This is a genomic window from Streptomyces sp. NPDC048331, assembly GCF_043201215.1.
GTDB lineage: Bacteria > Actinomycetota > Actinomycetes > Streptomycetales > Streptomycetaceae > Streptomyces.
Genome location: NZ_JBICYT010000001.1, coordinates 279,984 through 337,238, shown reverse-complemented (window position 1 = coordinate 337,238; position 57,255 = coordinate 279,984). Strand labels below are relative to the sequence as shown.

The 57,255-nt window shown below is 73.5% G+C and carries 49 protein-coding genes (2 of these 49 running past the window's edge); 26 read left to right on the top strand and 23 right to left on the bottom strand.

Annotated elements, in window-relative coordinates; translation table 11 throughout:
• Together ACGFYY_RS01495 and ACGFYY_RS01490 are read right to left on the bottom strand one after the other, a co-directional pair.
• Positions 1–405, bottom strand: the 5' portion of a protein-coding gene (locus ACGFYY_RS01495; RefSeq protein ID WP_393706548.1) for an HD family hydrolase. 174 nt of this gene lie to the left of the window's left edge; 405 of the gene's 579 nt are visible here — the first part of the coding sequence; its start codon is at positions 403–405; its stop codon lies off the left edge, out of view.
• 12 nt (positions 406–417) lie between these two features.
• Positions 418–1,521, bottom strand: a complete 1,104-nt coding sequence (locus ACGFYY_RS01490; RefSeq protein WP_393706547.1) for a helix-turn-helix domain-containing protein — start codon at positions 1,519–1,521, stop codon at positions 418–420.
• 116 nt (positions 1,522–1,637) lie between these two features.
• On the opposite strand from ACGFYY_RS01490, the gene ACGFYY_RS01485 reads away from it, so the two are divergent.
• Together ACGFYY_RS01485 and ACGFYY_RS01480 are read left to right on the top strand one after the other, a co-directional pair.
• A complete protein-coding gene (locus ACGFYY_RS01485) occupies positions 1,638–2,123 on the top strand; it encodes a hypothetical protein (protein WP_393706546.1) in 486 nt (161 codons plus the stop codon).
• Complete coding sequence (locus ACGFYY_RS01480) at positions 2,120–2,410, top strand: hypothetical protein (protein ID WP_393706545.1); 291 nt, start codon at positions 2,120–2,122, stop codon at positions 2,408–2,410. The genes ACGFYY_RS01485 and ACGFYY_RS01480 overlap by 4 nt, the downstream gene beginning before the upstream one ends.
• Before the next feature lie 5 nt (positions 2,411–2,415).
• Here ACGFYY_RS01480 and ACGFYY_RS01475 read toward each other — a convergent pair whose 3' ends face one another.
• Positions 2,416–2,784, bottom strand: a complete 369-nt coding sequence (locus tag ACGFYY_RS01475; RefSeq protein WP_393706544.1) for a hypothetical protein — start codon at positions 2,782–2,784, stop codon at positions 2,416–2,418.
• Positions 2,785–2,906: 122 nt separating this feature from the next.
• Complete coding sequence (locus tag ACGFYY_RS01470; RefSeq protein WP_030009408.1) at positions 2,907–3,095, bottom strand: DUF6104 family protein; 189 nt, start codon at positions 3,093–3,095, stop codon at positions 2,907–2,909.
• A 105-nt stretch (positions 3,096–3,200) separates the two neighbouring features.
• Between ACGFYY_RS01470 and ACGFYY_RS01465 the strand changes: the two genes are divergently transcribed.
• The 7 genes from ACGFYY_RS01465 (at position 3,201) to fxsT (ending at position 16,090) form a co-directional block, all read left to right on the top strand.
• On the top strand, positions 3,201–5,348 hold the full coding sequence (locus tag ACGFYY_RS01465; RefSeq protein WP_393706543.1) for a trypsin-like peptidase domain-containing protein: 2,148 nt from the start codon (positions 3,201–3,203) through the stop codon (positions 5,346–5,348).
• 137 nt (positions 5,349–5,485) lie between these two features.
• Positions 5,486–6,538 (top strand): AAA family ATPase, encoded by a 1,053-nt coding sequence (locus ACGFYY_RS01460; protein WP_393706542.1) that lies wholly within the window; start codon positions 5,486–5,488, stop codon positions 6,536–6,538.
• A gap of 6 nt (positions 6,539–6,544) precedes the next feature.
• Positions 6,545–9,784, top strand: a complete 3,240-nt coding sequence (locus tag ACGFYY_RS01455) for an SAV_2336 N-terminal domain-related protein (protein WP_393706541.1) — start codon at positions 6,545–6,547, stop codon at positions 9,782–9,784.
• 111 nt (positions 9,785–9,895) lie between these two features.
• Positions 9,896–10,090 carry an FxSxx-COOH cyclophane-containing RiPP peptide gene (gene fxsA, locus ACGFYY_RS01450; RefSeq protein ID WP_365272545.1) on the top strand — a complete coding sequence of 65 codons (195 nt, stop codon included), beginning with the start codon at positions 9,896–9,898 and terminating at the stop codon, positions 10,088–10,090.
• A 139-nt stretch (positions 10,091–10,229) separates the two neighbouring features.
• Positions 10,230–11,750, top strand: a complete 1,521-nt coding sequence (locus ACGFYY_RS01445) for an FxsB family cyclophane-forming radical SAM/SPASM peptide maturase (protein WP_393706540.1) — start codon at positions 10,230–10,232, stop codon at positions 11,748–11,750.
• The gene (locus ACGFYY_RS01440) at positions 11,747–13,003 is read left to right on the top strand and encodes an HEXXH motif domain-containing protein (protein WP_393706539.1); all 1,257 of its coding nucleotides are present in this window, start codon (positions 11,747–11,749) and stop codon (positions 13,001–13,003) included. Before ACGFYY_RS01445 ends, ACGFYY_RS01440 begins: the two co-directional genes overlap by 4 nt.
• 63 nt (positions 13,004–13,066) lie before the next feature.
• A complete protein-coding gene (gene fxsT, locus ACGFYY_RS01435) occupies positions 13,067–16,090 on the top strand; it encodes an FxSxx-COOH system tetratricopeptide repeat protein (protein ID WP_393706538.1) in 3,024 nt (1,007 codons plus the stop codon).
• A 26-nt stretch (positions 16,091–16,116) separates the two neighbouring features.
• On the opposite strand, the gene ACGFYY_RS01430 is transcribed toward fxsT, so the two are convergent.
• The 5 genes from ACGFYY_RS01430 to ACGFYY_RS01410 all read right to left on the bottom strand — a co-directional run bounded on the left by ACGFYY_RS01430 (position 16,117) and on the right by ACGFYY_RS01410 (position 24,818).
• Positions 16,117–16,596 (bottom strand): hypothetical protein, encoded by a 480-nt coding sequence (locus tag ACGFYY_RS01430; RefSeq protein WP_393706537.1) that lies wholly within the window; start codon positions 16,594–16,596, stop codon positions 16,117–16,119.
• 274 nt (positions 16,597–16,870) lie between these two features.
• Positions 16,871–20,737: a multifunctional oxoglutarate decarboxylase/oxoglutarate dehydrogenase thiamine pyrophosphate-binding subunit/dihydrolipoyllysine-residue succinyltransferase subunit gene (locus tag ACGFYY_RS01425; RefSeq protein WP_393706536.1), complete on the bottom strand. Its 3,867-nt coding sequence runs from the start codon at positions 20,735–20,737 to the stop codon at positions 16,871–16,873.
• Between the two features lie 271 nt (positions 20,738–21,008).
• A complete protein-coding gene (locus ACGFYY_RS01420; RefSeq protein ID WP_365272571.1) occupies positions 21,009–22,100 on the bottom strand; it encodes a HAMP domain-containing sensor histidine kinase in 1,092 nt (363 codons plus the stop codon).
• Positions 22,097–22,837: a response regulator transcription factor gene (locus ACGFYY_RS01415; RefSeq protein WP_030730938.1), complete on the bottom strand. Its 741-nt coding sequence runs from the start codon at positions 22,835–22,837 to the stop codon at positions 22,097–22,099. Before ACGFYY_RS01415 ends, ACGFYY_RS01420 begins: the two co-directional genes overlap by 4 nt.
• Before the next feature lie 223 nt (positions 22,838–23,060).
• Entirely contained in the window at positions 23,061–24,818 is a 1,758-nt protein-coding gene (locus ACGFYY_RS01410; protein ID WP_393706535.1) for a glycoside hydrolase family 3 N-terminal domain-containing protein, read from the bottom strand.
• A 153-nt stretch (positions 24,819–24,971) separates the two neighbouring features.
• Between ACGFYY_RS01410 and ACGFYY_RS01405 the strand changes: the two genes are divergently transcribed.
• Positions 24,972–25,619 carry a TetR/AcrR family transcriptional regulator gene (locus ACGFYY_RS01405; protein ID WP_393706534.1) on the top strand — a complete coding sequence of 216 codons (648 nt, stop codon included), beginning with the start codon at positions 24,972–24,974 and terminating at the stop codon, positions 25,617–25,619.
• Here the strand turns inward: ACGFYY_RS01405 and ACGFYY_RS01400 are convergent.
• Positions 25,616–26,215 carry a hypothetical protein gene (locus tag ACGFYY_RS01400; RefSeq protein WP_393706533.1) on the bottom strand — a complete coding sequence of 200 codons (600 nt, stop codon included), beginning with the start codon at positions 26,213–26,215 and terminating at the stop codon, positions 25,616–25,618. The genes ACGFYY_RS01405 and ACGFYY_RS01400 overlap by 4 nt on opposite strands.
• Before the next feature lie 148 nt (positions 26,216–26,363).
• Here ACGFYY_RS01400 and ACGFYY_RS01395 point away from each other — a divergent pair, with 148 nt between their 5' ends.
• The 3 genes from ACGFYY_RS01395 (at position 26,364) to ACGFYY_RS01385 (ending at position 29,795) form a co-directional block, all read left to right on the top strand.
• Complete coding sequence (locus ACGFYY_RS01395) at positions 26,364–27,659, top strand: hypothetical protein (protein WP_393706532.1); 1,296 nt, start codon at positions 26,364–26,366, stop codon at positions 27,657–27,659.
• Between the two features lie 397 nt (positions 27,660–28,056).
• Positions 28,057–28,938, top strand: a complete 882-nt coding sequence (locus tag ACGFYY_RS01390) for a sulfurtransferase (RefSeq protein WP_393706531.1) — start codon at positions 28,057–28,059, stop codon at positions 28,936–28,938.
• A gap of 92 nt (positions 28,939–29,030) precedes the next feature.
• Positions 29,031–29,795, top strand: a complete 765-nt coding sequence (locus tag ACGFYY_RS01385) for a DUF4097 domain-containing protein (RefSeq protein ID WP_393706530.1) — start codon at positions 29,031–29,033, stop codon at positions 29,793–29,795.
• Between the two features lie 79 nt (positions 29,796–29,874).
• Here the strand turns inward: ACGFYY_RS01385 and ACGFYY_RS01380 are convergent, their stop codons facing one another.
• The gene (locus ACGFYY_RS01380; protein WP_393706529.1) at positions 29,875–30,459 is read right to left on the bottom strand and encodes a hypothetical protein; all 585 of its coding nucleotides are present in this window, start codon (positions 30,457–30,459) and stop codon (positions 29,875–29,877) included.
• 162 nt (positions 30,460–30,621) lie between these two features.
• Here ACGFYY_RS01380 and lon point away from each other — a divergent pair, with 162 nt between their 5' ends.
• Both lon and ACGFYY_RS01370 read left to right on the top strand, forming a co-directional pair.
• Positions 30,622–33,027: an endopeptidase La gene (gene lon / locus ACGFYY_RS01375; RefSeq protein ID WP_393706528.1), complete on the top strand. Its 2,406-nt coding sequence runs from the start codon at positions 30,622–30,624 to the stop codon at positions 33,025–33,027.
• Positions 33,028–33,144: 117 nt separating this feature from the next.
• Positions 33,145–33,585: a MarR family winged helix-turn-helix transcriptional regulator gene (locus ACGFYY_RS01370; RefSeq protein ID WP_033218751.1), complete on the top strand. Its 441-nt coding sequence runs from the start codon at positions 33,145–33,147 to the stop codon at positions 33,583–33,585.
• A 32-nt stretch (positions 33,586–33,617) separates the two neighbouring features.
• Here the strand turns inward: ACGFYY_RS01370 and ACGFYY_RS01365 are convergent, their stop codons facing one another.
• Entirely contained in the window at positions 33,618–34,391 is a 774-nt protein-coding gene (locus ACGFYY_RS01365) for a protein phosphatase 2C domain-containing protein (RefSeq protein WP_393706527.1), read from the bottom strand.
• 398 nt (positions 34,392–34,789) lie between these two features.
• On the opposite strand from ACGFYY_RS01365, the gene ACGFYY_RS01360 reads away from it, so the two are divergent.
• Genes ACGFYY_RS01360 through ACGFYY_RS01340 form a run of 5 tightly spaced genes read left to right on the top strand, consistent with a single transcriptional unit; the run spans position 34,790 to position 40,588 of the window.
• The gene (locus tag ACGFYY_RS01360) at positions 34,790–37,822 is read left to right on the top strand and encodes a nitrate- and nitrite sensing domain-containing protein (protein WP_393706526.1); all 3,033 of its coding nucleotides are present in this window, start codon (positions 34,790–34,792) and stop codon (positions 37,820–37,822) included.
• On the top strand, positions 37,819–38,304 hold the full coding sequence (locus tag ACGFYY_RS01355; protein WP_365272601.1) for a roadblock/LC7 domain-containing protein: 486 nt from the start codon (positions 37,819–37,821) through the stop codon (positions 38,302–38,304). The genes ACGFYY_RS01360 and ACGFYY_RS01355 overlap by 4 nt, the downstream gene beginning before the upstream one ends.
• The gene (locus ACGFYY_RS01350) at positions 38,301–38,690 is read left to right on the top strand and encodes a DUF742 domain-containing protein (protein WP_365272603.1); all 390 of its coding nucleotides are present in this window, start codon (positions 38,301–38,303) and stop codon (positions 38,688–38,690) included. The genes ACGFYY_RS01355 and ACGFYY_RS01350 overlap by 4 nt, the downstream gene beginning before the upstream one ends.
• The gene (locus ACGFYY_RS01345; protein ID WP_393706525.1) at positions 38,671–39,303 is read left to right on the top strand and encodes an ATP/GTP-binding protein; all 633 of its coding nucleotides are present in this window, start codon (positions 38,671–38,673) and stop codon (positions 39,301–39,303) included. Before ACGFYY_RS01350 ends, ACGFYY_RS01345 begins: the two co-directional genes overlap by 20 nt.
• 25 nt (positions 39,304–39,328) lie before the next feature.
• Entirely contained in the window at positions 39,329–40,588 is a 1,260-nt protein-coding gene (locus ACGFYY_RS01340) for a styrene monooxygenase/indole monooxygenase family protein (RefSeq protein WP_365272609.1), read from the top strand.
• Here the strand turns inward: ACGFYY_RS01340 and ACGFYY_RS01335 are convergent.
• The 7 genes from ACGFYY_RS01335 to ACGFYY_RS01305 form a co-directional block, all read right to left on the bottom strand.
• Positions 40,540–41,697 carry an NlpC/P60 family protein gene (locus ACGFYY_RS01335; RefSeq protein WP_393706827.1) on the bottom strand — a complete coding sequence of 386 codons (1,158 nt, stop codon included), beginning with the start codon at positions 41,695–41,697 and terminating at the stop codon, positions 40,540–40,542. The two genes, ACGFYY_RS01340 and ACGFYY_RS01335, sit on opposite strands and share 49 nt — an antisense overlap.
• Positions 41,698–43,254: 1,557 nt before the next feature.
• The gene (locus ACGFYY_RS01330) at positions 43,255–44,178 is read right to left on the bottom strand and encodes an RNA polymerase sigma-70 factor (protein ID WP_393706524.1); all 924 of its coding nucleotides are present in this window, start codon (positions 44,176–44,178) and stop codon (positions 43,255–43,257) included.
• A gap of 76 nt (positions 44,179–44,254) precedes the next feature.
• Entirely contained in the window at positions 44,255–44,728 is a 474-nt protein-coding gene (locus ACGFYY_RS01325; protein ID WP_365272617.1) for a carboxymuconolactone decarboxylase family protein, read from the bottom strand.
• Positions 44,729–44,808: 80 nt separating this feature from the next.
• On the bottom strand, positions 44,809–45,045 hold the full coding sequence (locus ACGFYY_RS01320) for a hypothetical protein (protein WP_393706523.1): 237 nt from the start codon (positions 45,043–45,045) through the stop codon (positions 44,809–44,811).
• An 88-nt stretch (positions 45,046–45,133) separates the two neighbouring features.
• The gene (locus ACGFYY_RS01315; protein ID WP_393706522.1) at positions 45,134–45,601 is read right to left on the bottom strand and encodes a hypothetical protein; all 468 of its coding nucleotides are present in this window, start codon (positions 45,599–45,601) and stop codon (positions 45,134–45,136) included.
• Positions 45,602–45,812: 211 nt separating this feature from the next.
• Positions 45,813–46,265 carry an SHOCT domain-containing protein gene (locus ACGFYY_RS01310; protein WP_393706521.1) on the bottom strand — a complete coding sequence of 151 codons (453 nt, stop codon included), beginning with the start codon at positions 46,263–46,265 and terminating at the stop codon, positions 45,813–45,815.
• Positions 46,265–46,672: a DUF6325 family protein gene (locus ACGFYY_RS01305; protein ID WP_365269627.1), complete on the bottom strand. Its 408-nt coding sequence runs from the start codon at positions 46,670–46,672 to the stop codon at positions 46,265–46,267. The genes ACGFYY_RS01310 and ACGFYY_RS01305 overlap by 1 nt, the downstream gene beginning before the upstream one ends.
• A gap of 106 nt (positions 46,673–46,778) precedes the next feature.
• Here ACGFYY_RS01305 and ACGFYY_RS01300 point away from each other — a divergent pair, with 106 nt between their 5' ends.
• Together ACGFYY_RS01300 and ACGFYY_RS01295 are read left to right on the top strand one after the other, a co-directional pair.
• Entirely contained in the window at positions 46,779–48,149 is a 1,371-nt protein-coding gene (locus tag ACGFYY_RS01300; protein ID WP_365269624.1) for an FtsW/RodA/SpoVE family cell cycle protein, read from the top strand.
• Positions 48,146–49,606 carry a penicillin-binding transpeptidase domain-containing protein gene (locus ACGFYY_RS01295; protein ID WP_393706520.1) on the top strand — a complete coding sequence of 487 codons (1,461 nt, stop codon included), beginning with the start codon at positions 48,146–48,148 and terminating at the stop codon, positions 49,604–49,606. Before ACGFYY_RS01300 ends, ACGFYY_RS01295 begins: the two co-directional genes overlap by 4 nt.
• Positions 49,607–49,649: 43 nt before the next feature.
• Here the strand turns inward: ACGFYY_RS01295 and ACGFYY_RS01290 are convergent, their stop codons facing one another.
• Positions 49,650–50,759 carry a ferritin-like domain-containing protein gene (locus tag ACGFYY_RS01290; protein WP_393706519.1) on the bottom strand — a complete coding sequence of 370 codons (1,110 nt, stop codon included), beginning with the start codon at positions 50,757–50,759 and terminating at the stop codon, positions 49,650–49,652.
• A 168-nt stretch (positions 50,760–50,927) separates the two neighbouring features.
• Between ACGFYY_RS01290 and ACGFYY_RS01285 the strand changes: the two genes are divergently transcribed.
• The 3 genes from ACGFYY_RS01285 (at position 50,928) to ACGFYY_RS01275 (ending at position 52,947) form a co-directional block, all read left to right on the top strand.
• Positions 50,928–51,857, top strand: coding sequence for a diiron oxygenase (locus ACGFYY_RS01285; RefSeq protein ID WP_030772639.1), 930 nt, complete (start codon positions 50,928–50,930; stop codon positions 51,855–51,857).
• Between the two features lie 96 nt (positions 51,858–51,953).
• Positions 51,954–52,667, top strand: coding sequence for a TetR/AcrR family transcriptional regulator (locus ACGFYY_RS01280; RefSeq protein ID WP_033218783.1), 714 nt, complete (start codon positions 51,954–51,956; stop codon positions 52,665–52,667).
• 10 nt (positions 52,668–52,677) lie between these two features.
• Complete coding sequence (locus ACGFYY_RS01275) at positions 52,678–52,947, top strand: hypothetical protein (protein WP_393706518.1); 270 nt, start codon at positions 52,678–52,680, stop codon at positions 52,945–52,947.
• A gap of 694 nt (positions 52,948–53,641) precedes the next feature.
• Here ACGFYY_RS01275 and ACGFYY_RS01270 read toward each other — a convergent pair.
• The 3 genes from ACGFYY_RS01270 to ACGFYY_RS01260 all read right to left on the bottom strand — a co-directional run bounded on the left by ACGFYY_RS01270 (position 53,642) and on the right by ACGFYY_RS01260 (position 56,441).
• Complete coding sequence (locus ACGFYY_RS01270; RefSeq protein ID WP_393706826.1) at positions 53,642–54,880, bottom strand: histidine kinase dimerization/phospho-acceptor domain-containing protein; 1,239 nt, start codon at positions 54,878–54,880, stop codon at positions 53,642–53,644.
• 5 nt (positions 54,881–54,885) lie between these two features.
• Positions 54,886–55,635, bottom strand: a complete 750-nt coding sequence (locus ACGFYY_RS01265) for a hypothetical protein (protein WP_393706517.1) — start codon at positions 55,633–55,635, stop codon at positions 54,886–54,888.
• 107 nt (positions 55,636–55,742) lie between these two features.
• Positions 55,743–56,441, bottom strand: a complete 699-nt coding sequence (locus tag ACGFYY_RS01260; protein ID WP_393706516.1) for a hypothetical protein — start codon at positions 56,439–56,441, stop codon at positions 55,743–55,745.
• Positions 56,442–56,627: 186 nt separating this feature from the next.
• On the opposite strand from ACGFYY_RS01260, the gene ACGFYY_RS01255 reads away from it, so the two are divergent.
• Positions 56,628–57,255, top strand: partial view of a nuclease-related domain-containing protein gene (locus ACGFYY_RS01255; RefSeq protein WP_393706515.1) — the 5' portion only. It continues 182 nt past the right edge of the window; the window shows 628 of its 810 coding nt (coding positions 1–628); its start codon is at positions 56,628–56,630; the stop codon falls past the right edge of the window.

Below are 57,255 nucleotides of genomic sequence, written 5' to 3'. Positions count from 1 at the left end.
CAACTTGTCGGCGTCGCGTGCGCAGACGGCCTCCGGCGAATCCTTGGCCTCGTACTCGGCGACGAGTTCGTGAATCGCCGATGCCAGCCGCTCCGGCATGCCGAGGGTCTGATCGGCCGTGACGGCCACCGGGTCGGCGCTCGTCGCGTACTTCTTGCCGAGGTGGTTGACGTCCCCCGTGCGGGTCTCCTGGGTGTCGTGCCACACGGCGAGGAAGGCTGCCCGCGCGGGGTCGGCGCCTTCCAGTTTCGCGATGATGGACGCGATGAGCGCCGTACGCCAGGAGTGTTCGGCGACGCTCTCCGGGTCGTTGACGCCGGCCATCCACCAGCCCGTGCGGCGCGTGTGCTTGAGCGTCCCCGCCTCGTAGAGGAAGCCGGCCACCGCGGACAGGTCGTCAGCCACTGTGTCTCTCCTTCATGCCTCGGCGAGGCGGATCGCGTACCGAATGCCTTCCAGCTCCCGACGCGCGCGCGGTGAGAGCCCGGTGCCATCCAACAACACGGGTAACCGGTCCTGGAGGGTCCGCCCGGCGGTGGAGCGCAGCAGGGTGGGGCGTGCGGCGAGCAGGGCCCACAGGGTGTGAATATTCAGATCGAGGAAGCCGTGCTCGGGCGCGAGGCCTTTCACGAGGTGCTGGACCACTCTGTGGCCGTGCCATGTCCCGAGCCCGGGTGTGGCGATGAAGTCGTCGGAGAGCTGGAGGTGAGGGCTCTCACCGAGCCAGTAGGCCCAGTAGTTCAGATTCGCCGCCTCGCCCGCCTCTTCGTCCAGCGTGGTGGAGATGAAGTGCCGCATGCGATCTCGGTCGCCCTGGCGGGCGGCGACGGCCGCCACGGAGCGCGCCGCCGGCCAGCGGGTGAGCCAGTCCTGCGGACGCTCCGCCCGTTGCTGCGCGAGCCAGGCGGCGGTGTCCGGGGCGTCGTCGTAACCTGCCAGGTAGAGAGCCTGGCGGCGGAGCAGGAACTCGCCGGATCGGGCTTCGTCCGCGGTTCGGCGGATGCGTTGGAAGAACCGTCGCCGGTCGTCGGCCGACAGCGTCGGTCCGTCGGTGCTGGGGCCGCGGCGTGGCCTGCCGGCGGCCACGTGGGCGCGCATCGGCTCGGGGGCCACCCCGTTCAAGGGCCAGACCAGCACCTCGACAAGATCGCGTTGCAGGACCCACGTACCCAGGGGGCTGTCACCCGTGGGCCCGTCGTCGGTGAGTACGTGCGCCAGGAGGAGATCTGCCTCCAGTGCCTTCTCCAGGGCGAGGAGCAGTGCGGTGCTCGCACCCATGCGCATGAGCCGGTGGCGATGCGCCGGCATCTGCCCCACCGCCAACGAGGTCAGCGGCCGTCGCCCCGACTCCCAGCCCGCCACCGTGTCCACGGAGACCCTGAATGCCTCGGACAGGGACTCTTGCGTGTGACCCAGATGCTCCCGGACCAACCGAAAGACGTAGCCGGACACCACGCCGCCGCGACCGCGTTGCCGGCTCCCCTGACCGGGGGTCGGGGTGGGATCCACCGGTGCGCCCACGACACTCTCCCGCCTGCGAAATGTCACCAAAGTACCCGTACCGGGGGTCACTTCGTGTGGCGGTTTCCGATTCCTACGCTCGTCCCATCACCCGCTGAGGACCGTAAGGAGCCGCCGTGTCCTGGAAGAAGACGGCCGACTGGTACGCGCGCTGTCTGCCCGATCCCGCGGCGGCGCACACCGCGTGGCGGGAGCACGGGGTCGCCGTACTGCCGCTCGGCGCCCGGTTCGAAGCCGTACGGATCCCCGACGCGCTCGCGCACGCGGCCGTCGAGAGCTCCGAGGATCGTGTCGTGGACCTCTCGCTCACCCTGGCCCTGGAGGGGCCCGTGATCCACGACTCGCGCGGCCGCAACCGCTACGCGCTCGTCGAGCCGGGTACGGCGGAGGGCTGGCGCCGGCGGCCCCGGAGCGCCGTCGAGTGCCTCGGCCACGGCACCCACCTCGGGGTGCCCGACATCGGCCGGGACCGGGTCGTCCCCGGCCGGCCTCTCTACTGGGCATCGGCCCCCGGCCCGGGGTCCTACTTCTGCCGGGTCGCCGCCGTGCGGCTGCTCGTACGGGTAGGCGCGGCACGGCTCGCCGAGGTGGTGGAGAGGTGACGGGCGGCCCGGAGGTCGAGGAGGCGCACGCGCACCCCGGCGGGGAGTGCGCGCGGGCGCACGTGCTCCGCGCCGGATGCGGACTGCCGGCCCCGATCACGATCGAGTACGGCGGTCCCATGGCCGACTGCCGGTCCTGCCGCTACGGGTGGAGCGTCCATCACGACCCGACGAGCTGCTGGCAGCCCACTCGCACGGAGGAGGGCCTGATCGCCCGGATCCGCGAGGCGGCGCCGCTTCTCGTCTCCGCCCGCGCCATGCTCGACGCCGTCGTCGGCCGCCTCTGAGCCGGTCAGGATCCTGTGTCGGACCGCCCGGTCCGAGCTTCGTGGGTCGCGGCGAGGTGTCGGGTCCGGTGTCTCGTCAGCAGCTCGTCCACGGGGTCCAGGACTCGGTCCCAGGCGTGTTCGGCCTCCGGTGACCGGCGGGGGGTGCGGGCGTAGGTCCGGGCCGCGGCGATCGCCTTGTCGTACAGGTCGTGGTCCGCGGGGAGGGCGATCGAGCGTTCGCGTCGCAACCACGTGATCAGCCACGGCATGTCCCGGGACCAGTGCGGGTTCGCCAAGGAGCGCACGCGCAGGTAGCCCAGCCGGTCCCACCATCGGCGGTTGTGCCACTTGCGCGAGTCGGCCGGCGGCAGGCCGGGAGGGAGGTCCTTCACCGGGCCCATGATGCCCGGCGACGGCGCGGGAGCCCGTGGAATTCGGTTCCGGCGGACAGAACCGGCCAGTACGAGCGGGGGTCCGGGCCGGGCCCGAAGGCCGGCGACCGGACCCCGGAGGATCACTCGTCGTCCGCGTCCTCGTCGTCGTCCAGCCGGGCCAGCCAAGTGGCCAGGCGTTCCACCGGGACCTCGAAGTCCGGGTTCAGGTCGACGAAGGTGCGCAGCTGCTCGGCGAGCCACTCGAAGGTGACCTCCTCCTCGCCGCGCCGCTTCTCCAGCTCCTCGATGCCGCGATCGGTGAAGTACAAGTCGGGCTCCGTGCCGTGATGGGGGTGTGCAGGGGGTGTTTCCCGCCAGGATAATCCGCCTATCGGCGACACCTCCCGCACGCGCCGCCCCCGGGTCTAGCCTGGATGCCCAACGAGCGGGGGGTGCGGATGACGGACGGGCGCACGACAGGGTCCGCGCGCGCCTTCGAGCTTCTGGAGCCCCTCGTCCAGGCGGCGACCGTACGCGTTCACGCCCCGCCGGGCGGGTATGAGACCCCTCGCAGTCATCGGACCGGTCCCACGTGGGGGAGCGGCTTCTTCATCGCCCCCGGCTGGGTCCTGACGTGCGCGCACGTGGTCGGCGAAGGGGGTGCTGCGGTGCGTCTGACGGGACGCGAGGTCGGCATCACCTTTTCCGCCGGGAGCACCACCGGCACGGTCACCGGGCGCGTGGAGTGCGTACTGCCCGAACGGCTGGAGGAACGGCGGCCCGGCCGGCACGCCCTGTGGGACCTGCCCGACCTGGCGCTGGTCAGGGTCCTGGCTCCCGTCTCGCACGCCTGCGTATGGCTGACCGACCGCTCCCGACCCCGCTTCGACGAGGTCGCCTACTTCGGCTGCACCGAGGACCTCGGCACCCCCGAGATCACCGGCCGCACCACCCGCCTGCGCGGCACCGCCGGGAACGGCGCGGCCATCCGGCTCGGCGACGACGACGAGATCGAGCCCGGCATGTCCGGCGGGCCCGTGGTGGACCTCGCCCGCGGCGAGGTCGTCGGCGTGCTCAAGGCCCGGCGCCTGACGGGCGGTGGCGGCCTCGCCGTCTCCGTCGTGCAACTGCGCACCCTGCCGATGGCCGCACGGGGGCCGGGCAGGTCGGGGCTCTACCGCCGGATCATGCAGGCCCACGACCTGTACCACTACGACCAGCACCTCAGCGACCTCGACAACCGGCGGACCTGGACGGACGTGCACGGCGAACTCCCGCCGGAGGAGGGCGACCCGTACGCCGGCCGGGGCCGGCTCACCCCCGGCGAGCGCACCACCCTGTGCGGTCTGCTGGCCGAGCTGCCCCCGCCGGGCTCCTCCGAGGTCGTACGCGCCCTGGTCGAGGAGGCACGCGGCGAGGAGCCGGACCCGCTGCCACCGGCCCCGCTGAGCTGGCGCGACGGACTGGGGCTGCTGCACGACCCGCCCGGCGGGACGGCGGAGGCCGCGGCGATGCTCCGGTACGCGACGGACGTGAGCGTGGCCGAGTACCGCGAGCCGGCCACACCGGGCGCGGACGAGGAGCTGTGGGACTGGGTACGGGCCACCGCCGAGCGGCTGTGGCGGCCGCTGCGGCGCGAACTCGGCGAGCGCCACGAACGGGGCCTCGCCGAGCGGGAACGGCGCCGTCGGGCCTCGGCCGGGCGGGCGGTGCACGGCCCGGCGAGGCGCTCCGGCGGGCTGCCGACCGGGGCCTCGGTGCTGCTGGAGGTGTGGGCGCACGGCTGGGAGGACGTCTACGACTGGCGGGTGTCGGTGCTGGCCGGCCCCGCGCACGCCGGCCGACTGACGCCGGTGGACTCGGGCGTACGGGCCACCCTGGCCGGTCTGCCGGAGGCGTTACGGACCCCGCTCGCCGAGGGCTTCCGGCGGTGCGACACCCACGAGACGGCGGCCCTCCTCGAAGTGGCCGTGGCCCCCGCGCTGTTCGGGCTGGCGGTGGACGAATGGGTGGTGGTGGGCGGCGTACCGCTCGGCGTGCAGCGGCCGGTGGTGCTCCGTCACCCGGCCGGGGCGAACCCGGGCACGGCGCCGAACCTCGGCGGTGCGCGGGAGCACCCCGCCGACCGCGAGGGCACCGACGCGTCCGCCCGCTGGGCGAGGGTCCAGGCGGGACCGCTGCAGGACGAACGGGCCGACTGCGTCCGGGGCCGCCCCCGCACCCCCGCCACCGAGTGGCTGAGCGGACTCCCCGACAACACCGTGCCGGTGCACTGCCGGGCCGCCGAACAGGAGCCCACGCTCGGGTCGCTGCACGCGGTACGGGACGCCGGGTACGGGGTGGTGGTGACCCGGCGGCCGCCCCCGGACCCGGGAGCCTCCTGCGCGCCCTTCCACCGCGGGCTACGGGAGGAACTGGCCGACGCCGGACGGGCGGAGGTGCTCCCGGAGCGCCTGCAGGATCTTCGCGGGCGGGCGTACGGGGCGGATCCCGACGCCTATTGGGCGGCCGGGACGGGACTCGTGTGGGAGGACCCGGCGCGGCCGCTGCCGGACGAGGAGCCGCTCCAGGGCGACCTGTGAGGCGACCGGGACGCCCCCCATGAAGCGACCTGTGACGGGATCCATGGCACGACCCATGACACGACCCATGACACGACCCATGACGTGACCTGTGACGGGGCCGGGGCGGACGACGCGAGGGAGGGAGCAGGAGCACCATGAACGACGAGTGGCTCATTTACCGCGGGGTGGGCGAACCCCACGACGGCATCGACGCCCTGCCCGACCCGCCGCCCTGGCGGGACTTCGACGGCGGCCCCGTGGCCGAACCGGACGGCCCGGCCCGGGTCGCCGACGGCAACGTGGCCCGGCGGCTCGGGGCGCACCGGCAGGCCGCCGAGCTGCACCGGCCGGAACCGGAGGAGCTGGAGGCCATCAACGCGGCCCTGTACCTGCGCCGGCCGCTGCTCGTGACCGGCTTCCCCGGCACCGGGAAGTCCACCCTCGCGCACGCCGTCGCCCACGAGCTGAAACTGGGGCGGGTGCTGCGCTGGCCGGTCGTCTCCCGAACCGTGCTCCAGGACGGCCTCTACCGCTACGACGCCCTGGCCCGGCTGCAGGACGTACAGATCGCGGCGAGCAGCGGCACCGGCAGCGGCGCCGCTGCCTCCGGCGGCCCCGCCGCCGCCACCGACTCCGGGGTCCCCGGCATCGGGAAGTACATCCGGCTCGGGCCGCTCGGCACCGCTCTGCTGCCGACCGCCCGACCCCGCGTCCTGCTCATCGACGAGCTCGACAAGAGCGACATCGACCTCCCCAACGACCTGCTGAACGTGCTGGAGGAAGGGGAGTTCGCCCTCCCCGAGCTGGAACGGGTGGCCGACGTCGAGCCCGAGGTGCAGGTGCTCACCGACGACGGGACCAAGGTCACCGTCCGCGGCGGCCGCGTCCGCTGCCGCGCTTTCCCGTTCATCATCCTCACCAGCAACGGGGAACGGGACTTCCCCGCCGCCCTGCTGCGCCGCTGCATCCAGCTCAAGCTCGGCCAGCCCGGCGAGAAACGGCTCGCCACCATGGTCCGGGCCCACCTCGGCGAGGAGGCCGCCCGGCTCGGGGCCGACCTCATCCGGGAGTTCCTCAGCCGCTCCCAGTCCGAGCTGGTCGCCGCCGACCAGCTGCTCAACGCCGTGTACCTGACCCACTACGCCGCCCCGCCCACCCGGGAGGACCTCGCGGACCTGCTCATCCAGCGCCTCGACCGTCCGAGGTGATCGGCCGTGGCCCCCGCCGGCGCGCCCGGCGTCCGTGAACTGGCCGCGCTGCTGCGCGCCGCCGGGCTCGACCCGTCCGCCGGGGAACTCGCCGACGCCCTGTGGCTGGCCGGGCACATCGGCGGGCCCCGCCGGCCCGCCCCGGGCGGGCCGGGGCCGGGCGCCCCGCCGACCGCGGCCGAGGAGCCGCCCGGGGAGCCCGCCGAGCCCGCACGCCCCGACGCGGAGGCCGACGCCCCGGTCGGGCTCTACGCCCCCGGGGCGGCCCGGCCCGACGGCCCCGACGGGGACCGGCCCGGGGAGTCGCCCGAGGAGTACGGGGTGCCCGTACGGGTGCCCGGAGCCGCCGCGTTGCCCCGCATCCTGGACATCCAGCGGGCCCTGCGCGCCCTCCAGCGGCACCGCCCGCCCGGCCCGCCCACCCGGCTGGTGATCGACGAGGCGGCCACCGCCGAGGCCAGCGCCCGCGCCCTCGGGCTGGTCATCCCGGTGCTTCGGCCGGCGAGCCGGCGCGAGGCGACCGTACGGCTGGTGATGGACGCCTCCCCGTCGATGGCCGTCTGGCAGGACATGTTCGAGGAACTACGGTCCGTGTGCGAGCGGTTGGGTGCCTTCCGGGACGTCCAGGTGCACTACCTGCACCGTCTCGCCGACGGCACGGCCGCGCTCGGCCGCAGCCCCGCACCCGGCTGCGTACGCGCCTCCGGCCTGCGCTCCGGGGACCAGCTGCGGGACCCGACCGGCCGGGCCCTGACCATGGTGGTCTCCGACTGCGCCGGGCCGCTGTGGCGCGAGGGCACCGCGCAGCGGCTGCTGCACCGGTGGGCCGAGTGCACCCCGTGCATGGTCGTCCAGCCGCTGCCGCAGCGGATGTGGGGGCGCAGCTGGCTGCCCACCGAGCGGGGCACGCTCACCCGGCCGGAGGGCGGCGGGCAGCGGCTCGTGTTCCGGCCGGACCGCCCCCCGCTGCCCGGGCGGCCCACGGGCGGGCTGACGGTGCCGGTGCTGCCGCCCAGCGCGATCGCCCTCGGGTCCTGGGCCCGGCTGCTGGCCGGGCTGACCGCCGGGCCCGTACCGGCCGAGGTGGGCCGGGTACGGGCCGACCATCCGGCCGCGCCCCCGCCGCCACCGCGTGCCGTGCGGCCGCCGCGCGAACTGGTGGCGCGGTTCCGGTCCTCGGCCGCGCCCCGGGCCGTACAGCTCGCCGTGTACCTGTCGGCGGCGCCGCTGACACTGCCCGTGATGCGGCTGGTGCAGCGCACGATGCTGCCGGACTCCGAGCCCTCCGACCTGGCGGAGGTGCTGCTGAGCGGGCTGCTGCGGCGCGGCGCGCCGGGCTCGGGTCACTGGTACGAGTTCGTCCCCGGGGTGCAGGACGTGCTGCTGGGGCCGCTGGGGCGGGACGATGCCGCGCTGGTGCTCAAGCACTGCTCGGAGTACGTGCTGGCGCACTTCGGCCGGGGCGTACGCAACTTCCCCGCGCTCGCGGTCTCCCAGCTGACCGGGATCCCGCCGGCGGTCGCCGACCCCGGACCCGAGGAGGACGAGAGGGCTCCGGAGGGGCGGCTCCCGCAGGCCTTCGCGCAGGTTTCGGCCAAAGTCGTACGCCGCTACCTGCCCGGGATGCCCGAGGAGGGCCCCGCCGTACGCAGACCCGCCGCGGCCCCGATCCCCACCCGGGCCGGGGCCGTGCGCGCCGCCCGGGACCGCCTCGTGGACGCCGACGCCGACGGTGACGGCGGCGCGCGGGCGCTGTACGAGGCCGTGGCGGTGCTCCGGCGGGCGGTGACGGCCCCGCCGGGGCCCGGCGATCCGCCGGAGGAGGCGGAGACCGAGCTGGCGGGGGCCCTGCTGCGGCTGTGGACGGCCCAGCGGGACCCGGAGCTGCTGGCCGAGGCGGAACGGGCCGTGACCGGGCTGCGGTCGGCGCGCGCGGGGGCGGTGCTCGGCCGGGTCCTGTACGAGCGGGCGCTGGCCGCCGGACCGGACGCGGAGCTGCTGGCGGCGGCGGACATGCGGTTCGCGGCGGCCGGCGCCGCCGCCGACCCGGAACTGCGGCGGGACTGCGCGGTGCGGCGGGCCGAGACCCTGATCCGGCTCAGCACCCTCCGGGACGAGGCGGGCGCGCTCCGCGAGGCACGGGCGGCCCTCGAACCCCTGGCGGGCCCGGCCCCCGGCGCCGGGGGAGAAGCCGGCGACGGCGGCGACGGGATCCCGGCCCCGTACCCCGAACTGCACCTGGCCCTGGGCCGCGTCCTGCTGGCCCTGCTGCCCCGCACCCCGGATCCCGCCGAGCGCACGGCCCTGGCCGAACAGGCCGCGGTCCGGCTGGCCGCGGCCCTGACCGCCACGCCCGTCGGCCCCGGCGCCCCCGTCCGCACCGGCCCGGGCACCGTGCAGGTCCGGGTGGAGCTCGCCGACGCGCTGCGCCACCTCCCGGGCCGGCTGGAGGAGGCCGCCGGGCAACTGGAGGCGGCCCTCGCGGAGGTGGGCGGGGACCCGGAGCTACGGGTGACGGCCCTGGTGTGCCTGGCGCGCGTGCACCGGGAGCGGTACGCGCGGGACGCCGACCCGGTGGCTCTGGAGGACGCGGCCGAGGCGTACGGCCGGGCCCGGCGGCTGATCCCGCGCGACGCGGAGGCCTTCGCGGAACTCCTGCCCGAGTGGGGCGACGTACTCCTGGACCGAGCCCGGGCCGCCGACGGGCGGCGATTCACCGGGGCCGCCGTACGCGTGCTGCGCGAGAGCCGGGCCGCGGTGGCGCAGTCCGACCCCGGTGCGGCCCACCGGCTGCTGCGGCTGGCCACCGGGCTCCGGCTGCGGCACACGTACGAGGGCGACCCGGTGGACCTGAGGGAGGCCGAGTACCTGCTGGAACTGGCCGTCCGGCACAGCCGCGACCCGCTGGAACAGGCCCGCGTCTGGCGGGACCACGGCGACGTCCAGCAGGAGATCCACGGCCACACCCGGGCGCTGGAACGCCTCGACCGGGCGGCGGACTCCTACCGGCGGGCCTGGCGGGCCGCCCTGGAGGCCGACGTGGAGGACCGCGCGGACACCGCCGTCCAGCTGGCCGCCCGCGTACAGCAGTTGCGCGGCGACGTGCTGGAACGCCTGGCCCGGCCCCGCGCGGCCCTGGACGCCTACCGGTCGGCGCTGGAGCTGTGGACGCGGACCCACGAGGGCGCCGCGGGGCGCTCGGAGGCGGTCCGGGCCCGGATCGCGGCCCTGGAGGCCGCGCTCTGACGCCCGCGCCGAGGGCGCGGCCCGGGCCGGGACCGCTGTTTCCACGGACCGGGGGACGGGAAGAGGAAGTGGACCATCCGGTGTGCGACGCGACAGGGGGCCCGGCGGCACATGGTGACGAAGCAGCAGGAAGTGGAGGCGACGGCCCCGGGATGTCCGGGACGGCTGCCGGATCTCTCCGGGCTGGACCTGGCGGCGCTGCGCGGGATCGACCATCCCGTGCTGGCCGGGGTGATCGAGGGCATGGTCGAGCGGGTGACCCATCCCGCGGAGATCCTCAACGCCTTCGACTCCAGCGTGGCCTGATCGCACCATGCCTGATCCGTCCTACCTTGAAACCGAGTTGACCACTTTCCGCCGTTAGCCGGGACCGTCCCCAGGGCAGGGATGCACCGTCCGCCGGGGTGTCCCCGGGGGGTTGTCGCCGGGGGAGGGAGGTGCGGTGATGCGGCGAGCGGTCACGAGCGGAACCCCGCTGCCCGCACCCGACGGTCCCGACCCCACCCCACCCCCCGACCCCACCGCGCACCCCGGATCCTCGGAGCGGTCCGACCCGCACGCGGACCCGCACGCGGACGCGGCCGCCGCCCAGCGGCTGCGCCACGCCCTGCACGCGCCCTGGCCCTACACCCGGCTCGACGTGGCCGCCGCGCGGGCCGCCGGCCACCGGCCGCACCCGATCCGCCAGTTCGTCCTCAAGACCCGCAGCCGCTGCAACCTCGCCTGCACCTACTGCTACGTCTACGAGATGGCCGACCAGGGCTGGCGCGACCAGCCGCCCGCGATGACCCCCGCCACCGTCGCCCGCGCCGCGCAGCGGATCGCCGAGCACGCCGCCGCCCACGACCTGCCCCGGATCGACCTCGTCCTGCACGGCGGCGAACCCCTGCTCTCCGCGCCCGCCCGACTGGCCGCGCCCGTCGACGCCGTACGCACCGCCGTGGCCGAGGCCGCCCCGTCCACCCGGGTCACCGCCACCGTCCAGACCAACGGCACCCTGCTCACCCGCGGTCGCCTCACCGCCCTGGCCGCCGCCGGGATCCGGGTCGGCGTGAGCCTCGACGGTGGGCTGCCCGCGCACAACACCCGCCGGGTGGACCACGCGGGACGGCCCGGCTTCGCCTCCGCCGCCCGCGGCCTGCGGCTGCTGGCCCGCCATCCGCAGAGCTACGCCGGGGTGCTCTGCGTCGTCGATCTCGACCAGGACCCGATCGAGACCTACGAGTCCCTGCTCGCCTTCGCCCCGCCCAGCGTCGGGCTGCTCCTGCCGCTCGCGAACTGGAGCACCCCGCCCCCCGGCCACCGCCCGGGCCGGACCCCGTACGCGGACTGGCTCCTCGCCGTCTTCGAGCGCTGGTGGCACGACGGCGTACGGCGCACCCGGATCCGGCTCTTCGAGGAGATCATCGCCCTGTTGCTCGGCCTGCCCACCACCACCGAGACCCTCGGGCTCACGCCCGCCGCCACCGCCGTGATCGAGACCGACGGCTCCATCGAACAGGCCGACTCACTGAAATCCGCGTACGAGGGGGCCGCCGCGACCGGGATGGCCCTCGACACCCACAGCTTCGACCAGCTCCTCGACCACCCCGGACTCGCCGCACGCCAACTCGGCCGGGACGCGCTCGCCGGCTGGTGCCGCGCCTGCGAGCTGGTCGAGGTGTGCGGCGGGGGGCACTACCCGCACCGCTACCGCGCCGGCGAGGGCTTCCGCAGGCCGTCCGTGTACTGCGCCGACCTGCAGCGGCTGATCCGGCACATCGCCGCCGCCGTGCAACAGGCCGCCCGGACCACCCGACCCGCCGCCGAAGCCGCCGATCGGGTCGCCGATCCGGTCGCCGAAGCCGCCGCCCCGGCCGCCGATGCCGCCGATCCGGTCGCCCGACCCGCCGCCGAAGCCGCCGCCCCGGCCGCCGGACCCGCCGCCGAAGCCCCCGCCGCCCACCCCCCGGCGGTCGCCTCATGACCGACGCCCTCACCGCCTTCACCGTCTCCTCTCCCACCCTGCGCGCCCTCGCCTCCACCGAACCGTCCATGGAGGGCACCCGCCTGGTCCGCGACGTACGCCGCTCCAAACGCCTGCTCCTGCTGCGCGCCGTCCTCGACGCCGCCCCCGGCGGCCGCTCCGGGGAGACCGCCGACCACTGGGCCCTGCTGGAGGAGGCCGAGCGCCGCGACCCGGGAGCCGTGCGCGACGTACTGCACTACCCCGCCACCGGGGTGTGGGCCGAGGAGACCCTGCGCCGGCTGCACGCCCCCTGCGGCCCCCCGCCCGACCTCGGACACCTCGGGGCCCTCGCCGTCGCCGCCGCCCTGCGCGCCCGTATCCCCTTCAGCCACACCCTGCGGCCCCTGCACGGCCGGCTCGTCCTGCCCACCCTCGGCCTGCTGCGCCCCGACCGCCCCGGCCCGCTCGCCCTCTCCGAAGGCTCCTGGGACCCCGACGACCCCGCCACCGTGCCCCTGCACGCCCTGCCCGGCGGCCGGACCGCCCTCGACGACCTCGACCCCTACCGGGCACCCGGCCCCGCGCAGCCCGTCCCGATCCGCCCCGCCCGCCGGCTCACCCCCAAGGGCCACAAGCGGTGGGACACCCAGTGGTCCGGCGCGCTCACCCTGCTCCAGCGCTACGACACCATCCGCGCGGAGGAGACCGTCCAACTGCTGCGCTCCGTCGTACCGCTGGCCGGCGGCTCCCGCTCCAACGGCGCCACCCTCCCCGCGGCAGCCGGCTCCGTACTGGCCCGCACACAGGCCCCGCCCGCGCTCGCCGCGACCCTCGTCCACGAGGTCCAGCACGGCAAGCTGACCGCCCTCACCGACGTCCTGACCCTGCACACCGCCGACCACACGCCCCGCCACTGGGCCCCCTGGCGCAGCGACCCCCGCCCCCTGGAGGGCCTGCTGCACGGCGCCTACGCCCACCTCGCCCTCGCCGGGTACTGGCAGCGCGCCGCCCTCTACGGGGCCCGCGGCGCCTGGGCCCAGCACGCCCGCATCCGCGCCCAGGTGGCGGCCGTCCTGCCCACCCTGCGGGCGCACGAGCTACTGACCACCGCCGGACGGGAGTTCATCGACGCGATGGGGGCGGCCGAACGCGCCATGGACGACCTGCCGCCGCCCGGCGACCAGCACACCGCGGCCCGCCGGGCCGTCGACCGCGAACGCCGCGCCTGGTGCGAGGCCCACCCCGAACTCGCCCCGTTCGCACAAGGCTGACGGACCGTCCGCTGCGGTACCTTTCAAGCCCGTCCACCGCCCGGATTCCAGGGAGACGGCCCGATGACCACCGGTAGTCGCCAGGACCGTGAACCGGCGGCGCAGCAGCCGCCCCAGCCGCCCCAGCCGCAGCGATTCGTCATCAGCTTCGCGGGATTCAACCGCCCCTGGGCGGTGTGGATCGCGCACCGCCTGGAGGAGCACGGCCACCGCGTCGCCCTCCATCGCTGGGACCCGCAGAACAGTCCCGGCATCGACCAGGCCCTCGACGACCTGGCCCGCTCCGGCAGCCGGGTCCTCCTGGTCCTCAGCGAGCGCTACTTCTCCGCCGGCACCCACACCGACGAGCAGTGGAACACCGCCCTGCGCGCCGTCACCGACCGCCATCCCGAGCGGTTCGCGGCGGTCTGCCTCACCGACGCCCCGCTGCCCAGCGCCGTCGCCGTGCTGGAGAAGACCGACCTATGGGGGCTGGACGCGTACGAGGCCGAGTACCGCGTGCTGCGCCGCCTGGAGCTGCCCACCGACCGGATCGGCACCGAGACCGGCCGCCGCGGCCCCCGCTTCCCCAACGACCCGCCGGAGATCTGGGGCCGCGTCCCGCGCCGCAACCCGCGCTTCACCGGCCGCAACGACGTCATCGGCACCCTGCGCGAGGCGCTGGTCGAAGCCCCGCCCGGCGCGTCCACCGTCACCCTCCTCGGGCTCTCCGGCGTCGGCAAGACCCAGGTCGCCACCGAGTACGCGTACCGCTTCGCCTCCGAGTACGACGTGGTGTGGTGGGTCCCGGCCGAGGACCGGCCCACCCTGCGCGAACGCCTCGCCGACCTGGCCCTCGCGCTCGGGCTGCCGCGCGGGGCGGGCAGCTACGGGGAGCAGATCCGGGCCGTCCTGGAAGCGCTGCGGCGCGGAAACCCGTACGGCCGCTGGCTGATGGTCTTCGACGGCTGCGACAACCCGGACGACCTGATCGACCTGCTGCCCTCCGGCGCGGGCGACGTCATCATCACCTCCCGCAACCGCGAATGGGCCGCCCGGCACACCAGCCTGGTCGAGGTCCCGCTCTACGCCCGCCCCGAATCGATCACCTTCATCCGCCGCCGGGCCCTGCGCCTGACCGCCGACGAGGCCGACCAGCTCGCCGAGGCCCTGGAGGACTACCCGCTCGCCCTCGACCAGACGGCGGGCTGGCTCGCCGACTCCCCGCTGCCGGTCGGCGACTACCTCGTCCTGCTCCAGCACCGGATGGACTCCCGCGAGGCCGTGGCCCTCTCCGAGGACTACCCCCTGCCGTTCCCCACCGCCCTCGCCATACTGCTCAACAACGTCCGGGAGAACTTCCCCGACGCCCTGGCCCTGCTCCGGCTGTTCGTCTTCTTCGCCCCCGGCCCGGTGCCGCTGCGCCTGCTGCGCGAATTCCCCGCCGACGACGTGCCCGAACAGCTCGCCGGTCTGATCAACGACCAGATCCGGTGGAACGCCGCCCTCAACAAGCTGGTCCAGTTCTCCGTCGTCCGGCTGGAGTACTCGGACCTGGCCGTGGAGGAGGGCGGCGGCGGACTGGAGACCGTACAGCTGCACCGCATGGTCCACGGCATCGTCCGCGAGGACCTCTCCGAGGGGGAGGCCGAACCGCTGGCGCGCGCCGTACGCCAGGTCCTCGCCGCCGCCGACCCCGGCCGGCCCTCCGACTCCCGCCTGTGGCCCCGGTACGCCGAACTCATCCCGCACCTGGCCACCTCAGGGGTGCTCACCAGCAGCAACCCGCGCATCCAGAACTTCCTGCTGCACTGCCTGCGTTACCTGATCCTGTCCGGCGAGTACCGCACCTGTCTGCGGCTCTCCGAGGAGACCGACCTGATCTGGCGGGCGCTGCTCGGCGAGGACCACCCCAAGGTCCGCGAGCTCAGCTACCAGTACGGCGAAGCCCTGCGCAACCTCGGCCTGTTCCGGCGCGCCGAGACCCTCACCCGCGCCCGCGCCGACCGGCTCGCCGGGGAACGCGGCGACCGCGACCTGGAGACCCTGCGCGCCACCAGCTCGTACGGCGGGGTCCTGCTGTGCATCGCCCGCTTCGAACCGGCCCGCGAGATCTTCGAGCACTGCCTGGCCACCTACCGCGAACTGCTCGGCGAGGACGACTCCACCACCCTCGCCGCCCAGAACAACCTGGCCGCCACCTACCGCCTGCTCGGCCGCTACCAGGACGCCTACGACCTCGACCTGGACACCCTGCGCCGCCGCGAACGGGTCCTTCGGACCCACCACATCTCCACCCTCTCCTCCGGGATCGCCTGCGCCATGGGCCTGCGGCTGATGGGCCGCTACCACGAGGCCCAGACCCGGCAGGAACAAGGCGTGAAGATCAACACCCAGGTGCTGGGCCTCGAACACCCGCAGACCCTGCGTGCCGAGCACAACCTCGGGATGTGCCTGCGTCGCTCCGGTGACATCCCCGGCGCGGGCCTGCGGCTGCGTACCGTGTGGGAGCGGGCCACCAGGGTGTTCGGGGCGGACTACCCGTGGACCCTGATGGTCGCCTCCGACTACGCCACCTATCTCAGGGAGTACGGGGACGTCGGCGAGGCCCGCCGGATCTCCGAGGACGTGGTCCGCGGCTACCAGTCCCAACTCGGCCTCGCCCACCCGTACAGCATCGGCACGGTCGGCAACCTCGGCCTCGTCCTGCGGGCCCAGGGCGAACGCACGGCCGCGCTCTCCCTCGCCGAGCAAGCACTGGTGGGCATGCGCGGCGCGCTCGGCGACCGGCACCCCTGGACGCTCGGCTGCGCCCTGAACGCCACCGGCCACCGGAACATCACCGGCCGGCTGGAGGACGCGCTCGACCTGAGCCGCGAGACACTGCGCACGGCCGAACGGGTCCTCGGCCCGGACCACCCGATGTCGCTGAGCGCCCAGATCGCCCTGGCGGCGGACCTCCGGTCGGTACGGGAGTACGAGGAGGCGGCGAAACACGAGGACGCGGGCATCAAGGGCCTCACCCGCACCCTGGGCGCGCAGCACGTCCACACGATCTCGGCGAAGCAACAGACGAGGCCGTACTGGGACTTCGAGCCCCAGCCGTAGCGGGTCGGTGACGCCTCCGGGGCCCACTAGTCCGGCACCGGGATGAGGTTGGGGCCGTTGTCGAACACCTGGTCCTTGAACCGTTCGCGTTCCTCCGGCGTGACGCACTTGACGTCGCCGTCAAACATCTCCCGCCATACGTAGCCGGGCTTGCAGGTGGACGGCCCGTAGGCGCCGCCGCCGGGCTGGCGGTGGGGGTTCTGCGCGTGGACCCGGTCGCGGACCTCCGGCGTGACGCAGAGGGAGTCCCCGTCGAAGCTGTCACGCCAGACGTAGCCGGGCTGACAGGTGTACGGCCCGTAGGCGCCGCCGTGGGGCTCCTGGTGGGGGTTCGGGAAGACGTCGGAGCGGACGCCGGCCGCCGACTGCGGCGGATGGGCGACCGCCGCCGATGCCGGCAGCGCGACGGCTCCGCAGATGAAGGCGGCCGAGACGACGGGCATCACGAAGCGGGCCATCCGCCGCTTGGGCCGGGTGGGGGTCGGGGTGGGGACGTCGTAGGACATGGGGGCTCCTCCAGGGAGGGGGTCCGGCGGCGAGGGGCGCCGCCGGATCTCTGTCGGTCCGTGGCCCCGCGGCCGTCGCCGCGCGATCACGTCTCCAGTAGAGGTGCCGGTGCCGGTCCCGGTCATGTCCCGGAAGGACGTGGCTTGACGGAACGGAGCAGAAGTGCGGGGCGGGCCGAGGGGAGGCGCCGACCCGGAAGCCGGGCCCGCTACGCCGGAAGGCCCGGCCCCCGTGGGGGGCCGGGCCTTCCGCTACCGCTGGGATCGGGGCGGGCTACGCCTCGAAGACCTCGTTCAGCAGGAGCTGCTGCTCCGCCTGGTGGCGCTTCGCGGAGCCCACCGCCGGCGAGGAGCCGTGCGGCCGCGAGATGCGGCGCAGGCGCTCGCCCGCCGGGACGTCCGCGCCGACCGCCAGGTCGAGGTGGTCGATCAGGTTCAGGGCGATGAACGGCCACGCACCCTGGTTCGCCGGCTCCTCCTGGGCCCAGATGTACTTCGCCGCGTTCGGGAACTTGGCGATCTCGGCCTGGAGTTCCGCGCCCGCCAGCGGGTACAGCCGCTCGATGCGGATGATCGCGGTGTCCGTGATGCCGCGCTTCTCGCGCTCGGCCTCCAGGTCGTAGTAGACCTTGCCGGCGCAGAAGACGACCTTGCGGACCGCGTTCGCGTCCACCGTGCTGTCACCGATGACCGGACGGAACGCTCCGGTCGTGAACTCCTCCGCCTTCGACGCCGCCGCCTTCAGACGCAGCATCGACTTCGGGGTGAAGACGATGAGCGGCTTGTGGTGCGGGTTGTGGACCTGCCAGCGCAGCAGGTGGAAGTAGTTCGACGGCAGGGTGGGCATGGCCACCGTCATGTTGTCCTGCGCGCACATCTGGAGGAAGCGCTCGGGACGCGCGGACGAGTGGTCCGGGCCCTGGCCCTCGTAGCCGTGCGGGAGGAGCAGCGTGACGCCGGAGGTCTGGCCCCACTTCTGCTCGGCCGAGGAGATGAACTCGTCGACGACGGTCTGCGCGCCGTTGACGAAGTCACCGAACTGGGCCTCCCAGAGGACCAGCGCGTCCGGGCGGGCCAGCGAGTAGCCGTACTCGAAGCCCATGGCCGCGTACTCGGAGAGCAGCGAGTCGTAGACGTTGTAGCGGGCCTGGTCGTCCGACAGGTAGAGCAGCGGGGTGTAGTCCTCGCCCGTCTCCCGGTCGATGAGGACCGCGTGACGCTGGCCGAAGGTGCCGCGGCGGGAGTCCTGGCCGGACAGCCGGACCGGGGTGCCCTCCATCAGCAGCGAGCCGAAGGCGAGGGTCTCGCCCATGCCCCAGTCGATGGTGCCCTCGTCGATCATCGCCGCGCGGCGCTGCAGCTGCGGCAGCAGACGCGGGTGGACGGTGACGCCCTCGGGGATGGTGACCTGGGACTCGGCGATCCGCTTCACGACGTCCTGGGAGATCGCGGTGTTCACGGCGACCGGGAAGTCGGGCTGCGGGGTCGGGGACGGCGTCGCGGCGGCGGGCTGCGTGGCGGCCTCGCGGACCTCCGCGAAGACCTTCTCCAGCTGGCCCTGGAAGTCCTGGAGCGCCTGCTCCGCCTCTTCCAGCGTGATGTCGCCGCGACCGATGAGGGACTCGGTGTACAGCTTGCGCACCGAGCGCTTCTTGTCGATCAGGTCGTACATCAGCGGCTGCGTGAAGGCCGGGTTGTCGGACTCGTTGTGGCCACGGCGGCGGTAGCAGATGAGGTCGATGACCACGTCCTTGTTGAACGCCTGGCGGAACTCGAAGGCGAGCCGCGCGACGCGGACCACGGCCTCCGGGTCGTCGCCGTTCACGTGGAAGATCGGCGCCTCGATCATGCGGGCCACGTCGGTCGCGTACATCGAGGAACGCGAGGACTCCGGGGCGGCGGTGAAGCCGACCTGGTTGTTGATGACCACGTGCACGGTGCCACCGGTGCGGTAGCCGCGCAGCTGCGACATGTTCAGCGTCTCGGCGACGACACCCTGGCCCGCGAAGGCCGCGTCGCCGTGCAGGGCCAGCGGAAGGACGGTGAAGTCCGTGCCGCCCTTGTTGATGACGTCCTGCTTGGCGCGGGCGACACCCTCCAGGACCGGGTCCACCGCCTCCAGGTGCGAGGGGTTCGCGACGAGCGAGACCTTGATCTGCTCGCCGTCCAGGCCCGTGAAGGTGCCCTCGGCGCCCAGGTGGTACTTGACGTCGCCGGAGCCGTGCATGGACTTCGGGTCGAGGTTCCCCTCGAACTCGCGGAAGATCTGCGCGTACGACTTGCCGACGATGTTCGCCAGGACGTTCAGGCGGCCGCGGTGGGCCATGCCGATGACGACCTCTTCGAGGCGGGCCTCGGCGGCCGAGTCGATGACGGCGTCGAGCAGCGGGATGACGGACTCGCCGCCCTCCAGGGAGAAGCGCTTCTGGCCGACGTACTTCGTCTGCAGGAAGGTCTCGAAGGCCTCCGCCGCGTTCAGCCGGCGCAGGATGCGCAGCTGCTCCTCGCGCTCCGGCTTGGAGTGCGGGCGCTCGATGCGGTCCTGGATCCAGCGGCGCTGCTTCGGGTCCTGGATGTGCATGAACTCGACGCCGGTGGTGCGGCAGTACGAGTCGCGCAGGACGCCGAGGATGTCGCGGAGCTTCATCATCGACTTGCCGGAGAAGCCGCCGACCGCGAACTCGCGCTCCAGGTCCCACAGGGTGAGGCCGTGCTCGGTGATGTCGAGGTCGGGGTGCTTGCGCTGCTTGTACTCCAGCGGGTCGGTGTCGGCCATGACGTGGCCGCGGACCCGGTAGGAGTGGATCAGCTCGAAGACGCGGGCGGCCTTCGTGACGTCGTCGTCGTGCGAGGCGTCGATGTCCCGGTTCCAGCGGACGGGCTCGTACGGGATGCGCAGCGACTCGAAGACGGCGTCGTAGAAGCCGTTCTCGCCGAGCAGCAGGTTCGCGACGATGCGCAGGAACTCGCCGGAGGCCGCGCCCTGGATGACCCGGTGGTCGTAGGTCGAGGTCAGGGTCATGACCTTGGAGATGCCCAGCTTGTTCAGGGTGTCCTGCGAGGTGCCCTGGAACTCGGCGGGGTAGTCCATGGAGCCGACGCCCATGATGACCGACTGTCCGGGCATCAGGCGGGGCACGGAGTGCACGGTGCCCAGGCCGCCGGGGTTGGTGAGGGAGCACGTCACGCCGGTGAAGTCGTCCATCGTCAGCTTGCCGACGCGGGCGCGGCGGACGATGTCCTCGTAGGCCTGCCAGAACTCGAAGAAGTTGAGGGTCTCGGCCTTCTTGATGCCGGCGACGACGAGCTGGCGGTCACCGTTGGGCTTCACCAGGTCGATGGCGAGGCCGAAGTTCACGTGGTCGGGCTTGACCAGGGTCGGCTTGCCGTCCTTCTCCGCGAAGGAGTAGTTCATCGACGGCATGGCCTTGATCGCCTGCACCATCGCGTAGCCGATCAGGTGCGTGAAGGAGATCTTCCCGCCCCGGGCGCGCTTGAGGTGGTTGTTGATGACGATGCGGTTGTCGAACAGCAGCTTCACCGGGACGGCGCGGACGGAGGTGGCCGTCGGCACGTCGAGGGAGGCGTTCATGTTCTTGGCGACGGCCGCCGCCGGGCCGCGGAGCGTCACCAGCTCGGGGCCCGCGGGGCCCTCGGTGGCGGGCGCGGCCTTCTGGGGGGCTACGGCGGAAGGGGCGGGCGCGGCCGGTGCGGCGGCCGGGGCCTGGGAGGTGACAGTCACAGCAGGGGCACCAGAGGGGGTGGCAGGAGCAGGGGCAGGAGCTGACACAGGCGTGGGCGCGGCCGTCGGGGCAGGGGCCGCGGCGCGCGCCGCCCCCGTGGCGGCGGCGTCGGTGACCTGCGGCGCCGCGGGGACGGTGGTGGCGGCCTGTGCGGAGGCGCCGTCCGTCGTCGCGGGCTTCTCGGGACCGTCCGACTTCACCGGAGCGACAGCGCCCCCCGGCTTGTAGTCGGCGAAGAAGTCCCACCAGGCCCGGTCGACCGAATTCGGGTCCTGGAGGTACTGCTGATAGATCTCGTCGACGAGCCACTCATTCGCGCCGAAGCCTGAGGCAGGGTTCTTCCCGCCCTCTGCTGCTTCGGTCGTGGTGCTCGAGTTACTGGGGGACTGTGGCGACACGGCGGCAACCGCCCTCTTCCGCTTCACAAGGTATGGACAGCGGGAATAAAGGCTACGCCTCCTCGGGCGCTGCATGCAGGCCGGGCGGGACTTACGTCGCGCAGGTCACATCGAACGGCGGGTTTCGGCACGTGGAATGGCGGGAAACGAGCCTGGTTCGGGTAGGGGGCACCGAGGTTGCGGCCCCCTTGGCTTCGCACCCCTGACGGACCCCGGGTACGTGTGGCCGAGATCATGTCCTTCCCACTCGAACCCTACGTCAACACGACACCTATGAGCTGCCCGGAAGCGTGACGAGGATGCGGCAGCCGCGTGACGATTCGGCCACTCCGATCCGGCCCCCGTGCAGCTCCACGGCCCAGCGGGCGATCGCCAGGCCCAGTCCGGTGCCTCCGTCGCCGCCGCGCGCGCTGCCCCGGTTGAACCGCTCGAAGACGCGGTGGCGCTCCGCCTCGGGGATGCCGGGCCCCTCGTCCCGTACCTCCAGCACCAGACTTCCGGGTGCCTCGCCGGTCCGGGCGCGGACCGTGACCCGGCCGTGCGGAGGGCTGTGCTTGACCGCGTTGTCGATCAAATTTGCCACCACCTGGTGCAGGCGTTCCGCGTCCGCGTGCGCCCACAGCTCGGGCGGGAAGACGTCCAGGTGCAGGTGCACGTCGTTGCGGGTGTGCCCGCCCGAACCGGAGAGCAGCCCGGGCCGGCCGGCGGCCGCCAGCCGCGATTCCTTCAGCACGCCCGACAGGTACGGCCAGACCTCGAAGCGGCGGGCGCGCAGCGGGACCACGCCGTTGTCCACCCGGGACAGGTCCAGCAGGGTCTCCACGAGCCCGCCGAGCCGCTCGGTCTGCTTCAGCATCGTGCGCATGGTCTCCGGATCGGCGGCCGAGACCCCGTCCACCACGTTCTCCAGCACCGCCCGCAGCGCCGCGATCGGCGTGCGCAGCTCGTGCGAGACATTGGCGACGAGCTCCTTGCGGTGCCGGTCCACGGCCTCCAGGTCGTCCGCCATCAGGTTGATGGTGGCGGCCAGGTCACCGAGCTCGTCGCGGCGACCCGCCCCGCGTACCCGCCGGGTGAAGTCGCCGTGGGATATGGCCCGGGCCACCCTCGTCATCTCGTCCAGCGGCGCCGTCAGGCTGTGCGCCACGAACTGGGTGATCAGCATCGAGGCGATCACCGAGAAGACCGTGATGAAGCGCAGCTCGGTGTCGGTGCGCAGGGCCACCAGCAGCAGACCCGTCGTGATGAAGACCGACACCACCACGAGCGTGCCCAGCTTGGTCTTGATCGAGAAGGGCGAGAAGGGCCGCAGCCCCGCCGGAGGCCGGTGCCGCGGCCGCAACCGGTTCGGCGGGCCGCTCATGTCTGGGCCGGGGTCTCCAGGGCGTACCCGACGCCGTGGACCGTACGGATCCGCTCCGCGCCGATCTTCCGGCGCAGGGCCTTGATGTGGCTGTCGACGGTACGGGTCCCGGACGCGTCGGCCCAGTCCCACACCTCGGCCAGCAGCTGCTCGCGGGAGAGCACCGCCCGCGGGGTGCCGGCCAGGCACACCAGCAGGTCGAACTCGGTCGGGGTCAGGTGCACGTCCTCGGTGTGCACGCGGACCCGACGCTGCGCGTGGTCGATCTCCAGATCGCCCAGCCGCAGGGTGGCCCCGCGCGGGGTGTGCGCGGCCATGGTGGCCCGCTCCACGCGCCGTAGCAGCACGTGGACCCGGGCGGCCAGCTCGCGCATCGAGAAGGGCTTCGTCATGTAGTCGTCCGCGCCGACCCCGAGCCCGACCAGCAGGTCGGTCTCGTCGTCGCGCGCGGTGAGCATGAGGACCGGTACGGGCCGCTGGGCCTGGACCCGGCGGCAGACCTCCAGGCCGTCGAAGCCGGGCAGCATGATGTCGAGGACCAGCAGCTCGGGCAGCCAGCTCTCGGCCGCCGTGACGGCCGAGGGGCCGTCGCCGGCGGTCTGCACCTGGAAGCCCTCGGCGCGCAGGCGGGCCGCGATGGCCTCGGCGATGGTGTGGTCGTCCTCGACGACCAGCACACGCCGCTGGGCGCCGGGTGTCGCCGCGGCGCCCTGATGGGTGGTGTGTGTCTGTTCCATGTCCGCCCCTGAAGATCCCGCGTGAATGGGGTGCAGCGTAGAGGAGGCGTCGGCCTGCGGCTACGTGGGGTTCGGACATGGCATATGTGCTTGACCACAGTAAACGGAATGTGATGTACCGGGTGCCGGTCCCCCCACGGAACCGGCACCCGGCGGGCGAGACCGGTCAGGTGCCTCGCCGTTGCTGCCCTCCGAGGGGCGTTCGGGGGGTGCCCGCAGGCACCTACAGGGTCAGCCCGTGACCGTGCGGGAAGACCGGGTCGAGCGTGTCGTTCGGCACATCCGGACGGGACGCCTCGACGGCCTTCATCGAGCGCGGGAGCTCGAAGGGGAGCCGACCCTCGGGGGTGGCGCGGCCGAAGGCCACGTCCAGCAGGGCGGCGTCACCCGCCCCGTAGTCGGCGATCAGGGCCGCCGCGCGCTCGGCGATCTCCGGGATGACGGCGGCCCGCTCCAGGTTGATGCAGACCAGCGTCGGGACCCGGTCCAGGAGGGCCAGGATCTCCGCCAGCTCAAGTTCGGGGAACGCCAGCGAACCCGAGTGGAAGTACGACTCGAAGATGTTCTCGCGCGGCTTGTACGGGGTCCGCAGCCGCAGGACGGCCAGATCCGCGTCGGCCGGGTCGGCGACGACCTCGCCGTACCGGGCGGCCACGGCCGCGTCCACGTTCCGCACGTACAGCTTCGGCCCCGCGGCGAGCGGGAGCAGGCCGTCCGGGTTGGTCAGGACGGTGAGGGAGCGGCGCTGGGCCGCGGCTCCCAGGGCCGTGAAGTCGGACCGGCCGACGATCTCGGCCGCCGCGTCCGGGTCCACGTACGGGTCCTCGAACAGGCCGAGCGTGAACTTCTCCCGCAGCAGGCGGCGTACCGAGTCGTCGATCCGGGACTCGGCGACGCGGCCCGAGCGGACCAGCTCCACCACCACCTCGGGGCACTGCTCGCCGCCGAACTGGTCGCAGCCGGCCTCCAGGGCGCGGGCCGCCCGCTCGGCCACGCCCAGGTGCTCCAGGCCCCAGGCGCGCGCCGGATGCACCTGCCCGAAGATCGTCGCGTCGTTCAGCAGCCCCCAGTCGCTGCAGACGATGCCCTCGAAGCCGAGCTCCTCCCGGAGCAGACCGGTGACCACGCCCTTGTTGAAGCCGAAACCGACCTCCTCCCAGTCGGTGCCCATCGGCTGCCCGTAGTACGGCATCATCTGCGCGCACCCGGCGGCGATCGCCGCCCTGAACGGCTCCAGGTGGTGCTCGCGCATGCCGCCCGGATAGACCTGTTCCTTGCCGTGCGCGAAGTGCGGGTCCTCGCCGTCCTTCTGCGGGCCGCCGCCGGGGAAGTGCTTGACCATCGCCGACACCGACCCGGGCCCCGGCGTCGCCCCCTGCAGGCCGCGTACGTACGCCGCCACCAGCTCGCCGGTCAGCCGGGCGTCGGAGCCGAAGGTGCCGGACTGGCGGGCCCAGCGGGGCTCGCTGGCCAGGTCGATCTGCGGGTGCAGGGCGACGCGGAAGCCGACGGCGAGGTACTCGCGGCGGACGGTGTCGGCGAAGCGGCGGACCAGCTCGGGATCGCCGATCGCGGCCAGGCCCAGTGCCTCCGGCCAGGCGGAGAAGGCGCCGGAGTTGAAGGAGGCGCCGACGTTGTCGGTGAAGGTGTGGCGCGGGTCGGTGGAGAGGGTGACCGGGATGCCGAGCCGGGTGGCCGCGGCCATCTCCTGGACGGCGTTCTGCCAGCGGGCCATCTCGCGGGGCCCGTAGGTGCCGAGCAGGTTGAAGTGGGTCAGGAAGCGGTCCTCGATCAGCTCGGGCGTGGTGAAGGGGAGCATCGAGCCGTCGGTCTCGGTGACCGGCGTGCCGTCCGCGTTCATCATCAGCATCGAGTGGAAGAGCTGACCGGCCTTCTCCTCCAGGGTCATCCGGGAGAGCAGGTCCTCCACGCGGCGGCCGACGGGCAGCGCAGCGTCTCGGTAATCGGGCGTCGCGTTCATGGCGGGGCTCCTGGAGCACGTGACCGGGCGGATCGGCACGGCCACGGTAGAACTGAAAACCTTGTACCTGCTAGGTTTTTGAAAAGTGAGCCGGGTCACACGCGTCGGGTGGCTCGAAAAGGCCGCCGCAGGGCCTCGGCCTAAGGTGTCGGCATGGCACAGGACACGGGGCGGACGCGGGGCAAGGCGTCGAAGGGCGCGGCCCGCGGGACCTACGCGGTCGGCGACGCCCGCCGGCAGAAGATCCTCGACACCGCCGTCGAGCACTTCGCCCAGTGGGGCTTCAACGCGTCCTCGCTCACCCGGATCGCCGCCGACTGCGGGATCACCCAGGGCGGACTGCTGCACCACTTCCGCGGCAAGGAGGACCTGCTGCTGTCGGTCCTCGCGCAGAGCGAACGGCACGACGTGGAGCGGCTCTTCAGCGAGCCCGCCGAGTCCGTCGCCGCCCACTTCGCCACCGTCGTGGACCTCGCCGCCGACAACGAACGGCGGCCGGGCATCGTCCGGATGTTCAACACCCTGGTCGGCGAGTCCGGCAACCCGGAGCACCCGGCACACGCCTACTTCAGCCGGCGCTACGCCCGGGTGCTCGGCTACACCGTCGACCTGCTGGAGGCGGGCGTCGCACGTGGTGAACTGCGCCCCGACACCGACTGCGAGGCGGTCGGCCGGGAGATCCTCGCCGTCATGGACGGCCTGCAGATCCAGTGGGTGCTGACGCCCGACAGCGTGGACATGCCGGCCCGGCTCCGCGGATTCCTGGACCGGCTGCTGCGGGACATCACGGCCACGCGTTAGGGGGCGTCCTCACCGCCGGTGAAGGGCGGCAGCGCGGCCAGTACCTTCGTCAGGCCCTCCGGCAAGGACTCCTGGGCACCCGCCACCTCGTGGCCGTCGTGCACGAAGGCGTAGAAGTACCCGTCGAAGATCGTGGGGCCGCCCGTCACGAACCGGGGCAGCCGGGCGAAGCCGGCCTCCCGCAGGGCGGTACGCAGGGCCGTGAGCTCCGCCGCGGACAGCTTTCCGGTGCCCGTCGGCCGCGCCTTCACGTCCAGCTGGGTCCAGGAGCCGTCGCCCTTGACGACGAGCGTGTGGGTCCGCCCGGCGATGCCCCCGGTCCGGGTGACCCGCACCAGGGTCTCGCCGGGGGCGGGGACCCGGCCGGCCGTGGGGCTCGTATGCGGGTCGGCCGTGGCGCCCGTGCTCGCACCGGGGCTGGTTCCCGGTCTGGTGCCGGGGCTCGTGCTCGGGCCGGGGTCCGCGGACGCGCTCGTGCCCGGCGCCGTGGAGGCCTTCGGGGGCGCGTCGTCTCCGCCTCCGGGCGCCGAGGGCCCGCAGCCCACCAGGAGCACCGTGCTCAGCACCGCCACCGCGGCCGCTCGTAACGCGTGCACACCCACCTCCGCGGGGACTCGGCTCCAACCCCGAGTATGGAGTCCGCACCCTCGTTCCGACACCCGTTTCGAACACCCGTCCCGACCGCACGCGGAGGCCGACATCAGCCGGATCGCCCCCTGGCGCCTGATCCCGCCGCTGCTGTCCGTGCTCCTCGGCCTGTGGGGCCTGGAGCGGGGCGGCAGCATGTGGCGCGACGAGTCCGTCACCTGGCAGGTGGCCCACCGGCCGCTCGGCCAGATCGTGGAGCTGCTGGGCCGGGTCGACGCCGTCCACGGCCTGCACTACCTGCTCATGCACGGGCTGTACCAGGTGTGGGAGGGCGGCCTGTGGGCACTGCGCCTGCCCTCCGTCGCCGCCACCGCCCTCGCCGCGGCCGGGGTGGCCGCCGTCGCCCACCGGCTCGCGGGGGAGCGGGCCGCACTGCTCGCGGGCTGTGTGTACGCCGTACTACCGCCCGTGCAGATGTACGCCCAGGAGGGGCGCTCGTACGCCCTGGTCGCCGCCGCCGTGGCGTGGGCGACGTACCTGATGCTGTGCGAGCGGTGGCCGGCCTACACGGTGGTGCTGCTGCTCGGCTGCTGGCTGCACGAGTTCGCCGCGCTGGCCCTGCTCGCCCACGCCTGCACCGCGTGGCGCTCGCCCGGCTGGCGGCGCGCCGCCGCCGTCGTGGCGGCCCTGCTGTTGCCGCTGGCCGTGGTGAGCGCCCGGCAGGCCGAGCAGCAGCTGGGCTGGCTCGGCCGACCCAGCTGGCAGGACTGGGTGGCGTACGGGGTGGTGGGCGCCGCGGCCCTGCTGCTCGCGCGGGGGGCTCCGGACGACCTCGTACGGGTGGCGCTCCCGCTCGTCCTGCTGCCGCCCGGGGTGCTGATGGTGATCTCACTGGTCAACCCCTGGTACGTCGACCGGTACGTGATCTACGCGCTGGCCGGGCTCGCCCTGCTGACCGGGGCCCGCCTCGCGCGGGCCCGCGGGTGGTGGCCGTGGCTGCCGGTGGTCGCGCTGCTGGTGCCCTTCGGCTTCTGGTCGGTGTGGCTGCGTACGCCGGAGAGCCGCAAGGACGACGTGCTCGCGGTGGCCGCCGCGGTCCGGGACCGGGCCCGGCCCGGGGACGCGGTGGTGTTCATGCCCTCGCGCCGGCGCGAGTGGCTGCTGTCCTCGCCCGAGCTGTACGGGGAGCTGCGCGACGTGGCCCTGGACCGCACCCCGGCGGCCTCGCACAGCCTCCAGGGCACCGAACTGCCCCCGGACCGGATCCGCGCGGCGCTCCTGGCCTCGCCCCGGGTGATCGCCCTGCTGGACCCGGCGGGCCAGCCGCTGGACCCGTACCCGCGGGAGGTGGTCAAGCGGGCGGAGCTGGCCGCCGGCTTCGACCTGTGCGCGACGACCGAGGTGCGCGGCGCCCGGGTGGCGGTCTACGCCCGCCCGGGCGGCTGCGACTGACCCCGCCGAGGCCGACCCCCGGCCCCGAACGCTGCACAGCCCCGCGCCCACCTGCGCCGACGGCCCCCGCCGCCCCGGGTGCGGCACAGGCCCTCAGCGGTCCCGGTGTCGCACCGGTCCGTGGGTCCGGGGGCGGCCCTGGCCTCGGGCCGGCCGGGGCGAGCCCGGCCCGTCGGTCGGGGGCCAGGACGGCTGCTGTGCGGACCTGCGCGCGCCGGGCCGGATGCGGAGGCCGGATGCGGAGGCCGGAGCGGGTGCCGCACCCGTTCGCCGGTGCGCGGCTCGGGCCGGCAGGCCTGTCCCCGACGCGTTCCGGTCCACCCCGCCCCGCGGGCCGGGGCGCGGCGCGGCGGAGGATGGGGCGACCCGTGTCGTCCAGTCGGAGGTGCCGTCCCGCATGACCACACCCCAGAACACGCCGTTCGAAGCCCTGAACGAAGCCTTGCCCGAGGACCTGCCCGGACCGCTCGTCGGGGGCGACTGGCTCGCCCGCCGGCTGGGCGCGCCCGGCCTGGTCCTCTTCGACGCCTCCGTCGGCGCCCACCGCGCCACCGCCCACCGGATCCCGGGCGCCCGCCCCTTCGACCTCGACGGGGACCTGTCCGACCACACCGCGCCCGCCCCGCACACCATGCCCGGGGCGCCGGAATTCACCGAGGCCATGCGCGCCCTCGGCGTCGAGGACTCGGACACCGTCGTGGTCTACGACGGCGCCGGCATCTACTCCAGCGCCCGCGCCTGGTGGATGCTGCGCGCCATGGGCTTCGACCGGGCCGCCGTCCTCGACGGGGGACTGCCCGCCTGGACCGCCGCCGGACTGCCCGTCGAAGCCACCGCCCCCGCGTACGGGGGCCCGCGTGGCTCCTTCACCGTCCGGCCCCGGGCCGGGCTGCTGGTCGACAGCGTCACCGTCGCTCGGGCCCTGACCGACCCTGCGGCGGCCGTCCTCGACGCCCGCACCCGCGAACGCTTCGCCGGCACCGCCCCCGAACCCCGACCGGGCCTGCGCGGCGGCCACATGCCCGGCGCGGTCAACCTGCCCTTCGCCGAACTCCAGGACCGGGACGGGCTGATGCGGCCCGCCGGGGAACTGCGCGCGACCTTCCGGGCCCTGACGGGGGAACGGGAACGGCTCCTTCTCAGCTGCGGCTCCGGGGTGACCGCGTGCGTCCTGGCCCTCGGCGCCGAACTCGCCGGGTACGAGGAGATCGCGGTGTACGACGGCTCCTGGAGCGAGTGGGGCCTGCCCTCGGAACTCCCCGTGACCACCGACCTGTAGCGCGGGGGAGCGGGGGACGGGGGGTTAGCCCCACCTGAGGTCCGGGTACGTGCACCATCGGCCCGGGCAGGCTCCCGGGCCAGACTCGGGCCATGACCACTCACACCGCCTCCGCCCGCACGGCCCGCACCGCGATCCTCGCCCTCGGCGCCGGCCTCCTCCTGGCCGGGTGCTCCTTCTCGGGCAGCATCGTGGACGGCGCCTACAAGACGGCGACCGCCGATGCCACGGTCACCGAGGCGGTCACGGCGGTGAAGCTGACGGGGGTCCGCTCCGGCTCGATCGAGGTCACCCCCGGGACCGGCCCCGGGGCCACGATCCGCCGCGTCGTCCGCTACCGCGGGGACACCGTCCCGGAGACCGGTCAGCAGGTCACCGGCGGCGTCCTGACCTTCAGCAAGAGCTGCGCGGAGGAATGCCGCGTCGACTACCGGCTGGAGGTCCCGGCCACGGCCACGGTGGACCTGGAGAGCTCCAGCGGCGACATCACGGTGACGGGTGTGGCGGGGGCGGCGATGGAGGCCGACTCCGGCGACGTCACGGCCGAGCGGATCGGCGGCCCGCTGAAGGTCCGCACCTCCTCGGGCGAGATCACCGCCACCGGGCTGTCCGGCCCGAGCGCCGAGGCCCGCTCCACCTCGGGCGACGCACGACTGGACTTCGCGAAGGCCCCGTCGTCGGTGCTCGTCGCGACCTCCTCGGGCGACGTCACCCTGAAGGCCCCCCAGGGTCCGTACCGGACCAAGGTCTCCACCGACTCCGGCGACCGCGACATCACCCTTCCCGACGACGCCTCCGCCCCCTCCCACATCTCGGTGAAGACCACCTCGGGCGACATCCACCTGTCGGCACTCTGACGCGACCCGGAAGGAGGGCGTTCCGTGCGGACCACGCCGCGCTTCCCCCGGCCCGTGGGGACCGCCGGACGCGTCATGATCACGTGCTGACGTCCCTCGCGATCTGTATCAACGCCTCGTCCCACACGTCCCCTCCGTCCGCCCAGGTCCACAGCCATCCACGCAGGGACGGTGCCGCGTAGCGCAGGCCGTCGTGCGGGCTCTGGCCCTGTTCGGGAATCCAGCCGTCGGCGTCCCACAGCAGCACCGGACTGTCGACCGCTCGCAGGGAGACGTACCACTCCATGCTGCAGCCGCCGCCCGTCAGGAAGAACCACGAGGCCGGCGGGCCCCATCCGGGCCGCCGGTCATGGACGGCGGTCGCACAGGGCCACTCCTGCACGTGCCCGTGCGGAACGCCGCGCGGTATCAGTGAGGCGAGGCCGCCGTCCGGACCGAATCCTCCGTCCCCGATCTCGGTGTAGACGCGTCGGAGCAACCCGGGCAGTCGATGGCCGAGCTTCTGCTCCGCGTGCTCGACCTCGGCGAACGTCACAGGCGGGAAGGGCGTGTCGGGGAGGCCGCCGCCGCGGGAGGGGATCGTGCCTCCCTCGCCCCAGGCGCGTGCGTGCAGCTTCTCCAGCAGTGCGTCGTCCGCGGCGGTGCGGTGGGTGGCATCGGTCACGAGTCGGAACCGTAGCGAGGAAGGCCGCCGCTCCGGACGCTCGGCGTCGTTCGCGACGTCTTCCCGGACGCGTTCGCCCCGGGCGAACGGGGCGTGGGGAACATCGGGAGGCGCACATGCATTGAGTCGGCATAGCTCAACTTCACTGCCGGAGGGAAGATCATGGCTTCGACGTCCGTCACACTCACCCTGCCCGTGCTGCCGCTCGACGACGAGGTCGTGCTGCCCGGAATGGTCGTACCGCTCGACCTGTCCGACGCCGAGGTACGCGCCGCCGTGGAGGCCGCGCAGGCCGCCGCCGGCAAGAGCGGCAGCGGCAAGCCCCGGGTCCTGCTCGTGCCGCGCATCGACGGCACGTACGCCGGCACCGGAGTGCTCGGCACCGTCGAACAGGTCGGCCGACTCTCCGGCGGGGACCCCGGAGCGCTCATCCGCGGCCTCGGCCGGGTCCGCATCGGGGCCGGGACCACCGGCCCCGGGGCCGCGCTCTGGGTCGAGGGCGAGACCGTCGACGAGGCGCTGCCCGATCCGCTGCCCGGGGCGGTCACCGAACTCGTCAAGGAGTACAAGGCGCTCGCCACCAGCTGGCTCAAGAAGCGCGGCGCCTGGCAGGTCGTGGACCGGGTCCAGCAGATCGAAGGCGTGTCCGCGCTCGCCGACAACTCCGGCTACTCGCCCTTCCTGACGGTCGAGCAGAAGGTCGAACTGCTGGAGACCGCCGACCCGGTCGCCCGCCTCAAGCTCGCCGTCAAGGCGCTCAGCGACCACCTCGCCGAGCAGGACGTCGCCGAGTCCATCGCCAAGGACGTCCAGGACGGCGTCGACAAGCAGCAGCGCGAGTTCCTGCTCCGGCGACAGCTGGAGGCCGTACGCAAGGAACTGCGCGAGCTCAACGGCGAGCAGGACGGCGAGGAGTCCGACGACTACCGCGCCCGCGTCGAGGCCGCCGACCTCCCCGAGAAGGTGCGGGAGGCCGCCCTCAAGGAGGTCGAGAAGCTGGAACGGTCCAGCGACCAGAGCCCTGAGGGATCCTGGATCCGGACCTGGCTGGACACCGTGCTGGAACTGCCCTGGAACGAGCGCACCGAGGACGAGTACGACATCCGGGGCGCCCGGGCCGTCCTCGACGCCGAACACGCGGGCCTCGGCGACGTGAAGGACCGCATCACCGAGTACCTCGCCGTCCGCAAGCGGCGCGGCGAGCGCGGCATGGGCGTCATCGGCGGCCGCCGCGGCGGCGCCGTACTGGCCCTCGTCGGCCCGCCCGGCGTCGGAAAGACCTCGCTCGGGGAAAGCGTGGCGCACGCCATGGGCCGCAAGTTCGTCCGGGTCGCCCTCGGCGGCGTCCGCGACGAGGCCGAGATCCGCGGCCACCGCCGGACCTACGTCGGCGCCCTCCCCGGCCGGATCGTCCGGGCGATCAAGGAGGCCGGGTCGATGAACCCGGTGGTGCTCCTCGACGAGATCGACAAGGTGGGCTCCGACTTCCGGGGCGACCCGGCCGCCGCCCTGCTGGAGGTCCTCGACCCGGCGCAGAACCACACCTTCCGCGACCACTACCTGGAGGTGGAACTGGACCTCAGCGACGTCGTCTTCCTGGCCACCGCCAACGTCCTCGAAGCCATCCCCGAGGCCCTGGCCGACCGCATGGAGCTCGTCCGGCTCGACGGGTACACCGAGGACGAGAAGGTCGTCATCGCCCGCGACCACCTGCTTCCGCGCCAGCTGGAGCGCGCGGGGCTGGGCTCCGACGAGGTGGTCCTGGAGGAGGACGCCCTGCGCAAGCTCGCCGGGGAGTACACCCGCGAGGCGGGCGTCCGCACCCTGGAGCGCTCCCTCGCCCGCCTGCTGCGCAAGGTCGCCTCCCAGCACGAGCTGGGGGAGCGGGAACTGCCCCTGAACATCGGCGCCGACGACCTGCGGGCCCTGATCGGGCGCCCCCACCACGTACCGGAGTCCGCCCAGGACCCCGCCGAGCGGCGCACCGCCGTCCCCGGCGTCGCCACCGGCCTGGCCGTGACCGGCGCGGGCGGCGACGTGCTGTTCGTGGAGGCCTCGCTGGCCGACCCGGAGACGGGCGCGGCCGGGCTCACCCTCACCGGCCAGCTCGGCGACGTCATGAAGGAATCGGCGCAGATCGCCCTGAGCTTCCTGCGCTCCCACGGCGCGGAACTGGAGCTCCCGGTCGCCGACCTGAAGGACCGGGGCGTGCACATCCACTTCCCGGCGGGCGCCGTGCCCAAGGACGGCCCGAGCGCGGGCATCACCATGACCACCGCCCTCGCCTCGCTGCTCTCCGGTCGGCAGGTGCGCACCGACGTGGCCATGACCGGCGAGGTCTCGCTGACCGGACGCGTCCTGCCCATCGGCGGGGTGAAGCAGAAGCTGCTCGCCGCGCACCGGGCCGGACTGACCACCGTCATCATCCCCAAGCGCAACGAGGCCGACCTGGACGACGTCCCGGCGGAGGTGCTGGAGACGCTGGAGGTGCACCCGGTGACGGACGTGCGCCAGGTACTGGAACTGGCCCTGGCGCGGGCGGAGGCCCCGGTCGTCGCGGCCGCCTGACGCACGCACACGGCCCGGTGGCCCGCTCCGGCGGGGTACCGGGCCGTCGGCACACCCGCTGCGAAATACTGGCCCCCGCACCCACCGGGGTGCCGGACATCATCGAAGGAGCGGGACGTGCACGGGAGTGAAGACCAGGAGTTCCTTGCCCTGGAGCGGGAGCTGTCCGTCTTCCTCCGACGGGCCCGCGCCTCCTCGGGGGAGATGGCCCGCGAGCTCCACCCCGAACTGGAGCCGGCCGCGTACGGGCTCCTCGTACGCCTGGAAGCGGCCGGACGGCAGCGGGCCACCGAACTCGCCGCCTACTTCGGGGTCGGCAAGGCCACCATGAGCCGACAGCTGCGGGCCCTGGAGGTGCTCGGCCTGGTGGCCCGCGAGCCGGACCCCGCCGACGGCCGGGCCTCCCTGGTCGGCCTCACCGAGGAGGGCCGGGAACGGTTCCTGCGGGTCCGGGGGGCGCGGCGCGAGCAGTACATGCGCAAGCTCGCCGACTGGGACCGCGGCGAGGTCGCGGAACTGGCCCGGCTGCTGAACCAGCTGAACGCGGGCGGGGAGTAGGGCGCTTCGCCGCGGAACTCGGGTGGGCCCGCTCAGAGCTCCGCGTAGACCGCCGACGCGTCGTCGTGCCGCTTGTACCGGCCCGGCGGGCGGGCCGGATCGGACTCGACGGCGCGCACCCGGCCGATCAGGCCCTGCGCCCCCTCCTTCCGCAGCACCGCCAGGCAGTCGGCCCAGTCGCCCTGCCCGAAGGTGTCCGTCCACCGGCTCGCCCCGTCCGTGAGCGCGGCCACCGCCCGCACGCGCCCGCGCGGGGTGCGCCCGGTCAGAGCCCGGGCCGCCACCGCCGGGTCGGCGGCCGCGGTGAAGAAGCCGCCCTCCGCGTTGCGCAGGGCGTCCGTGGCGGCCACCGAGCCCAACACCTCCCGCGGGATCCGGTCCAGCCGGTCGTCGAGCACGGCCGTCACCTCGCCGCCGGGCGCCTGCAGGAGCAGTACGGAGTCCGAGAGGACGAGGTGCTCCACGTCCTCCGCGTCCCAGCGGAGCATGACGACCGTCGCCTGCGGGGTCCGTACGTGAGAAAGGTCACAGGTGTCGCGGTGGGTGTCGGCCGTGGCGCGGACGGACTCGGCCAGAACCTGATCGAGCGGCATGTCCCGCCGCGATCCGGACAGTTCGGTCAGTCGGCCGCCGAGACGCGCTACGAACCAGGGCACTCCGTGCACGCACCCGTCGTCGCCGCGCGGCGGCGTGACCCCGTCCAGGACCACCACGACGCCGCCGCCCGCAGCGGGGATCGCGGCCGACACCCAGTCCTCGTTGGGGCGTTCCTGGTGGCCGGGGGCCGACGAGAGGTCGATGCGCATACCCGCATTCTGCCGCGCGGGAGGCAGCGGACACCGGTAGGTCCGTACCAAATCGGGCGCGCCCGGCGCGGTGCCGCACACCGACCGTCCGGGGCGGTCGGCGAGGGCCGGGGCACCCGGGCGGTCGTGTGGGCGGGCATCCTGCCAAAGCCCGTATCGATCTTTCAACCACCTGTCCATGGAGGCGCGCCGGCACAGGGTGCCCGAGTTGGTCGGCAACTCATCCGTGATGTTCACTCGTTCGGGTGGCCGGTTGGGTGATGTGCGGCTCTCTCCCCAGCACGCTGCAAAGGTCTGAGGCGGTACGAGGGGGCAGGGGGCGTTTACTTGTTGACCGGCCGTTACCTCGGCCACACGAGTAGACGAGCAAGAGCACACGTACAGGATTGCGAGCACCGGTGCAGAAGAAGCGGTCTCGGAAGAACGGCACCGCCGCCGACGGCCCGGCCCCCGCAGGACGCCGTGTCCGCGTGCGCCGCAGGCTGGTCGTCGGCGTAGCCGTCGCCGGCCTCACCGTCCTCGCGGCAGGCGCGCCCGCCGTCGTCTCCGCGTCGAGGGAACTGAACGACTCCCAGCGCCTGGTCACCCTCGCGGACTCGACCCGGCAGACCCTCACCCTCGCGCACCTCCTCGGTGACGAGCGCGACGCGGTCGTCGAGTACGCCGCCAAGGGCCGGCCCGGCGCCGCCAAGGGACCCGTCCAGGAGCGCGTCGCCGGGACCGACCGGCAGCTCGCCGAGGTCCAGGCCGAGGCCGACGAGGCGACTGCCCAGGCCCTCGCCCGCGTACGGACCGTCCGCGCCGAGGCCGTCGACGGCAAGGGCAGTGCCCTCGCCGCCGAGCAGGCCTACGCCGGAGTCATCGCGGAACTCCTCGCCCCGGGCCGCCGGCTCGCCGAGCTCACCCCGCCGCGCGCCGAGGCCGCCCTGACCACCACGCGTCCGCTGGCCCCGCTGGGCCAGGCCGTGGAACAGGCCTCCGCCACCCGCGGACTGCTGCTCGCCGCCCTGGCCGTCCCCCGCGGCGATCAGTCCCCCAACTCCGCCGTGGTCGACGAACTCACCACCGCCGCCCAGCGAGCGCGCGTACGGGAGCAGGCCGCCCTCGACGACTTCGCCCGGGCCGCGCGGCCCGACGTACGCCAGACCCTGGCCGCCACCGTCACCGGCCCCGAGGTCAAGACGGCCGACGACTTCCTCAAGCGGCTCACCGACCGGCCCACCCTGACGCCCACCGACCGCAAGGCCGACGGGGCGACCGTCGGGACCGCGCTGACCGCCCGCATCGACCGGATGCGCACCGTGGAAGCCACCCTCGCGAGCGAACGGGCCTCCGCCCTGGCCGCGCTGCGGGACGACGACGTGACCCGGCTCGAAATCGTGATCGCCCTGCTGGGCCTGCTGTTCCTGTTCGCCGTCGGCGTCTCGACCGCCGTGGCGCGGTCGCTGACCCGCCCGCTGTCGGTCCTGCGCCGCGGCGCGGAGCGGCTGGCCACGCCGGAGGGCTCGGTGGAACCGGTGCGGTTCACGGGCCGCAACGACGAGTTCGCCGAGGTCGTGCGTCACCTGAACGCGGTGCGCGACCAGACGGTCTCCCTGCACACCCGGATCGCCGGGCTCGACGCCGACCGGCGCCGGATCATCGGCCGTAGCGAGGCCCTCGCCGCCGGCCGGGACGTGCTGGAGGAGGAGCTGACGAAGCTGCGGGCGGGGCTGGAGGAGCACCGGCGCATCATGTCGACGACCTCCGTGTCGCTGTCGCTGCGGACCCTGGGCCTGGTGGAGCGCCAGCTCGCGGTCATCGAGGAGCTGGAGTCCAAGGAGCAGGACCCGGACCGGCTGGCCACCCTCTTCAAGCTGGACCACCTGGCGACCGTGATGCGCCGCCACAACGAGAACCTGCTGGTCCTCGCCGGGCAGGAACACGGCCACGGGCAGGGCCTGCCGGTGCCGCTGGTCGACGTGATGCGGGCCGCCGTCAGCGAGATCGAGCGCTACGAGCGCGTCGACCTCGCCGCGCTGCCCTCGTACACCCAGATCGCCGGACACGCCGCCGACGACGTCTCGCACGTGCTGGCCGAGCTGCTGGAGAACGCGACCACGTTCTCCCCGCCCGAGGTCAAGGTGAAGGTGTCCGGCTGGCTGCAGGGCTCCGGTGACGTGGTGCTGTCCGTCGTGGACGAGGGCATCGGCGTCACCGAGGACCGCCTCGAAGCACTGAACGCCCGACTGTCCACGCCCGATGCCTACGACGAGGAGACCGAGGCGGAACACGGCCTCGGCCTCGGCCTGTACGTGGCCGGGCGGCTCGCTGCCCGGCACGGGGTCACCGCCGAGCTGCGCACCCCGAAGCACGGCGGGACCGAGGCCCTGGTGGTCGTCCCGGCGGCGCTGCTGCCCACGACCCCGGTGGTCTCCCCGGTGCACACCCTGGCCATGCCGGGCGGGCCCGCGCTGCGGCTGCCGGGAGTGATAGCGGAGGCGAACGAGAACACCCTGCCGACGCGACGGCGCGGGGCGCATGCCGCTCCGGACCCGGACGAGGACGCGGCCGTGGAAGCGGCCGCGCCGGCCGAGGCCGCGGTCGCGGCTGCCCCCGAGGTCGTCGCCGAGGTCGTCGCCGAGGAACCGGTCGTGCCGGCCGCGGTCGAGCCGGAGCGGGAGCCGGAGCCTGTCGTCGAGCAGCAGCCGGAGCCCGAGCCGGAGCCCGGGCCCGCCGTCGCGGCGGTCCCGATCACCCTGGCCGAAGCACTGGCCGGCCCCGCCGTCGTCGCCGAAGCCCCGGCGCAGCCGGACCCGGAACCGGCGCCCGCCGAGGCGGAACCCGCGCCCGCCACCGCCGGACTGCCGCCCGCCGAGGAGGTGTTCGTCGCCGCGCCCCGCGCCGCCGAGCCCACCCCCGAGGAGCAGCTGCTCGCGCGGGTCGTCCCCGACGCGCAGCCGGCCGCCCCCGGCGTGGCGGACCCCGCCGAGGAGATCCCGACCGCGGCGCACACCGCCGCACCCGTGGCCGACGTACCGGAAGCCGAACGGGAGACGGAGCCGCACACCCACGCCCCGGCCGAGGGCAACTGGCTCCCCCGCCAGGGCAGCCACCCGGCCGACCGGGCCGAAGGCGAAGGCGCCGTCACCGACAAGGGCCTGCCCAAGCGGACCCCGCGCACCGTCCCCGCCAAGAGCGCGGCCCGTGCCGACGGACCGCCCGAGCCGCCACGCAAGGTCGACGCCGAGGAGTTGCGGCGCCGACTCGGAGGCTTCTACCAGGGAGCCCAGGACGGACGGCGCGTCGTCGCCGCCGAACTCGCCCAGGAGCAGGGGCCCGACCGAGCCCCTGACCAGGCGCTCGACGAGGCCCTCGACCAAGGGCGGACTCAGCGGCCGGGCCAGAGCAAGACCGACCGGGGGGACACCGCACAGGAGGCACGCACATGACCGCGCCCAGTACGTACGGACTGAGCACCCAGGCCCGCAACCTGCAGTGGCTGCTGACCGACCTGGTCGAGGAGGTGCCCGGCGTCAACTCCGTCGCCGTCGTCTCCTCGGACGGGCTGCTGCTCCTGTCCTCCGACCCGGGAGCGGGCACGGCCGAACCGGCCGACCGGCCGCGCCCCCGGGGCCCGCGCGGCGCCTCCGCCGACCTGGCCACCATCGTCTCCGGCCTCGGCAGCCTCACCACGGGCGCCGCCGCGCTCATGGAGACCGGCGCGGTCAAGCAGACCATGGTCGCGATGGAGCACGGCTCCGTCTTCGTCATGGCCATCAGCGACGGCTCACTGTTGGGCGTGCACGCCACCCCCGACTGCGACATGAGCGTCGTCGCCTACCACATGGCCCTGTTCGTCGGCCGGGCCGGCCACGTCCTGACCCCCGAAGTCCGCAGTGAACTGCGCCAGTCGATGGAGAACACCCCGTGAGGAGTACGGCCTCCGACCGGCTGCCGATACGCGGCGCCGACCGCCGCCCCGCCCGCGTCCGCCCGTACTCCCTCACGGGCGGTCGCACCCGCTTCACCCAGGTCCTGCACGTCGAGACGTTCGTCGCCACCCTGGACACCAAGGTCTCGGAGCCGCAGAAGCCCGACCGCATGCCCGAGATGCCCGCCATCGTCGAGGTCTGCCGCCGCATGCGGACGATCGCCGAGATAGCCGCCCTGCTGAAGCTCCCGCTCGGCGTCGTCCGCGTCCTGGTCAGCGACCTCGCCGACCAGGGCCGGATCCGCGTCTACGGAACGGGCCACGGCAGCGGCCGTCCCGAACGCGCGCTGCTGGAAAGGGTGCTCAGTGGTCTTCGCCGTCTCTGACACCCCGGTGTCCCTGCCGCGGTCGGACGACGAGCCGGCCCAGCCCTGGCAGTACGACCGCTCCCGCGCGCCCGTCGCCGTCAAGGTGCTGGTCGCGGGCGGCTTCGGCGTCGGCAAGACGACCTTCGTCTCCTCCGTCTCCGAGATCACCCCGCTGCGCACCGAAGCGGTGATGACCCAGGCCAGTGTCCCGACCGACGACCTGTCCGGCACCCCCGACAAGAGCACCACCACCGTCGCCATGGACTTCGGCCGCGTCACCCTCGACGACGACCTCGTCCTCTACGTGTACGGGACCCCCGGCCAGGAGCGGTTCTGGTTCATGTGGGACGACCTGGTGCGCGGCGCCATCGGCGGGCTGGTCCTGGCCGACACCCGCCGGCTGCGCGACTGCTTCCCGGCCCTCGACTACTTCGAGACCTGCGGGCTCCCGTACGCCGTCGCCGTCAACCACTTCGACGGCTCGCAGTCGTACGAACCCGACGACGTACGCGAGGCGCTCAGCGTCCCGCCCCACGTACCCGTCGTGATCATGGACGCGCGGCGCCGCGACACGGTGGTCGAATCACTGCTCGCCCTGGTGGGCCACGCCCTCGACACCACTCCCGAATAGAGCCCCCGAACAGAGAGCGTGAGAGATGCGCAAGATACTCGTCGTGGGAGCCGGCCAGTCCGGTCTCCAGCTCGCCCTCGGACTCCAGTCGAAGGGGTACGAGGTCACCCTCATGTCCAACCGGACGGCGGACGAGATCCGCACCGGGCGGGTGATGTCCACGCAGTGCATGTTCGACACGGCCCTGCAGCACGAGCGGGACCTCCAGATCAACTTCTGGGAGCAGCAGGCCCCGAAGATCGAGGGCCTCGGCGTCTCCGTCGCCACCCCCGACGCCGGCCGCGCCATCGACTGGCTCGGCAGGCTCAAGGGATACGCGCAGTCCGTGGACCAGCGCGTGAAGATGGCCGGCTGGCTCGACACCTTCGTGCAGCGCGGCGGGCAGCTGGTCATCCACGGCGCCTCGGTCGCCGACCTCGACTTCTTCTCCCGTACGTACGACCTGGTGCTGGTCGCCGCCGGCAAGGGCGAGCTGGTCTCGATGTTCGGGCGGGACGCGGCGCGTTCCCCCTACGACGCCCCGCAGCGCGCGCTCGCCGTCGCCTACGTGCACGGCCTCGGCCCGCGCCCGGAGCACCCGGAGACCGAAGCGGTCCGTTGCAACCTGGTCCCGGGTGTCGGCGAGCTGTTCGTCATGCCCACCCTGACCACCTCGGGCCGGGCCGACATCCTGTTCTGGGAGGGCGTGCCGGGCGGTCCGCTGGACGTCTTCAACGGGATCAAGGACCCGGCCGAGCACCTGGCGCTCACGCTGGAGCTGATGGAGAAGTTCGTGCCGTGGGAGTACTCCCGCGCGACGAAGGTGGAGCTGACGGACGCGGGCGCCACGCTCGCAGGGCGCTACGCGCCGGTGGTCCGCAACCCGATCGGCCGCCTCCCCGGAGGCGGCCTGGTGCTGGGTGTCGCGGACGTGGTCGTCGCCAACGACCCGATCACCGGACAGGGCTCCAACTCGGCCGCGAAGTGCGCCGCCTCGTACCTGTCGTCGATCCTGATGCACGGGGACAAGCCGTTCGACGAGGCCTGGATGAAGGCCACCTTCGACAAGTACTGGTTCACCACGGGCAAGCCGGTGACCCAGTGGACGAACGCGATGCTGGGCGTCCCGCCGGAGCACGTGCTGAACCTGATCGGCGCGGCGGGGCAGCTCCAGCCGGTGGCGAATCGATTCGCCAACGGCTTCGACAACCCGGCCGACTTCGACGCGTACTTCTACGACCCCGAGGACACCGCCGACTACCTGGCGGAGGTCGCCTCGTCCGTCGGAGCCTCCTCGGCGGAGTAGCCCGTATCGTCCCCCGCCTGCGCCGCCGGTGCCTCCGGCAGCGCGGGCGGGGTGAACTCCGCGAGCGGGGACCCGTCCGGGTCCGGCCGGACCGCCCCCAGCAGCGGGTTCGCGGCGATCGGCGAGACCTTCACCACGGCCCCCGGCCGCGGCGCCTGGATCACCTTGCCGTCGCCGACGTACAGGCCCACATGGGTGGCCTTCGGGAAGTAGACCACCAGGTCCCCGGGCCGCAGCTGGTCCAGCGGCACCTTCGGCAGCTGGGCCCACTGCTCCTGGCTGGTCCGCGGGATGGCCCGCCCGGCGTGCGCCCAGGCCTGCGAGGTCAGCCCGGAGCAGTCGAAGGACCCCGGCCCCTCGGCGCCCCAGACGTACGGCTTGCCGATCTGCGCCGCCGCATAGGTGAGGGCGGCGCCACCGGCCGCCGTGGGCGTGCCCGTACGGGTCGGGAGGCGACCGGAATCCACCAGGTTCCGCTGCGCGACTGCGGTGTTCTCGGCCTCCTGCGCGCCGAGCCGGGTCAGCTGGTCCGGGGTCAGGGCGGCGAGCACCCGCTCGACCTCCTTGAGCTGGGCCGCGACCTCGTCCTGGTGCTCCTTCTGCCGCGCGGCCAGGGTCTGTCGGGTGTCCAGGGCTTCGCGGGCCCGTACGGCGAGCGCGTCGGCCTTCTTCTCACCCCGCGCGAGCCGGGCCAGTACGCCCGCCCGCCGGGCACCCTCGCGGGCGGCGAGCCGACGCTGGTCCAGGGCGGCCTGCGGGTTCCCGGCGAGCAGCATCCGGGCGTACGGGGACAGCCCCTGGCCGCCCTGGTACTGCTCCCGGGCGAGCCGCCCGGCGACGGCCCGCTCGGAGTCCAGCGCCGTACGGGCCCGGCCCAGCTCGGCGGCGCGCAGCCGCTCCTCGGCCTGGCCGGCCCGCAGGGCCACATCGGTGGCGTTGTAGGCCTCGGTGGCCTCCTCGGCCTTCTGGTAGAGGCCTTGCAGGCGGGTGAGCAGCACCCCGACGGACTCCCCTTCGGGCAGCCCCGGCTCGGCCCCGGCCCCGGGGGCCGGCCCGGCGACGACGAGTACCGCGGCGATGCAGACGGCGCGAAGCGGCCGCTGTGACAGCCGATATGACATGGAATCACCTCCGAGGCGGCCGATGCTGCCACGTCCGGTATGACAAATCGCCCAACGGAGTCGGCCGGTCGCGCCCCCTCACCCGGTTGGGGGCGGGGCCGGGGGAGCGGGCTTCGGCAGCGGGAGCCGACTGGGCGGCGGTTTCGGTGGGTGTGAGTGGGCCGGGCGGGGCCGTGAAGCTTAACGGGGGTGCGGGGGCTCGGGGGTGCGGGGGTGCGGGGGTGCGGGAGCGGGCTGGATGGGGTCGGTGCGGCTGGGCGGTGGCTTCGGGGGGCGGGAGCCCCTCGGGCGGCATCGGGGAGGGGTATGGGGGTTTCCCGTCAGTCCCATCGTCCCTCCGGGGCGGGCCGGTCCCTCAAGGGCGCTCCTTCGTCGCGTCGCTTCGCGATGTCGCTGCGCTCCACCCTTGACCGACCGTCCCGCCCCGGAGAAACGAAAGACTGCCGAGAAGCCCCCAAAAGAACGAGCCGGCCGAAGGTCTGAGGGACGGGGTGGTCGGAGATGTGCTGCCTGGTCGGGCGTGAAGAGGTACGTCCGAGAGGCGGGGCCCAGCCCGGCCCGGGCCTGGGTCGGGGGGAAGCGCGTCCCATCGCTACGCGCTCCTGATCTCTCAGCGTCCGCGACACGTCTTGGGCCGGACATAGGCCGCCTACGGTCCCGGTCCGGTCCTCGATATGCGTCCGACGCCCGGCTGTGGCTGGGCAGAGGCCGCCCACGCTCTCGGTCCGGCGATCGATATGCGTCCGACGGCCGCCCGGCGCCGGCCGCCCACCACCCACCGCCCGGGGGCGCCCTCGATGCGAGGCGTCGGACGGCCGTCCCCGGCGGACGGGCGAGGGAGTGCGGCTATTTCGTCGTGGATGCGGGTCAACGTGAGTGGGCGCCCCAAAAGACCGTCAGTGTGCCCCAATTGCCCCTGATTGTGTGCGAGTTTGTGGTGTCATGTTGGCGCTGACCCAGATCTACGACGGATTAGGAGAGCTGTCGGCCGTCCGCTCCTCCCAGCGCCCCTCTACCGTCCTCGACGGCCGGCGGTCGCAGTCCCGGAGAAGCGCGTAGCGATCTGAGGCGGCCAATGCCCAGCAGCAGCCGGGCGTTGGACGCAGATCGAGCATCGAACCGACCTCGTGGGCGGCCTATGCCCAGCTCAAGACGGTCGTCGGACGCTGATACGTGTGGAGCGCGTAGTGATTGGGCGCGCCCCATCGCCCCCGCGCGGGTCTCTGATGGGCCCCGTCTCGGGACCGTGCCCACCCACGTCTGCCTGGGCGTCTGTGATCGCCCCGTCCTTCGTGCCCTCGGCCGGCTCGTTCTTTTGGGGGCTTCTCGGCAGTCTTTCGTTTCTCCGGGGCGGGACGGTCGGTCAAGGGTGGAGCGCAGCGACATCGCGAAGCGACGCGACGAAGGAGCGCCCTTGAGGGACCGGCCCGACCCGGAGGGACGATGGGACTGACGGGAAACCCCCATACCCCACTGTGATGCCGCCCGAGGGGCTCCCGCCCCCCGAAGCCACCGCCCCGCTCTGCCCGTCCCGCCCCGTCCCCGTCACCTCGACGCGCGCCGGGCCTCTCGGACCGCACGGTCGACGGCCCAGGCGTCGGCGACCGGGCCCAGGTGGGCGAGCTTGTCCGGGTTGACCACCGAGCGGATGGTGCGGACCTGGCCTTCGAGCATCTCGAAGGCCAGGACGTGGAGCACCTTGCCGTCCCGGTCGCGGACGATCGCGCCCGGCTCGCCGTTCACGTCGTGCGGCTCGGCGGTCACGCCGATGTGGAACAGCCAGGGGAAGGACGCGGCGAGCAGGCGGGCCACGTTCTGTGCGCCGGTGACGGCCCTGGCCAGCCGCGGGGCCTTGCCGCCGCTGTCCCCGACCAGTTGGACGTCGGCGGCCAGCAGCCGCTGCAGCCCGCAGATGTCGCCGTCCTTCATCGCGTCCAGGAACCGGGTCGCCAGTTCCTGCCGCTCCTGGTGGTCCGCCCGGAACCTCGGCCGGCCGGCCTCCATGTGCCGCCGCGCCCGGACCAGCAGCTGCCGGCAGGCGGCCTCCGACCGGCCCACCGCCGTGGCGACCTCGTCGAAGCCGAAGGCGAAGACCTCCCGCAGGACGAACACCGAGCGCTCCAGCGGGCTGAGCCGCTCCAGGAGCAGCAGCGCGGCCATCGACACCGAGTCCGCCAGCTCCACCGACCGCGCGGGGTCCTGGTAGGGATCGTTCAGCAGGGGCTCGGGGAACCACGGCCCGACGTACTCCTCGCGCCGCACCCGCGCGGAACGCAGCACGTCGATCGAGAGCCGGGTGACCGTTGTGGAGAGGAAGGCCTTGGTGGAGGTGGGGCGGGTCGGCGAGGCGTCGAAGCGCAGCCAGGTCTCCTGCACCGCGTCCTCGGCCTCACTCACGCTGCCCAGGATCCGGTAGGCGATCGAGAACAGCAGTGACCGCAGATCCTCGAATTCCTCGACCTTGCTCATGCCGACTGTCCTCCCCCGGTGGCCCTGCATGATCATCAGGGACGCCGCGGGGGAGGGCAAGCCCGCGCCGGCGCCTTCAGTGGAACTGTCCGGCCACGTAGTCGCCACCGGGCTGCTGGGTGATGAGGTTGATCCGGTTCGCCATGTTCATGAAGGCGATCAGCAGGACCAGGGCGTTGAGTTCCTCCTCGTCGTAGTGCTTGGCGGCGCGTGCCCACACCTCGTCGGCCACCCCGCCGGCCCCGTCCGCGGTGCGGGTGCCCTCCTCCGCCAGCTCCAGCGCGGCACGCTCGGCCTCGGTGAAGACCGTGGCCTCGCGCCATGCCGCCACCAGGTGCAGTCGCACCGAGGTCTCACCGGCGGCGGTGGCCTCCTTGGTGTGCATGTCGATGCAGACGGCGCAGCCGTTGATCTGGCTCACGCGCAGCGACACCAGTTCCTGCGTCGCGGCCGGCAGTGACGAGTCCTTGATCACCTTCCCGGCCGACATGAGGTGCTTCAAGACCTTGCCGGTGGTCGGGCCTGCGAAGAGGTTCAGTCGTGCGTCCATGGTGTGCTCCTCGGTGGTCGTCGTCGGCTACATCCCTGAGACGAGACGGCCCGGCCCCCTGTGACACGGGCGCGTGTGACCTACGTCTCCAGGTTCGCGGACCGCGTGAGGGCGCGTCGGAGCCGGCGTGTACGGGCGTCGCGGGCGTCCTGGCCGAGGGTCGCCTCGGGAGCGAGGCCGTCGAAGCCGTGGAAGGCGCCCGGCCGTACGTGCGGTTCGGCCTGGCCGCCGGCCCGCCGGAGGGCGTCGGGGTAGGCCACGTCCTCGTCCGCGAGAGGTCCGGTGCGCCGCACCGGTCGCCGAGGAGTGCCTGCCATCCGGTGGCGTTGGAGGTGCGGTCCCAGATGTCGACGCCGGCCATCCGGTGGCTGGAGAACCCGTGCTCTCGCCGTCCACGGCGCGCGGCTACCCGAAGGCCACCCGGTCCGGCCGTCCGCTCGCGCGTACGTCGACCACGTCGAACCCGTCCTCATGGCGCAGGAGGTGCTGGACCGCGTCCGAGCCGGTATACCGCAGGAAGCCGACCCACCCCCGGGTGCTGGCGAGTTCGAGCACCCATGCGACGACCTCCATCACGATCCCGAACTCGTCCTCGTGGACGCACGTCCGGACGGTCAGGGCCCAGGGCGTGCTGCCGTCCGCGTACGTCTGCTCGGTCCGCAGCAGGGACGAGCTGTCCACCCCGTCGAAGGCGTGGCTCGGGACGCCGCCGTCGAAGACCTGCCACGGGTATCCCCAGGTCTCCCAGTCGGCCGACGTGAGCGGTGTCGGCGCCTCCGCCTCGCCCAGGAGCCACCTCAGCTCCCGCATCGCCGGCTCGGGCAGGTCCTGCGGCAGTTCCACCGTCAGGAACAGGTCGTAGTAGTCACTCATACGGTCGATTCTGGATCCGGCCACCGACAGAGCGCCGCGGCGGTGTCGACGGGTGATGCCCGGCCTCCGGCACCGCCGTCCGTGCCACGCGCCGCCGGACCACGCGGAAGGCGCCCGCGCATCCCCGCATCCCCGCATCCCCGCGCCTCCTGTCCGCTCCCGGTCGCCCCGGTCCTGGCGGCAGCCGGCTGCCCCGACCGGTCGGTGCGGGTCAGCCCCGCAGCAGGCGGGCCTTGGCCGTCGTGAACTCCTGCGGGGTCAGCAGGCCCTCGCGGGCGAGTTCGGCCAGCTGGGTGAGCTCCGCCACCAGGCCGGCCGGGGCGGGGTGGTCCGGCGTGCTCGCCGCCGGCGGCTCCGGTTCGGCCCGCTGCACGGGCTCGGGCGGGGGCTCCGTCCATGCCCCGACCGGCGCCTCGGCCAACGCCTCGGCCGGCGGCGCCGGCTGTGCCCCGGCCGGCGGTTCGGTTCGGACCGGCGGGCGCGCGGACGCCGGACCGGCCGAACCGCCCGCCGGACCTGCCGGACCTGCCGGACCCGACGTACCCACCGAGCCCGCCGTCGCCTCCGCCGCTCCCGACGCCCTCGCCAGCAGGCCACGTAGCAGCGGGTGCCCCGGCGGGCGGTCCGCCGCGCGGACGGTCACTCCCATCGGGCGGATGAACATCAGGCCACCCCCGCCCGTGGGTCCGCCGGTACCCGGTCCGGCGGGATGCGGACCGAGCCGACGATCCGGCCGCCCGCCGCCCGTACGGCGATCGCCGCGTCCTCGGCCCACAGGTGTTCGACCACGAGCAGCAGCGCGCAGCTCCCGCGTGCCAGCAGCCCCGCCGCCTCCTGGATGTCCTCCGGCCCGATCAGCCGCGCCACGTCCCGGCCCGTCAGCAGGCCGTTCAGCTCCACGAACTCGTCGAACTCGGCCGCCAGGACATCCCCGGACGCCGTCCTCGTCGCCACGATCCCGTCGATCAGCCGGACCACCCCGGTCTTGCGCAGCCCCATCACGGCCTCGACCGCGGGGGCCCGCAGCTGCTCCTCCGGGAAGGCGAGGACGATGAATTCCACAGGTCCCATGCGCCTCGGCTCCTCACTTTCGACACTTCTGACCGTTTATGACGACTCTTCGGCACACTATGACATAAGCGGACATATCATCCGTCTGCTTGCTACGTTTCGGTCTATGACCGCTCTGACGGCGAAGGTGACGGAGCCCGCCCCGCCCCCGCCCCCCGGCGCCGGCGCCCCCAAGCGGCGCGGCGTCGAGCTGACGCTCCTCGCCGGAGCCGTCCTGATCTCCGTACTCGGTCACCTCTACGTCGGCCTCGCGACCACCGGCCACCTCCCCGGCACCGCCGCCCGCTACGCCACCGGCCTGTGCGCCGCCGCCCTGATCGCGCACCTCGCCGTCCGGCTGCGGGCCCCGTACGCCGACCCCCTCCTGCTCCCCATCGCCGTGCTCCTCAACGGCCTCGGCCTGGTCCTCATCCAGCGCCTCGACGTGACCACCCCCGGCCACCTCACCGCCGGGGACCAACTCCTGTGGTCCGCCCTGGGCGTGGGGCTCTGCGTGCTGGTCGTCGTGCTGCTCCGGGACCACCGGGTGCTCCAGCGCTACGCCTACCTCTCCGTCGCCGTGGCCCTCGTCCTGATGCTGATCCCCGTCTTCTTCCCGGCGGTCAACGGCGCGCACATCTGGATCCGGTTCGCCGGGCTCTCCTTCCAGCCGGGGGAGTTCGCCAAGATCCTGCTCGCGGTCTTCTTCGCCGCCTACCTCGCCGCGAACCGCACCGCGCTCGCCCTCACCGGCCGCCGACTCTTCTGGAAGCTCCGGCTCCTCCCCGGCCGCGTCCTCGGCCCGATCCTCGCGATCTGGCTGCTCAGCGTCGGCGTCCTGGTTCTGGAGCGGGACCTGGGAACCTCACTGCTGTTCTTCGGACTGTTCGTGATCATGCTGTTCACGGCCACCGGGCGGATCGGCTGGATCGCGATCGGGCTCCTGCTCGCCGCCCTCGGCGCGTACGCCGTCGGTACCTTCGAACCGCACGTGCACGGCCGGGTGGACGACTGGCTTAATCCTTTCGCCTCCATCGAGCGGGGCGAGGGCCCCGGCCAGCTCGCCCAGTCCCTCTTCGCCTTCGGCGCCGGAGGTCTCCTCGGCGCCGGGCTCGGCCACGGCCAGTCCTTCCTCATCGGCTTCGCCGCCAAGTCGGACTTCATCCTCGCCACCGCCGGTGAGGAGCTCGGCCTCGTCGGCCTCGCCGCGATCCTGCTCCTCTACGGGCTCCTCGTCGCCCGCGGCTTCCGCGCCGGACTCGCCCTGCGCGACCCCTTCGGGCGGCTGCTCGCCACCGGACTCGCCTCCATCGTCGCGCTCCAGGTGTTCGTCATCACGGGCGGCGTCACCGGCCTGATCCCGCTCACCGGCATGGCCATGCCCTTCCTCGCCCAGGGCGGCTCCTCCGTCGTCACCAACTGGATCATCGTCGCTCTGCTGGTCCGGCTCAGCGACAGCGCCCGCAGACCCCGCCCCGCGAAGGAGCCGGTCGAGTGATCCGCTACATCCGCTGGTGTGCGTACTTCTGCGCCCTCCTGCTGGTCGCCCTGCTGGTCAACATCGCCCGCGTACAGGTCTGGGAGTCCGCCGCCTACGGCGCGAACCCGGCCAACAAGCGCCCCGCCATCGAGCGCTACGCCGAACCGCGCGGGGACATCCTGGTCGACGGGCGCCCCGTCACCGGCTCCCGCGACAGCGGCCAACTGCTGCGCTACGAGCGCACGTACACGAACGGCCCGCTCTACGCGCCCGTCACCGGCTTCTCCTCCCAGATCTACGGGACCAGCTTCGTCGAGCGCGCCGAGGACGCGATCCTGTCGGGCACCGACCCGGGGCTCTCGGCCTTCCCGCTCTGGTACGAACTGGCCCGCGGCCGCCCCGCCGGCGGGAACGCCGCCACCACGGTCCGCGCCGGCATGCAGCGGGCCGCGTACGCCGGGCTCGCGGGCAAGCGCGGCGCGGTGGCCGCCGTCGAGCCGGCCACGGGGAAGATCCTGGCGCTGGTCAGCAGCCCCTCGTACGACCCGTCCGTGCTCTCCGGTACGGGTACGAAGGTCAAGGAGGCCTGGACCGCCCTGAACGCGGACCCCGCCCGGCCGATGCTCAACCGGGCGCTGCGCGAGACGTATCCGCCCGGCTCCACCTTCAAGATCGTGACGGCGGCGGCCGCCCTCGACGCGGGCGTGGTCACCGATGTGGACGCGCCGACCCGGACCCCCGACCCCTACCCGCTGCCCGGGACCAGCACCCTGCTGCCGAACGCCGGCACCGGCTGCGAGGACGCCTCGATGGCGGAGGCCGTGCAGTGGTCCTGCAACACGGTGATGGCGAAGATCGGGGTGCAGGTCGGGCTGCGCGGGATGGTGGAGGCGGCGCGGCGCTTCGGCTTCAACGCCGAGGGGCTGCGGGTGCCCTCGTGGGTGTCCCGTTCGAACTTCGACACCGACATGAGCCAGGACCAGCTGGCCCTCTCCTCGATCGGGCAGTTCAACACCAAGGCGACACCACTGCAGATGGCGATGGTGGCGGCGGCCGTGGCGAACGGCGGCGAGCTCCCGTACCCGTATCTGGTGGACCGGACGACCCAGGACGACGGCTCTCAGGTCCGGCGCGGCAGCCGGCGCGGCCTGGGCCGGGCGATGAACCCGGCCACCGCCCTGCGGATGCAGGAGCTGATGGTGAAGGTGGTGGAGAACGGCACCGGCAAGAACGCCGCGATCCCCGGCGCGGTGGTCGGCGGCAAGACGGGCACCGCGCAGCACGGGGTCGGCAACGCGGGGACCCCGTACGCCTGGTTCATCTCCTGGGCCAAGGCCGAGGGCACGGCCCTGCCGCAGGTGGCGGTCGCGGTGGTGGTCGAGGACGCGTCGGCCGACCGGGGCGACATCAGCGGCAACGGCGCGGCGGCCCCGATCGCGCGGGCGGTGATGGAAGCGGCGCTGGCCACCGGCTGACCCCCGCCGGAGCCCGAGTCGGATCCCGAGCGGGGGAGGCGGCCTAGGAGGCGTCCGCCCCGTCCGCGACGGCGGACTCGACCTCCGCCACCCGCGCCGACTCCTCGGCCGCGAACCGCTCGCGGTCCAGGGCCTCGGCGATCTCCTCGTCCTGGCTCATCAGCAGGTCCAGGTTCGAGTCGCCCATGTCGAAGACGCCGAGGTCCAGGTAGGCGCGCTGCAGCCGCTCGCCCCACAGTCCGATGTCCTTCACGCACGGCACGATCCTGCTGAACAGCAGCTTGCGGAACAGGTGCAGGAATTCCGACTGCTCACTGAGCTGCGTCGCCTCCTTGGCCCCGATGCCGAAGTTCTGCAGCACCTCCACCCCGAGCAGCCGGTCCCGCATCAGGTAGCAGCCCTCGATCACGAACTCCTCGCGCTCACGCAGCTCGGCATCGGTGAGCTGTTTGTAGTAGTCGCGCAGTGCCATCCGCCCGAAGGCCACGTGCCGGGCCTCGTCCTGCATCACGTACGCCAGCAGCTGCTTCGGCAGCGGCTTGGTGGTCGTGTCCCGGATCATGCCGAAGGCGGCCAGGGCCAGCCCCTCGATGAGCACCTGCATGCCCAGGTACGGCATGTCCCAGCGGGAGTCGCGCAGGGTGTCGCCCAGCAGCCCCTGGAGGCTGTCGTTGATCGGGTAGAGCATCCCGACCTTCTCGTGCAGGAAGCGCCCGAAGATCTCGGCGTGCCGGGCCTCGTCCATGGTCTGCGTGGCGGAGTAGAACTTCGCGTCCAGGTCGGGCACCGACTCCACGATGCGGGCGGCGCACACCATCGCGCCCTGCTCGCCGTGCAGGAACTGGCTGAAGTTCCAGGAGGCGTAGTGCCGGCGCAGCTCGCCCTTGTCCTTCGCGGTGAGCTTGGCCCAGTGCCGCGTCCCGTACAGCGGAAGGGCCTCCTCGGGGGTGCCCAGCGGATCGTACGGGTCCACCTCGATGTCCCAGTCGATGCGCTTGCCGCCGTCCCACTGTTTGTCCTTGCCCTTCTGGTAGAGCGCCAGCAGCCGCTCGCGGCCGTCGGCGTACTCCCAGCTGAAGCGGGCGGAACCGGCGGCGGGGACCTGCCAGACCGGCTCGCCCGGGTTCTCGGTGTAGAGCTCATGCGTCGACACTGACGCCCCCTCGTCTCACGTACTGCCGTGTGGGACCGGACAGTTGGCAGCGTCACACGTTGGTAGACACGGGGTCAACAAGTCGTGCGCGAGGGATTGACGACCTTGCTGACAGGCAGTCTCATAAGAGGAGACAGCCGGTAACTCGACGACAAGGTGTCCGAACCCATGACCACCGTGACCGAACGAGCCGCGCTCCAGGACGCCCTCGGCCTGCTCAAGGACCGCGAGCAGATAGCCGAGCGACTGCTCGAATCCTCGGCCAAGCACTCCTTCGACCCCGACAAGGAACTCGACTGGGACTCACCCCCCATCGAGGGCAAGTACTACTGGCCGCCGGAACTGCTCTCCCTCTACGACACCCCGCTGTGGAAGAAGATGGGGGAGGAGCAGCGCATCGACCTCTCCCGCCACGAGGCGGCGGCCCTCGGCTCGCTCGGCATCTGGTTCGAGATCATCCTCATGCAGCTCATGGTCCGGCACATCTACGACAAGTCCCTGACCAGCAATCACGTCCGCTACGCGCTCACCGAGATCGCCGACGAGTGCCGCCACTCGATGATGTTCGCCCGCATGATCCAGAAGGCCGGCGCCCCCGAGTACCCCGTCTCCCGCCTCAACCACAACCTCGCGCGGATCCTGAAGACCGTCTCCACCACCCCCGGCTCCTTCGCCTGCACCCTCCTCGGTGAAGAGATCCTCGACTGGATGCAGCGCCTGACCTTCCCGGACGAGCGCGTCCAGCCGCTGGTCCGCGGCGTCACCCGGATCCACGTCATCGAGGAGGCCCGGCACGTCCGCTACGCCCGCGAGGAACTGCGCCGCCAGATGCTGACGGCCCCGCGCTGGGAGCAGGAACTCACCCGGATCAGCTGCGGCGAGGCCGCCCGCGTCTTCTCGCTGGCCTTCGTCAACCCGGCCGTTTACGACAACGTCGGCCTGGACCGCCGCGAGGCCGTCGCCCAGGTGAAGGCCAGCGGCCACCGCCGCGAGGTCATGCAGAGCGGCGCGAAGCGGCTCACCGACTTCCTCGACGACATCGGCGTGCTGCGCGGTGTCGGCCGCAAGCTCTGGAAGAGCTCGGGGCTGCTGGCGTAGGGGACGGCCGGGCCCGGCGCGGGGGTCGACCGGCGGGATCCTGCCCGATCGCCGGGACACCCACCCGTCCGACGTGCGCGGGGCTACCCTGCGGACATGACCGTACGCGCGTACCGCAGGCTGAGCGTCGAGGAGCGGCGAGCCCAACTCCTCGACGCGGCCCTCTCGCTGTTCGCGCACCGGGCGCCGGAGGAGGTCTCGCTCGACGATGTCGCCGAAGCCGCCGGAGTGTCCCGCCCGCTCGTCTACCGCTACTTCCCGGGCGGCAAGCAACAGCTCTACGAGGCCGCGCTCCGCTCGGCCGCCGACGTCCTCGAACTGTGCTTCGCCGAACCCCAGGAAGGGCCCCTGACCCGGCGACTGTCCCGGGCCCTGGACCGCTACCTCGCCTTCGTCGACGAACACGACGCCGGTTTCGCGGCCCTCCTCCAGGGCGGCAGCGTCGTCGAGACCTCCCGCACGACCGCCACGGTCGACGGCATCCGGCGGGCCGCCGCCGAGCAGATCCTCGTCCACCTGGGCGTGCCGACCCCCGGCCCCCGGCTGCGCATGATGGTCCGTACGTGGATCACGGCCGTCGAGGCCGCCTCCCTCATCTGGATCGACGAGGGCAAGCAGCCCGAGGTCGAGCACCTCCGGGACTGGCTGCTGGACCAGTTCATCGCCCTGCTGACGGCCACCGCCGCCACGGACCCGGAGACGGCCGCGGCCGCCCGGGCCGCCCTCGCCCTGGAATCGCCCGACGGCCCGGTCGGGGTCCTGGCCCGCCGCGTCGTCCCGGTGGTGTCCGAGGCCGCCCACCTGCTGTGACACTGATGGGGTGAGAAGCCAACCGACCCCGTTCGAGGGCGGCCCGATGGACGGCCGGGTCCTCCCCGTCCTCCTCGGCCCGACCGGACACCCCCCGAAGTGGTACGAGATCCCCGTCCCGACGCCGGACGGCGGCCCGCCCACGGTCCTGCTGTACGAACGCGTCCCGGCCGGGTACTCCAAGCGGCTCGGCCTGCAGAAGGGGTGGAAGTACGACTTCCGCCCCTCGGGCACCAAGCCGAAACCCCGCTGGCCCTGGACGAAGCCCCCGAAAACCTGACCTCGGGCCGGTTCCTGGCCGGAGGCTCGGCTACGGGCTCGGCCGGGGTGCGGTGCGCTGCCGCGGGCTCGGCCGGGGTGCGGTGCGCTGCCGCAGGCTCGGCCGGGGTGCGCGGTGTGCTCGGGCCGAAGCCGGGTACCACGGGGCGGGGCGAGGCAGTGGGCGGCTGGGGCGGGGCTCCGGGTGGGGCCGGGCGCGCGCCGGGGTGTCTCCTCGGCCGCCGAACGTGACGAGGGGTCGGAAAGCGCGGCGGCAAGGCGTTCGGCGCCCTGCGGGGACACCCCGACACACACCCGTCCCCACCCTCCGCCCGGTCCCGCGACGGGGGAGCCCCCGCTCCGTACCCGGTCGAGCCTCCGGCCAGGAACCCGGCAGGGCGCGGAGGTCGGGGCCGGGTGTGTGCCGGGGCGATCCCCGCAGGGCGCCGAACGCACTGCCGCCCGACGTTCCGACCCCGCGTTACGTTCGGCGCCCGAGGAGACGCCCCGGCGCGCGCCCGGCCCCGACCGGAGCCCGCTCCGACCGCGCCCCACGGCCGAGCCCCGCCGAGCCCCCGGAACCCCGCCGAGCGTCAGATCCGCGGAGCCCCACGAAGGCCCGGCCCCGGACCCCGCGAAGCGGGCCCCGCAGAGCCCAGGCCGCCGCGGAGCGGACCCCGTGGAGCACCGGCCCCCGGACCCCGCCGAGCCTCCGGCTAGGAACCCGGCAGGGTGAGGACCGCCAGGCCCCCGCCCCCCTCCGCCTCCAGGAACTCCAGCCGCGCCCCGATCACCCCGGCCTGCCCCACGGCGATCGTCAGCCCCAGCCCGTGGCCCTTGCCGCCCCCGCTGCGGAAGCGCTGCGGGCCGTGCGCCACCAGGTACGCGGGGAACCCGTCCCCGTGGTCCCGTACCGTCACCACCGGCCCGTCCACCGTCAGTACCACCGGCGCACGCCCGTGCTTGTGGGCATTGGCCACCAGGTTCCCGAGCACCCGTTCCAGCCGCCGCCGGTCCGTCTCCACGTGCGCGTCCCGGACGACCACCACCTCCGTGTCGGTCCCTGACGCCCGTACCACCCGGCGTACCAGCCGCCCCAGCTGGTGCAGATCGCTCTCCACCACTTCGCTGCCCGAGTCCAGCCGGGAGATCTCCAGCAGGTCCTCCGTCAGCTGCCGCATCGTCCGGACCCGCTCGCGCACCAGCTCCGTCGGCCGGCTCTCCGGCAGCAACTCCGACGCCGCCTGCAGACCCGTCAGCGGCGTGCGCAGCTCGTGCGCCACGTCCGCCGTGAACCGCCGCTCGCTCTCCAGCTTCGACTGCAGGCTCCCGGCCATGGTGTCCAGGGCCGCGGCCACCGTCGCCACCTCGTCCTGGTGCCGTGCGGGGGTCCTGGTCCGCGGGTCGTTCACCCGCGCGTCGAGGTCGCCCTGGGTGATCCGCCGGGCCACCGCCGCCGTCAGGTGCAGCCGCCGGGTCACCCGGGTCACCGCGAACGCGCCCATCAGCAGTGTCCCGCCGATCGCCAGCAGCGACGACCCGATGATCGCGTTGTCCAGCCCGCTGATCGTCCGGGCGCTCTGCCCGTAGTCGACGGCGGCCGCGAGCGCCCGGCCGTCCGCCGGGCCCGCCGCCCACATGGTCGGGCGACCCCGGTGGTCCGCCACCAGCGTGCCCCGGCGCCCGCTGACGGCGAGCGCGCGCAGCTCAGGCGGCAGCCCGACGGGGTCCAGCCAGGATCCGCGCGGAAGGGGCTCGCCCGCCTCGTACGCGCGTGAGACCTCCAGCAGTTTGCCGAGGGCCTTCTCCCGCGCCGTGGCCACCGTCTGCCGGGTCACCTCCACGTGCACGAGGGCCCCCAGCACGGCCGCCAGCGAGCAGCACATCACCACGATGAAGCACGCCGACTTCCAGGTCAGCGTGGCGGTCCAGGACGGCAGCCGCAGGGGCGGCAGGGGGGTCACGGCCGGCCCGGCGCGGACGCGGGCTCCCGGCTGCCCGGGGCCTGACCCGGGGGCTGGGCCTGAGGATTGCCCGGCCCCGGCACCCGTACGATCTGCTCGCGCGTGGGCAGCATGGTGCGCTGCTTCTCGTCCCAGGACCAGGCGGTGATCAGCTCGTAGCCGTGATTGCCACTGGGGACCCGCAGGACCACGTCACCACCGGCCAGTTCCACCGTGATGACGGTCTCCGTGGTCGCCATGATCCGGTTGAGCCGTCCGTCCGGGTCGGCCGTGTAGACCCGTACGGACATCATCTTGTCCGGGAACTCGATGCCGACGATCAGCTCGTCCTTCCCGTTGTCCGTGAGGTCCCGGTAGTACGGCTTGAGCACCGGGCACGCCTCCGGATCCTCCTCGTCCTTGTCCGAGCCCTTCGCGCACTCCCGGATCGCGGCCACCGTCCGGGGCGGCATGCCGTCCGCACCGACCTCGGTGTTCGGATGGGCGGTCAGCTCGGCCTGGACGAGGGCCACCGGGTCGACGGCGTGCACGTCCTGGTCGCGGACCGGCGGGATCCCCTTGACGTACTCGGGCGGGGCGCCACCGGGATCGGCGGGCGGTACGGACGCGCCGCGGCGGTCGGGCCACAGATGTACGGGACCGCTCGCGGTCGGTGTGGAACCGGCGCTCACCAGCCCGCCGGTGTCCCCGCAGCCCGACAGCAGCGGAACCAGCGCGAGGAGGGGGAGCAACGTGCGCGCGGGCACACGCAAGCGCAACCTGTTCACAGCTCCCGTGCCCTTCTGCCCGCGCTACGCCGACGGTCGATCACGTCAACCATATGCGGTGGAACATCCGTTTTTACCCTGAGGTCTCAGCTGTCCGTGCGTCCCCGGCGCAGCATCGCGAATCCCAGCCCGGCCGCACCGACCGCCGCGATGCCGCCCGCGGCGGCGAGCAGCAGCGCGCCGTCACCCGGACCGTCCGCCAGCGTACTCAGCCGCCGCCCACCACCGGAGCCCTCGGCCACGACGTGGGTGTCCCCGGTGTCCCCGGTGGTCGCCTTCCGCGGACCGGAGGCCGGGACGACCTGCCCGCCGTGTGCGCCGAGCGCGTCGCCGCGGGCTTCGGAGCGGGCCTCGCTCCGGGCCTCGCTCCGGGTCCCGGTCTTGTGCCCGTCGCCCGCCACCGTGTGGTCGACGCCCCGGGCCGGGACGTCCCCCATCCAGGAGCTCAGCCGCCCGGAGGAGTCCAGTGCCGCGTGCAGGTCCCCGGATCCGCCGAAGGCGGTGACCCCGTCACGGCTCGTCAGGGTGGCCGCCCTGGAACCGTCGGCCGCCAGGATCTCGGCCCGGAAGGCCCCGTCGGCCGTGCGGTAGACCTTCGCCGTGGAGACCCCGTCCGCGAGCGCGAGGCTCTTGACGAGGAACGACCGCGGGGCCGCGGAGTGCGCGGACGAGGCCGCGGGCACCCCGTCGGCCAGGGCGGCGGCGGTGGGCAGCGCCAGCAGGCTTCCGGCGCATGCGGTCACGGCGGCGGCGCGAACGAGAGTGCGGCGGCTGACGGTGCTCACGGGGAAATCCTTCGGTGCCGGTCAGGGTCTGGGCCATCCAGGTGGGTCAAACCTAGGGCTCGGCCGTTGCGGCGGCGCCCCGTTCATGTAACAGCGGAGTCGCAACGTTCCGTCGGAGTCGTTACACATCCGAGGGATTGCCCTGCGGCGCCCCGGCTGCTCCCATGGACGGCGGGGGTGAGGGCGATGCGCGGACTCAAGGTACTGCCGAGCGGCCGGCCCGGCCGCGGCCGGCTGTACGTCAACCTGCCCGACGGGCAGGCGGTCGGCTGGTACGACCGGCAGGCCAACCGGATCAGCGTCCTGGCGGACGATCACCGCGAGGCGATCCTGGCGGCGCTCCGCCCCTACCTGAGCGGGACGGTCTCGATCGGCCCGCCCCCGGTTCCCACGGCCTCCGACCTGCGACGGCTCGCCCTGCTGCCGGACGCGGACCTGGCCCCCAACCGGCCCGGCGAGACCTTGTCGGGCGAACTGGAACACGGTCCGGCGGGTACCAGGGCCCGACACCGACTCCGCCAGGACCTGACCGCGCAGCAGAGGATGGGTGATTCGGTGGACGCCCTGGAGGCGGAAGGGTGGCGGACCCTGCACTGCGTCCCGCTCCCGGGGTTGGGCCGCATCGACCATCTGCTCATCGGCCCGGCGGGGATCTTCTGCGTGCGTACGGTCCCGGGCCGCCGTCAGCGCGCGGTGGTCGGCGACCTCCTGCTCACGGTGGGCCGTACGGAACCCCGCCCGGACCCCCGCTGGATCCGCCGCGCGGCGGCCTTCGCCTCGGCGGCCCTGGCCACCAAGGTCACCCCGGCGCTGG

Bases quoted from the DNA above. Each gene is read 5' to 3' on its own strand.
- ACGFYY_RS01465 (WP_393706543.1), top strand. From the start codon at position 3,201: ATGCCCAACGAGCGGGGGGTGCGGATGACGGACGGGCGCACGACAGGG.
- ACGFYY_RS01460 (WP_393706542.1), top strand. From the start codon at position 5,486: ATGAACGACGAGTGGCTCATTTACCGCGGGGTGGGCGAACCCCACGAC.
- fxsA (WP_365272545.1), top strand. From the start codon at position 9,896: ATGGTGACGAAGCAGCAGGAAGTGGAGGCGACGGCCCCGGGATGTCCG.
- ACGFYY_RS01445 (WP_393706540.1), top strand. From the start codon at position 10,230: ATGCGGCGAGCGGTCACGAGCGGAACCCCGCTGCCCGCACCCGACGGT.
- ACGFYY_RS01440 (WP_393706539.1), top strand. From the start codon at position 11,747: ATGACCGACGCCCTCACCGCCTTCACCGTCTCCTCTCCCACCCTGCGC.
- fxsT (WP_393706538.1), top strand. From the start codon at position 13,067: ATGACCACCGGTAGTCGCCAGGACCGTGAACCGGCGGCGCAGCAGCCG.
- ACGFYY_RS01430 (WP_393706537.1), bottom strand. From the start codon at position 16,596: ATGTCCTACGACGTCCCCACCCCGACCCCCACCCGGCCCAAGCGGCGG.
- ACGFYY_RS01420 (WP_365272571.1), bottom strand. From the start codon at position 22,100: ATGAGCGGCCCGCCGAACCGGTTGCGGCCGCGGCACCGGCCTCCGGCG.
- ACGFYY_RS01415 (WP_030730938.1), bottom strand. From the start codon at position 22,837: ATGGAACAGACACACACCACCCATCAGGGCGCCGCGGCGACACCCGGC.
- ACGFYY_RS01410 (WP_393706535.1), bottom strand. From the start codon at position 24,818: ATGAACGCGACGCCCGATTACCGAGACGCTGCGCTGCCCGTCGGCCGC.
- ACGFYY_RS01405 (WP_393706534.1), top strand. From the start codon at position 24,972: ATGGCACAGGACACGGGGCGGACGCGGGGCAAGGCGTCGAAGGGCGCG.
- ACGFYY_RS01390 (WP_393706531.1), top strand. From the start codon at position 28,057: ATGACCACACCCCAGAACACGCCGTTCGAAGCCCTGAACGAAGCCTTG.
- ACGFYY_RS01385 (WP_393706530.1), top strand. From the start codon at position 29,031: ATGACCACTCACACCGCCTCCGCCCGCACGGCCCGCACCGCGATCCTC.
- lon (WP_393706528.1), top strand. From the start codon at position 30,622: ATGGCTTCGACGTCCGTCACACTCACCCTGCCCGTGCTGCCGCTCGAC.
- ACGFYY_RS01365 (WP_393706527.1), bottom strand. From the start codon at position 34,391: ATGCGCATCGACCTCTCGTCGGCCCCCGGCCACCAGGAACGCCCCAAC.
- ACGFYY_RS01355 (WP_365272601.1), top strand. From the start codon at position 37,819: ATGACCGCGCCCAGTACGTACGGACTGAGCACCCAGGCCCGCAACCTG.
- ACGFYY_RS01340 (WP_365272609.1), top strand. From the start codon at position 39,329: ATGCGCAAGATACTCGTCGTGGGAGCCGGCCAGTCCGGTCTCCAGCTC.
- ACGFYY_RS01330 (WP_393706524.1), bottom strand. From the start codon at position 44,178: ATGAGCAAGGTCGAGGAATTCGAGGATCTGCGGTCACTGCTGTTCTCG.
- ACGFYY_RS01325 (WP_365272617.1), bottom strand. From the start codon at position 44,728: ATGGACGCACGACTGAACCTCTTCGCAGGCCCGACCACCGGCAAGGTC.
- ACGFYY_RS01320 (WP_393706523.1), bottom strand. From the start codon at position 45,045: ATGGCAGGCACTCCTCGGCGACCGGTGCGGCGCACCGGACCTCTCGCG.
- ACGFYY_RS01315 (WP_393706522.1), bottom strand. From the start codon at position 45,601: ATGAGTGACTACTACGACCTGTTCCTGACGGTGGAACTGCCGCAGGAC.
- ACGFYY_RS01310 (WP_393706521.1), bottom strand. From the start codon at position 46,265: ATGTTCATCCGCCCGATGGGAGTGACCGTCCGCGCGGCGGACCGCCCG.
- ACGFYY_RS01305 (WP_365269627.1), bottom strand. From the start codon at position 46,672: ATGGGACCTGTGGAATTCATCGTCCTCGCCTTCCCGGAGGAGCAGCTG.
- ACGFYY_RS01300 (WP_365269624.1), top strand. From the start codon at position 46,779: ATGACCGCTCTGACGGCGAAGGTGACGGAGCCCGCCCCGCCCCCGCCC.
- ACGFYY_RS01285 (WP_030772639.1), top strand. From the start codon at position 50,928: ATGACCACCGTGACCGAACGAGCCGCGCTCCAGGACGCCCTCGGCCTG.
- ACGFYY_RS01280 (WP_033218783.1), top strand. From the start codon at position 51,954: ATGACCGTACGCGCGTACCGCAGGCTGAGCGTCGAGGAGCGGCGAGCC.